This is a genomic window from Pseudorhizobium banfieldiae (assembly GCF_000967425.1).
Lineage (GTDB): Bacteria > Pseudomonadota > Alphaproteobacteria > Rhizobiales > Rhizobiaceae > Neorhizobium > Neorhizobium banfieldiae.
Genome location: NZ_FO082820.1, coordinates 2,090,588 through 2,148,258, shown reverse-complemented (window position 1 = coordinate 2,148,258; position 57,671 = coordinate 2,090,588). Strand labels below are relative to the sequence as shown.

General features: G+C 62.2%; 49 protein-coding genes and 1 other RNA gene (2 of these 50 running past the window's edge). 31 read left to right on the top strand and 19 right to left on the bottom strand.

Annotation, left to right across the window (positions count from 1 at the left end; all coding sequences use genetic code 11):
• Positions 1–745, bottom strand: the 5' portion of a protein-coding gene (locus NT26_RS10545; protein WP_052638785.1) for an AGE family epimerase/isomerase. 512 nt of this gene lie to the left of the window's left edge; 745 of the gene's 1,257 nt are visible here — the first part of the coding sequence; it begins with the start codon at positions 743–745; the stop codon falls past the left edge of the window.
• Between the two features lie 150 nt (positions 746–895).
• Here NT26_RS10545 and metH point away from each other — a divergent pair, with 150 nt between their 5' ends.
• Positions 896–4,669 (top strand): methionine synthase, encoded by a 3,774-nt coding sequence (gene metH / locus NT26_RS10540; RefSeq protein ID WP_052638784.1) that lies wholly within the window; start codon positions 896–898, stop codon positions 4,667–4,669.
• 33 nt (positions 4,670–4,702) lie between these two features.
• On the opposite strand, the gene NT26_RS10535 is transcribed toward metH, so the two are convergent.
• The 5 genes from NT26_RS10535 to NT26_RS10515 all read right to left on the bottom strand — a co-directional run bounded on the left by NT26_RS10535 (position 4,703) and on the right by NT26_RS10515 (position 9,670).
• Positions 4,703–5,758, bottom strand: a complete 1,056-nt coding sequence (locus NT26_RS10535; RefSeq protein ID WP_052638783.1) for an ABC transporter ATP-binding protein — start codon at positions 5,756–5,758, stop codon at positions 4,703–4,705.
• Positions 5,759–5,770: 12 nt separating this feature from the next.
• Positions 5,771–6,562 carry an ABC transporter permease gene (locus NT26_RS10530; protein ID WP_052638782.1) on the bottom strand — a complete coding sequence of 264 codons (792 nt, stop codon included), beginning with the start codon at positions 6,560–6,562 and terminating at the stop codon, positions 5,771–5,773.
• Entirely contained in the window at positions 6,559–7,434 is an 876-nt protein-coding gene (locus NT26_RS10525; protein WP_052638781.1) for an ABC transporter permease, read from the bottom strand. The genes NT26_RS10530 and NT26_RS10525 overlap by 4 nt, the downstream gene beginning before the upstream one ends.
• A 115-nt stretch (positions 7,435–7,549) precedes the next feature.
• Complete coding sequence (locus NT26_RS10520) at positions 7,550–8,656, bottom strand: ABC transporter substrate-binding protein (protein ID WP_052642048.1); 1,107 nt, start codon at positions 8,654–8,656, stop codon at positions 7,550–7,552.
• Positions 8,657–8,782: 126 nt separating this feature from the next.
• Positions 8,783–9,670 (bottom strand): MurR/RpiR family transcriptional regulator, encoded by an 888-nt coding sequence (locus tag NT26_RS10515; RefSeq protein ID WP_052642046.1) that lies wholly within the window; start codon positions 9,668–9,670, stop codon positions 8,783–8,785.
• A 163-nt stretch (positions 9,671–9,833) separates the two neighbouring features.
• On the opposite strand from NT26_RS10515, the gene NT26_RS10510 reads away from it, so the two are divergent.
• The 8 genes from NT26_RS10510 to NT26_RS10475 all read left to right on the top strand — a co-directional run bounded on the left by NT26_RS10510 (position 9,834) and on the right by NT26_RS10475 (position 18,635).
• Complete coding sequence (locus NT26_RS10510) at positions 9,834–10,628, top strand: N-formylglutamate amidohydrolase (protein ID WP_052638780.1); 795 nt, start codon at positions 9,834–9,836, stop codon at positions 10,626–10,628.
• Positions 10,629–10,695: 67 nt separating this feature from the next.
• Entirely contained in the window at positions 10,696–11,205 is a 510-nt protein-coding gene (locus NT26_RS10505) for a TRAP transporter small permease subunit (RefSeq protein ID WP_052638779.1), read from the top strand.
• A complete protein-coding gene (locus NT26_RS10500; protein ID WP_052638778.1) occupies positions 11,202–12,527 on the top strand; it encodes a TRAP transporter large permease in 1,326 nt (441 codons plus the stop codon). Before NT26_RS10505 ends, NT26_RS10500 begins: the two co-directional genes overlap by 4 nt.
• 102 nt (positions 12,528–12,629) lie before the next feature.
• Positions 12,630–13,676, top strand: coding sequence for a TRAP transporter substrate-binding protein (locus NT26_RS10495; RefSeq protein WP_052638777.1), 1,047 nt, complete (start codon positions 12,630–12,632; stop codon positions 13,674–13,676).
• Between the two features lie 101 nt (positions 13,677–13,777).
• Positions 13,778–15,148: a glutamine synthetase family protein gene (locus tag NT26_RS10490; protein WP_244467602.1), complete on the top strand. Its 1,371-nt coding sequence runs from the start codon at positions 13,778–13,780 to the stop codon at positions 15,146–15,148.
• 40 nt (positions 15,149–15,188) lie between these two features.
• Positions 15,189–16,574: an aldehyde dehydrogenase family protein gene (locus tag NT26_RS10485; RefSeq protein ID WP_052638775.1), complete on the top strand. Its 1,386-nt coding sequence runs from the start codon at positions 15,189–15,191 to the stop codon at positions 16,572–16,574.
• Entirely contained in the window at positions 16,571–17,716 is a 1,146-nt protein-coding gene (locus NT26_RS10480; RefSeq protein WP_052638774.1) for an iron-containing alcohol dehydrogenase, read from the top strand. The genes NT26_RS10485 and NT26_RS10480 overlap by 4 nt, the downstream gene beginning before the upstream one ends.
• Before the next feature lie 202 nt (positions 17,717–17,918).
• Positions 17,919–18,635 (top strand): ParA family protein, encoded by a 717-nt coding sequence (locus NT26_RS10475; RefSeq protein WP_052638773.1) that lies wholly within the window; start codon positions 17,919–17,921, stop codon positions 18,633–18,635.
• Positions 18,636–18,685: 50 nt separating this feature from the next.
• On the opposite strand, the gene NT26_RS10470 is transcribed toward NT26_RS10475, so the two are convergent.
• Positions 18,686–20,050: a L,D-transpeptidase gene (locus NT26_RS10470; protein WP_052642044.1), complete on the bottom strand. Its 1,365-nt coding sequence runs from the start codon at positions 20,048–20,050 to the stop codon at positions 18,686–18,688.
• 190 nt (positions 20,051–20,240) lie between these two features.
• Here NT26_RS10470 and NT26_RS10465 point away from each other — a divergent pair, with 190 nt between their 5' ends.
• From NT26_RS10465 to NT26_RS10455, 3 genes are all read left to right on the top strand, one after another.
• On the top strand, positions 20,241–21,080 hold the full coding sequence (locus tag NT26_RS10465) for a DUF4432 family protein (protein WP_052638772.1): 840 nt from the start codon (positions 20,241–20,243) through the stop codon (positions 21,078–21,080).
• Between the two features lie 74 nt (positions 21,081–21,154).
• Positions 21,155–21,493, top strand: coding sequence for a protein tyrosine phosphatase family protein (locus NT26_RS10460; protein ID WP_052638770.1), 339 nt, complete (start codon positions 21,155–21,157; stop codon positions 21,491–21,493).
• Between the two features lie 57 nt (positions 21,494–21,550).
• Complete coding sequence (locus NT26_RS10455; protein ID WP_052638768.1) at positions 21,551–21,892, top strand: RidA family protein; 342 nt, start codon at positions 21,551–21,553, stop codon at positions 21,890–21,892.
• Positions 21,893–21,951: 59 nt separating this feature from the next.
• Here NT26_RS10455 and NT26_RS10450 read toward each other — a convergent pair whose 3' ends face one another.
• The 4 genes from NT26_RS10450 to NT26_RS10435 form a co-directional block, all read right to left on the bottom strand.
• The gene (locus tag NT26_RS10450; protein WP_052638766.1) at positions 21,952–23,601 is read right to left on the bottom strand and encodes a thiamine pyrophosphate-binding protein; all 1,650 of its coding nucleotides are present in this window, start codon (positions 23,599–23,601) and stop codon (positions 21,952–21,954) included.
• Positions 23,598–24,803: a succinate--glutarate CoA-transferase gene (gene caiB, locus NT26_RS10445; RefSeq protein ID WP_052638764.1), complete on the bottom strand. Its 1,206-nt coding sequence runs from the start codon at positions 24,801–24,803 to the stop codon at positions 23,598–23,600. Before caiB ends, NT26_RS10450 begins: the two co-directional genes overlap by 4 nt.
• Positions 24,800–25,777 carry a DMT family transporter gene (locus NT26_RS10440; RefSeq protein WP_052638762.1) on the bottom strand — a complete coding sequence of 326 codons (978 nt, stop codon included), beginning with the start codon at positions 25,775–25,777 and terminating at the stop codon, positions 24,800–24,802. Before NT26_RS10440 ends, caiB begins: the two co-directional genes overlap by 4 nt.
• A 99-nt stretch (positions 25,778–25,876) precedes the next feature.
• Positions 25,877–26,809 carry an alpha/beta fold hydrolase gene (locus NT26_RS10435; protein WP_052638760.1) on the bottom strand — a complete coding sequence of 311 codons (933 nt, stop codon included), beginning with the start codon at positions 26,807–26,809 and terminating at the stop codon, positions 25,877–25,879.
• A gap of 88 nt (positions 26,810–26,897) precedes the next feature.
• Here NT26_RS10435 and ettA point away from each other — a divergent pair, with 88 nt between their 5' ends.
• From ettA to metF, 4 genes are all read left to right on the top strand, one after another.
• A complete protein-coding gene (gene ettA, locus NT26_RS10430) occupies positions 26,898–28,547 on the top strand; it encodes an energy-dependent translational throttle protein EttA (RefSeq protein ID WP_052638758.1) in 1,650 nt (549 codons plus the stop codon).
• Between the two features lie 174 nt (positions 28,548–28,721).
• Positions 28,722–31,025, top strand: coding sequence for a methyl-accepting chemotaxis protein (locus NT26_RS10425; RefSeq protein ID WP_052638756.1), 2,304 nt, complete (start codon positions 28,722–28,724; stop codon positions 31,023–31,025).
• 133 nt (positions 31,026–31,158) lie between these two features.
• On the top strand, positions 31,159–32,160 hold the full coding sequence (locus NT26_RS10420; RefSeq protein ID WP_052638754.1) for an ArsR/SmtB family transcription factor: 1,002 nt from the start codon (positions 31,159–31,161) through the stop codon (positions 32,158–32,160).
• A gap of 13 nt (positions 32,161–32,173) precedes the next feature.
• Positions 32,174–33,067 carry a methylenetetrahydrofolate reductase [NAD(P)H] gene (metF, locus tag NT26_RS10415; RefSeq protein WP_052638753.1) on the top strand — a complete coding sequence of 298 codons (894 nt, stop codon included), beginning with the start codon at positions 32,174–32,176 and terminating at the stop codon, positions 33,065–33,067.
• Between the two features lie 403 nt (positions 33,068–33,470).
• On the opposite strand, the gene NT26_RS10410 is transcribed toward metF, so the two are convergent.
• From NT26_RS10410 to NT26_RS10390, 5 genes are all read right to left on the bottom strand, one after another.
• Positions 33,471–34,403 carry a DMT family transporter gene (locus tag NT26_RS10410; protein WP_052638751.1) on the bottom strand — a complete coding sequence of 311 codons (933 nt, stop codon included), beginning with the start codon at positions 34,401–34,403 and terminating at the stop codon, positions 33,471–33,473.
• A gap of 82 nt (positions 34,404–34,485) precedes the next feature.
• Positions 34,486–35,670 (bottom strand): lytic murein transglycosylase, encoded by a 1,185-nt coding sequence (locus NT26_RS10405; RefSeq protein WP_052638749.1) that lies wholly within the window; start codon positions 35,668–35,670, stop codon positions 34,486–34,488.
• A gap of 91 nt (positions 35,671–35,761) precedes the next feature.
• Complete coding sequence (locus NT26_RS10400) at positions 35,762–36,544, bottom strand: glycoside hydrolase family 25 protein (RefSeq protein ID WP_052638747.1); 783 nt, start codon at positions 36,542–36,544, stop codon at positions 35,762–35,764.
• A 101-nt stretch (positions 36,545–36,645) separates the two neighbouring features.
• A complete protein-coding gene (locus NT26_RS10395; protein WP_052638745.1) occupies positions 36,646–37,314 on the bottom strand; it encodes a class I SAM-dependent methyltransferase in 669 nt (222 codons plus the stop codon).
• Positions 37,311–38,558: a BtaA family protein gene (locus tag NT26_RS10390; protein WP_052638743.1), complete on the bottom strand. Its 1,248-nt coding sequence runs from the start codon at positions 38,556–38,558 to the stop codon at positions 37,311–37,313. The genes NT26_RS10395 and NT26_RS10390 overlap by 4 nt, the downstream gene beginning before the upstream one ends.
• Positions 38,559–38,699: 141 nt before the next feature.
• Here NT26_RS10390 and NT26_RS10385 point away from each other — a divergent pair, with 141 nt between their 5' ends.
• Positions 38,700–40,037, top strand: coding sequence for a serine hydrolase domain-containing protein (locus NT26_RS10385; protein WP_052638741.1), 1,338 nt, complete (start codon positions 38,700–38,702; stop codon positions 40,035–40,037).
• Here NT26_RS10385 and NT26_RS10380 read toward each other — a convergent pair whose 3' ends face one another.
• From NT26_RS10380 to NT26_RS10370, 3 genes are all read right to left on the bottom strand, one after another.
• On the bottom strand, positions 40,038–41,081 hold the full coding sequence (locus NT26_RS10380; RefSeq protein WP_052638739.1) for a lytic transglycosylase domain-containing protein: 1,044 nt from the start codon (positions 41,079–41,081) through the stop codon (positions 40,038–40,040).
• A gap of 93 nt (positions 41,082–41,174) precedes the next feature.
• Positions 41,175–41,810, bottom strand: a complete 636-nt coding sequence (locus NT26_RS10375; protein WP_052638737.1) for a LysE family translocator — start codon at positions 41,808–41,810, stop codon at positions 41,175–41,177.
• 36 nt (positions 41,811–41,846) lie between these two features.
• Positions 41,847–43,058, bottom strand: coding sequence for a pyrophosphate--fructose-6-phosphate 1-phosphotransferase (locus tag NT26_RS10370; RefSeq protein ID WP_052638735.1), 1,212 nt, complete (start codon positions 43,056–43,058; stop codon positions 41,847–41,849).
• A gap of 402 nt (positions 43,059–43,460) precedes the next feature.
• Between NT26_RS10370 and NT26_RS10365 the strand changes: the two genes are divergently transcribed.
• The 14 genes from NT26_RS10365 to murD form a co-directional block, all read left to right on the top strand.
• Complete coding sequence (locus tag NT26_RS10365) at positions 43,461–44,201, top strand: J domain-containing protein (RefSeq protein ID WP_052638734.1); 741 nt, start codon at positions 43,461–43,463, stop codon at positions 44,199–44,201.
• On the top strand, positions 44,198–44,965 hold the full coding sequence (locus NT26_RS10360; protein ID WP_052638733.1) for an N-acetylmuramoyl-L-alanine amidase: 768 nt from the start codon (positions 44,198–44,200) through the stop codon (positions 44,963–44,965). Before NT26_RS10365 ends, NT26_RS10360 begins: the two co-directional genes overlap by 4 nt.
• Before the next feature lie 235 nt (positions 44,966–45,200).
• Positions 45,201–45,746 (top strand): lytic transglycosylase domain-containing protein, encoded by a 546-nt coding sequence (locus NT26_RS10355; RefSeq protein WP_052638732.1) that lies wholly within the window; start codon positions 45,201–45,203, stop codon positions 45,744–45,746.
• 99 nt (positions 45,747–45,845) lie between these two features.
• Positions 45,846–47,033 carry an FAD-dependent oxidoreductase gene (locus NT26_RS10350; protein ID WP_052638730.1) on the top strand — a complete coding sequence of 396 codons (1,188 nt, stop codon included), beginning with the start codon at positions 45,846–45,848 and terminating at the stop codon, positions 47,031–47,033.
• 10 nt (positions 47,034–47,043) lie between these two features.
• Positions 47,044–48,234 (top strand): NAD(P)/FAD-dependent oxidoreductase, encoded by a 1,191-nt coding sequence (locus NT26_RS10345; protein ID WP_052638728.1) that lies wholly within the window; start codon positions 47,044–47,046, stop codon positions 48,232–48,234.
• A gap of 55 nt (positions 48,235–48,289) precedes the next feature.
• Positions 48,290–48,717, top strand: an RNA gene (gene rnpB / locus NT26_RS20430) — RNase P RNA component class A.
• 408 nt (positions 48,718–49,125) lie between these two features.
• Positions 49,126–49,557 carry a division/cell wall cluster transcriptional repressor MraZ gene (gene mraZ, locus NT26_RS10335; protein ID WP_052642042.1) on the top strand — a complete coding sequence of 144 codons (432 nt, stop codon included), beginning with the start codon at positions 49,126–49,128 and terminating at the stop codon, positions 49,555–49,557.
• 14 nt (positions 49,558–49,571) lie between these two features.
• Positions 49,572–50,600, top strand: a complete 1,029-nt coding sequence (gene rsmH / locus NT26_RS10330; protein WP_052638724.1) for a 16S rRNA (cytosine(1402)-N(4))-methyltransferase RsmH — start codon at positions 49,572–49,574, stop codon at positions 50,598–50,600.
• Positions 50,600–51,070, top strand: coding sequence for a cell division protein FtsL (ftsL, locus tag NT26_RS10325; RefSeq protein ID WP_052638722.1), 471 nt, complete (start codon positions 50,600–50,602; stop codon positions 51,068–51,070). Before rsmH ends, ftsL begins: the two co-directional genes overlap by 1 nt.
• A complete protein-coding gene (locus NT26_RS10320; protein ID WP_052638720.1) occupies positions 51,070–52,815 on the top strand; it encodes a peptidoglycan D,D-transpeptidase FtsI family protein in 1,746 nt (581 codons plus the stop codon). Before ftsL ends, NT26_RS10320 begins: the two co-directional genes overlap by 1 nt.
• A 63-nt stretch (positions 52,816–52,878) precedes the next feature.
• Positions 52,879–54,339 (top strand): UDP-N-acetylmuramoyl-L-alanyl-D-glutamate--2,6-diaminopimelate ligase, encoded by a 1,461-nt coding sequence (locus tag NT26_RS10315; protein WP_052638718.1) that lies wholly within the window; start codon positions 52,879–52,881, stop codon positions 54,337–54,339.
• Positions 54,336–55,769 (top strand): UDP-N-acetylmuramoylalanyl-D-glutamyl-2,6-diaminopimelate--D-alanyl-D-alanine ligase, encoded by a 1,434-nt coding sequence (locus NT26_RS10310; protein WP_052638716.1) that lies wholly within the window; start codon positions 54,336–54,338, stop codon positions 55,767–55,769. The genes NT26_RS10315 and NT26_RS10310 overlap by 4 nt, the downstream gene beginning before the upstream one ends.
• Before the next feature lie 24 nt (positions 55,770–55,793).
• Positions 55,794–56,897 (top strand): phospho-N-acetylmuramoyl-pentapeptide-transferase, encoded by a 1,104-nt coding sequence (gene mraY / locus NT26_RS10305; RefSeq protein ID WP_052638714.1) that lies wholly within the window; start codon positions 55,794–55,796, stop codon positions 56,895–56,897.
• A gap of 7 nt (positions 56,898–56,904) precedes the next feature.
• A protein-coding gene (gene murD, locus NT26_RS10300) for a UDP-N-acetylmuramoyl-L-alanine--D-glutamate ligase (protein WP_052638713.1) crosses the window boundary here: on the top strand, positions 56,905–57,671 show its 5' portion. It continues 640 nt past the right edge of the window; 767 of the gene's 1,407 nt are visible here — the first part of the coding sequence; the start codon lies at positions 56,905–56,907; its stop codon lies beyond the right edge, outside the window.

Genomic DNA, 57,671 nt, shown 5'->3' with positions numbered 1-57,671 from the left:
CGTTCCGGTGATAGTAGTTCCGGTCGATCTGCCATTCTGCATCGAAATGCTCCGCCACGCGAAAGCCAACGCTTCCAGCGGCGCAGCGGATGACCAGATCGGCAATGCTCTCGGCCTTCTCCAGATAATGTCTCTCGTCGGTGACTTCGAAGGCGGCCATCAGCGCCTCCGTGAGGTGCATGTTGGAATTCTGACCCCGATAGTCTCCGCCATCGATGAGCGACCAGTCCACTCCGAACTCCTCGGCAATCGCCCCATGTCGGCTTTCCCAGAAGCGTGTGTCGAGGATTTCCGTTACGTCGGCGAGCATCTGGTCAGCCAGGGGATGACCGGCAGCCTTTGCGGAAGAGGCCGCCAGCAGAACGAATGCGTGTCCGTAGCCCTGCTTGGTGTCGTCGACAGGCCCATCGTCATTCAACGACCAGAAGTAGCCGCCGTTGCGCTGGTCGCGGTGCTGCTGCCACAGGTAGCGGACGCCATGATCGATGATGTCTCCGGCACCTGGCCGACCGAGCAGATAGGCGATCGAGTAGCAGTGGACCATGCGGGCCGACGTGTGGATGCCGCGTGTCGCCTTCTGCGGATCAAGGGGAAGGCCCTCCGCTGTCAGGTCATGGAAGCCGCCCTTCGGATCGATGGCACGATACTGGAAGAAATCCATGAGCGCATCGGCCTGACGCAGGAGCCACTGCCGATGGTAGTCGCGCTTCGCCCACGTCCTCGGCATCGCCGCCTGATCGCTCATGAAATCCTCCGGAAGCCAAAAATGTAGCCGCGAAGGTATAGCGGGAGCGGGCAGGGCTGTCATCGCGTTTGTAGGCGCAAGATGGTGTTGTCTGTTTGACATAAACATATCTTTATGCGCTTATGAGGAGCGCCTATGAAGGAGATATGTATGTTCGACGAGCTTTTCGGTCCGGAGGCTGCACCGCGTGACGGAAAGGAAGTGCTTGCCGCTCTTCAGAAGGCCGCCCGCGAGCGCATCCTAGTCATCGACGGGGCGATGGGCACCCAGATTCAGGGGCTGGGCTTCGACGAGGATCATTTCCGGGGCGGGCGGTTTGCGGGCTGTGCCTGCCACCAGCAGGGCAATAACGACCTGCTGATCCTCACCCAGCCCAATGCAATCGAGGAAATCCATTACCGCTATGCCATGGCTGGCGCGGACATTCTCGAAACCAACACCTTCTCCTCTACCCGTATTGCGCAGGCTGACTATGAGATGGAGGGTGCCGTCTACGACCTGAACCGCGACGGTGCGCGGCTCGCGCGCCGAGCAGCGCTGAGGGCGGAGAAGGAGGATGGTCGCCGTCGCTTCGTCGCCGGCGCGATCGGTCCCACCAACCGGACGGCCTCCATTTCACCGGACGTCAACAATCCCGGCTATCGGGCAGTATCGTTCGACGACCTGCGGATCGCCTATGGCGAGCAGATCGACGGCCTGATCGACGGCGGCGCCGACATCATCCTTATCGAGACAATTTTTGATACGCTCAACGCGAAGGCGGCGATCTTCGCCTGCGAGGAGCGCTTCGCAGAGAAGGGCGTCCGCCTGCCGGTGATGATTTCCGGGACGATCACGGACCTTTCCGGCCGCACGCTGTCGGGACAGACCCCGTCGGCCTTCTGGTACTCGGTGCGGCACGCCAACCCCTTCACGGTCGGCCTCAACTGCGCGCTTGGCGCCAACGCGATGTTGCCTCACCTGCAGGAACTTTCGGCGGTGGCCGACACCTTCATCTGCGCCTATCCAAATGCAGGTCTTCCGAACGAATTCGGCCAGTATGATGAGTCTCCCACGGACATGGCCCGGCAGATCGAAGAGTTTGCCCGGGAGGGGCTGATCAACGTCGTCGGCGGTTGCTGCGGCTCGACCCCCGAGCATATCAAGGCCATTGCCGAAACCGTGTCGCGCTACCCAGCCCGCGAGGTTCCGAAACACAGGCCGTTTATGTCGCTGGCCGGCCTTGAGCCCTTCGTGCTGACAAAGGACATCCCCTTCGTCAATGTCGGCGAGCGGACCAATGTCACCGGCTCCGCCAAGTTTCGCAAGCTGATCACGGCCGGCGACTACACGGCGGCGCTGGCCGTCGCCCGCGACCAGGTGGAAAACGGCGCACAGGTCATCGACATCAACATGGACGAGGGGCTGATCGATTCCGGTCGGGCCATGGTGGAATTCCTCAACCTCATTGCGGCCGAGCCCGACATCGCCAAGGTGCCGGTAATGATCGACTCCTCGAAGTTCGAGATCATCGAAGCCGGCCTGAAATGCGTCCAGGGCAAGGCGATCGTCAACTCCATCTCGCTAAAGGAAGGAGAAGAGAACTTCCTCCACCAGGCCCGACTGATCCGCAACTATGGCGCCGCCGTCGTCATCATGGCCTTCGACGAGGCGGGGCAGGCGGACAGCTACGAGCGCAAGGTCGAGATCTGCGAGCGCGCCTACAAGCTGCTGGTCGAGACGGTGGGCTTCCCACCCGAGGACATCATCTTCGACCCGAACATCTTTGCCGTGGCGACGGGCATTGAGGAACACAACAACTATGGCGTCGACTTCATCGAGGCGACGCGCACCATCCGCGAGAAGATGCCGCTGGTCCACATCTCCGGCGGCGTCTCCAACCTCTCCTTTTCCTTCCGCGGCAATGAGCCCGTGCGCGAGGCGATGCACGCCGTCTTCCTGTACCACGCCATCCAGGCGGGCATGGACATGGGCATCGTCAATGCAGGGCAGCTGGCAATCTACGAAAACATCGACGCCGATCTTCGCGAAGCCTGCGAGGATGTGGTGCTCAACAGGCACGACGACGCGACCGAGCGGCTCCTCGAGATCGCCGAGCGCTATCGCGGCGCGGCCGGCAAGGAGGCGAAGGCACAGGATCTGACCTGGCGCGAATGGCCTGTCGAAAAGCGCCTGGAACATGCATTGGTCAACGGTATTACAGACTTTATCGAAGCGGACACGGAAGAGGCGCGTCTGCAGGCCAAGCGCCCACTTGATGTGATCGAAGGGCCGCTGATGGCAGGCATGAACGTCGTCGGCGACCTGTTCGGGTCCGGCAAGATGTTCCTGCCGCAGGTGGTGAAGTCGGCTCGCGTGATGAAGCAGGCGGTCGCGGTGCTCCTGCCTCACATGGAGGAGGAGAAGCGACTGGCCGGGGGCGATCAGCGCCAGTCTGCTGGCAAGGTGCTGATGGCGACAGTGAAGGGTGACGTCCACGACATCGGCAAGAACATTGTCGGCGTTGTTCTCGCCTGCAACAACTACGAGATCATCGATCTTGGCGTGATGGTGCCGGCGACGAAGATTCTGGAAACGGCGGTTGCGGAAAAGGTCGATATCATCGGTCTCTCCGGGCTCATCACGCCGTCTCTCGACGAGATGGTGCATGTGGCGTCCGAGATGGAGCGGCAGGGGTTCGACATCCCGCTACTGATCGGTGGCGCAACGACCAGCCGCGTCCACACAGCCGTCAAGATCCATCCGCGCTATGAACGTGGGCAGGCGGTCTACGTCACCGATGCCAGCCGTGCGGTCGGCGTGGTGTCTTCGCTGCTCTCGCCTGAAGCGAAGGCCGGCTACGTGGACACAATCCGGGCCGAATATGCCAAGGTCGCGGCTGCCCATGCCCGCAGCGAAATGGAAAAGAAGCGTCTGCCGTTGGCACGGGCGCGCGAAAACGCTGAGAAGCTGGATTGGACGAACTATCGTCCGAAACGCCCGAGCTTCCTCGGGACGCGCAGCTTTGACCACTACGACCTGGCGGAACTGGCCCGCTATATCGACTGGACGCCGTTCTTCCAGACATGGGAGCTGAAGGGACGGTTCCCGGCGATCCTTGAAGACGAGAAGCAGGGCGAGGCGGCCCGCCACCTGTGGGCCGACGCACAGGCGATGCTGGCGAAAATCATCGAGGAGACATGGTTCAGGCCGCGTGCGGTGATCGGCTTCTGGCCGGCCAATACGGTCGGCGACGACATCCGGCTGTTTACCGACGAGACGCGCGCACAGGAACTCGCGACCTTCTTTACGCTCCGCCAGCAATTGTCGAAGCGCGACGGACGACCGAACGTCGCCCTGTCCGACTTCGTTGCACCCTTGGGCAGCGGTATCGAGGACTATGTCGGTGGTTTCGTGGTCACGGCCGGCTTCGAGGAAATCGCCATCGCCGAGCGTTTCGAGCGGGCGAACGACGATTACTCGTCGATCCTGGTGAAGGCGCTTGCCGACCGATTTGCAGAGGCATTTGCCGAACGAATGCACGAGCGGGTGCGCCAGGAGTTCTGGGGCTATGCGCCGGGCGAGAACTTCACCAATGAGGAACTCGTCAGTGAAGCCTATGGCGGTATCCGGCCGGCACCGGGCTATCCGGCTCAGCCGGACCATACGGAGAAGGATACGCTTTTCCGTATTCTCGACGCCGAAGCCCAGACGGGGGTTACCCTGACCGAAGGCTATTCGATGTGGCCCGGTTCATCGGTCTCCGGCCTCTATATCGGTCATCCGGATTCCTACTACTTCGGCGTCGCCAAGGTGGAGCGGGACCAGGTGCGGGACTACGCTGCCCGAAAGGGTATGGAGATCGCGGCCGTAGAGCGCTGGCTCGGCCCAGTTCTGAATTATGTTCCGACCGGATCTGGAGAGGCGGAGGACGAGGCAGCCTGATCAGCCGCCGGGCCAGGTGGATGGTGAACGGTCTTAGTCCGCCACCACGAGCAGGTCCTGCGCCGAAAAGTTGAGCGTCACCTGCTCGCCGGGTGCCGGCATTCTGAGATCTGGGGCGTTGAACATGTCGAAAGATATCGCATTGCCGCCGACGTCGATCTTGGTGCGGACCACCGAGCCGAGGAAGCTCGATGAGAGGACGGTCCCCTGCAAGGCACTGTCGCCGCCCTCGGAGATCGAACCGGCTTCGGGGCGCAAGGCGAGCAGGATTGGCTCGCCCGCCTTGTGGCTCCCGGGCAGGTCGCGCAACCTGACCAACTGGTCGCCGATCCGCACTGTCTGCGCGGCCGGGTCTTCCACCTTCGCGTCGATCATGTTGAGCGTTCCGACGAAGGAGGCGACGAAGCGAGTGGTCGGCCGATTGTAGATTTCCGAGGGCGTGCCGATCTGGTCGGCGCGGCCGGCATTCATCACGACGATGCGGTCGGAGATCGAAAGGGCCTCTTCCTGGTCGTGCGTCACGAAGACCGTGGTGATGCCGAGCTGCCGCTGGATCTGACGGATCTCCTCGCGCAGCGAGATGCGGATCTTCGCGTCTAGTGCCGATAGCGGTTCGTCCAGCAGCAGGAGTTGTGGCTTCGGCGCCAGCGCCCGGGCCAGCGCCACGCGCTGCTGCTGGCCGCCCGACATCTGGTAGGGGTAGCGATCGGCGAGGTGCTCGAGGCGGATCAGCGCCAGCATTTCCTTCACCCGTGCCTCGATCTGTGCCTTCGGCGTGCCTGCCACCTTGAGCCCGAAGGCGACATTGTCGAAGACGTTCATATTGGGGAACAGCGCGTAAGCCTGGAAGACCATGCCGATATTGCGCTGGTTCGTCTTCAGCCGGCTCTGGTCCCGGCCGTCGATGCTGATCGTACCGCCGGTCGGCGTCTCGAATCCGGCGATCATACGCAGCACGGTCGTCTTGCCGCAGCCGGATGGGCCGAGGAAGGAGACGAACTCGCCCTTGTCGATCGACATGTTGAAGTCCTTCACCACCTGCACGGCGCCGAAGCTTTTCTGGAGGTTGTCGAGAACCAGGAACGACATGCAGTAGGATCCTTAGATGCGCGAGGGCGCCGCCTTGCTGAAACGCGACACGAGCTGGATGAGGCCAAGGCAGCCCCAGGTGATGGCGAAGGCAATGACGGACAGGGCGAACGGCTCGTAAGCCTTGTTGGCGCCGATCCGCTGCAGATACGGGCCGAACGCCGGGCGGTCGAGGAGGGCCGCCAGCGTGAACTCGCCGATAACGATCGCAAAGGTGAGAAACGCCCCCGAAAGCACCGCCGGAACGACGTTCGGAAGGATCACCCGGCGAAGGATCGTGAACCAGCCGGCGCCGAGGATCTGCGCGGCTTCCGTCAGCGTGGCGACGTCGATGGTTCTAAGCCCGGTATCGACCGCCCGGTACATGTAGGGCAGCGCCAGGATGGTATAGCCGAAGGCGAGGAGCGCGTTGGTGCCAAAGACGGAGCCTGTCAGCGGCAGCCAGCTCGACGTGTTGTAGAGCCGGATATAGCCAAAGACGACGACGATCGCCGGTATGACGAGCGGCAGGAGCGTGACGAATTCCACATAGGGACGGGCCCAGGGCATCTTCAGGCGCACCCAGAATGCGGTTGGGACGACGATTACGATGCCGATGGCAATCGTCACCAGTGCCATCACCACCGAATAGGTGAATGTCGCCTGAAACTGCGGATCGGCGAAAACCTCGCGATAGGCATCGAAGGAGTAGACGCCCCGCCGTGCCTTCAAGGAAAACTCGAAGAGACCCCCAAGCGGCACAAAGAAGTAGAGGAGGCCGAAGATGAGGACCGCCCAGCCGATGATGCGTGCGCCGATACTCATTTCAGCCACCTTTCGGCGCGGATGCGCAGCCAGATGTAGACCACGTTGGCCACGGCCGTGACGACGATCATCCCGAAGGCCATGGCATAGCCGAGGTTTGGATTGCCGAGCACATCTCCGCGGATCTGTGCAAAGAGCTGGATGGGCACGATGTTGAGGCTCGATCCGGTGAGGGCGATGGCGGTCGCGACGGCGCCGAAGGCATTGGCAAAGAGCAGCGCGAAGGTGCCGAGCAATGACGGAAAGAGGATCGGCAGCGCTACCATCCGCCAGTACTGGAGGGTAGAGGCGCCGAGCACCTGTGCCGCCTCCCGCCATTCGCGGCGCAGGCCTTCCAGCGCGGGGGTGATTATAAGGATCATCAGCGGGATCTGGAAGAAGAGGTAGGTAACGGTCAGGCCCCAGAAGCTCAGGATGTTGAAGCCAAGGTCGCGTTGCAGGACGATCCCGAAGTTCTGGCGGAGCAAGACGGTGACGAGACCAACCGGACCAAAGGTCGCCAGGAAAGCGAAGGCCAGCGGCACGCCGGCGAAGTTCGATGCGACGCCCGAGAAGGTCATCAGCGGCGAGCGCACCCAACGTGGCACCGCACCGAAAACAACGGCGACGGCCATGCCAAAGCCAATGATAGATCCCAGCGCGGCGGAGGCGGCGGAGATCTTAATCGAGATCCAGTAGCTTGACGGGATTGTCCCGCTGTTGAGGTCGATGATGTTCTGCAGCGTGAACGACCCATCGCGGGTCTGGAAGGCGCCGATTACGATATGCATGGTCGGCAGCACCAGAAACAATGTCACGAAGAGCGCAAAGGGCGCCAGCCCGAGCCAGGTCAGTGGCAGGTGCAGCCGGGTTGCGGGAGAGCTATTGGTCATGGCGCGGTCGTCTCCCTCGGCTCGGCTGTTGATCTGTGGCGAAAATACGGCGAGTGCCGATCAAATGGCAAGCCCGGCCCGAATGCTTCGGACCGGGCCACCCAGTGAAAGCGGATTACTGGACGTTGGCGCCGACGACGCTGTCCCAGCCGCCTGTGACGGCGGCCTTGTTGGCATTCTGCTCCTCGACCGTCGGGAAGACCGCCGCTTCGTAGCTTTCAGCCGGCGGCAGGGCGTCCATCAGTTCCTGCGGGATCTTGCCGGCCTTTGCCATGGCGTTGAAGCGAGCAGGGTGGCAATAGCCCTTCAGCCAGAGGTTCTGGCCCTCGTCCGAATAGAGGTATTCCATCCAGAGCTTGGCGGCATTGGGATGCGGCGCATAGGCCGAGATGCCCTGGACGTAGACCCCGGCCAGCACGCCGGTCTTGGGGACGACGACCTCCACCGGCGGGTTGCCCTTCAGCTCGTCGCGCCATGCGAGGGCGTTGTAGTCCCAGGCGACCGCAATCGGCGTGGCGCCCTGGGCGATCGTGCCCGCCTTCGCGATGACCGGTACAAAGTTGCCGGCCTTGTTCAGCTCGGCGAAGTACTCAAGACCGGACTTGCCGGATTCCTCGCCAGCCTTGGCACCTTTGGAAAGACCGGCTGCAAGCACGGCGAGAATGGCCTGGTTGGAGGCGCGCGGGTCACCGGCGAGGGCGACCTGTGCGGCGTAATCCGGCTTCAGGAGGTCGGCCCAGTCCTGCGGCACCGTCTCAACCATGTCCTTGTTCACGATGAAGGAGAGCACGCCGTAATAGTCACCGTACCAGTAGCCTTCGGCATCCTTGATGTCGTCCGGAATCTCGTCCCAGGTAGATACCTTGTAGGGCTGCAGCAGGCCTTCGTCCTTCATCTGCGGGCCGAAGGCCAGACCGACGTCGATGACATCAGGGGCCTGCGGGCCCTTGTTGTCCTTGTTCGCCTTGATGGCTTCCACTTCATCGGCCGAGCCAGCATCGGGGTTCAGCTCGTTAACCTGGATTTCCGGGTACTTTGCCTTGAAGCCGGCGATGACTTCGCCATAGCCGCACCAGCTGTGGGGCAGCGCGATAGTGGTCAGCATGCCTTCCTTCTTGGCGGCTTCGATCAGTTCCGCACTGGGCTCGGCATAGGCCAGGCTCGTCGAGGCGATGACGACGGCGGTCGTCAGAGAGAGAAAGCGGTGGGTCTTGTTGAGCACGATATCCTCCTGAGGTTGGTCGTGTGGCGGCGACTCGTAGAGCCGGTTCATGTACGGTATGTGACAGTCTGCACAGGCGAGTATTCGCTGATAAGTCTCGTGCACTGCAGGCTTTTCGCCGGACGCTCATTCCAGCTTGTGTCGGTGCGGACGGCGGAAAAGACGCGATTGCTCGAAGAGCTCTTCAAGCGAGGTCATGCGTTCGCGCGTCCTGTCCCAGGTGGCGCTCTGCACGGCTTCGATCAGTGCCTCGACGAGAAAGAGAGTCACGACCGAGGAATCCCAGGCGCTGGGCGCTTCTATCCGGGCGCGGAAAGTGTGCTGGGCATGTTTTGCGACCGGCGAGCCCCAGATGTCGGTGATCAGGACGATCACGACGCCGTTCTGCCTTGCGACCTCCGCCAGTGTTGCCATTTCCTGCTCGTAGCGACGAATGTCGAAGATCACCAGGACATCGCCGCGGTTCATGTTCAGCACATGCTGTGGCCACGAACTAGAATTGTTCGAGATCAACGTCGCCCTCGGGCGGATGACCTGCATGTGCGTGAAGAAATACTCCGCGAGCGCTCCGGTGATGCGACCGCCGACGAAGTAGATGCTGCGATCGAGGTCGCCCAGCAGTGCTGCCGCACCTTCGAACGTCTTGGTATCCAGGTCGGAAAGTGTGTCGCGGAGGTTGGCGGTCACCGCTTCCGCGAAGCGATTGAGGATGTGCGTCCCCGGCGCGTTCAGCGCCCATCGATCATGCTTGGTAATCGGATTGGAAATCGTTTCCTCAAGCTCGTGGTGCAGGTGGGACTGGAATTCCGGATATCCCTTGAAGCCGAGCTTCTGCACCATGCGGGCAACTGTGGGCGTGGAAACGCCTGCGTTTTCCGCAATCGTCGTGATGCTCCCGAGGCCGGACACCGGATAGTTCTCCAAGATCCTGTCGGCCAGCTGCCTTTCGGCACGCGTCAGGCTGTCGTAGCGGGTGCGGATGACATCCGAGACGGTGCGTGCGGCGGTTGGCACTGATGCTGTTCCCTTCCGGTCTTCGCCGGTTGACAAGATTTAACTCTTCTTTCCTTCGGGGAGTCAATGCGCGTGATGAAGAGAAATTTTCAGATCTGCATTGACGGAGGAATGAAGATGAAGAATTCTCTTCGGTGTGTTCCACACTTGCGCTCCGGACGACATGCTGGCCGAAAAGACATTCTTCACGGAAAATGACGGCGAGCCAGTCGCAATCGAAAACCCCCGGGGACGGGGCGAGGTGCTCCTCGTTTGTGAGCATGCTTCGCGCAGACTGCCGAAACGCTATGGGACGCTCGGCCTATCCGAAGACGCGCTTGTGTCGCACATCGCCTGGGATCCGGGCGCGCTCGCGGTTGCGCGGCTCATTTCGAAGCAGCTTGACGCCACACTGATCTACCAGCGCTTTTCCCGGCTTGTCTATGACTGCAATCGCCCGCCGGAATCGCCCGCCGCCATCCGGGACGTCAGCGAACTCTTCCGCATTCCGGGCAACGAGAACCTGTCGGAGGCGGAGAAGTCGCTACGCACCACCTCGCTCTACCTGCCTTTTCAGGGCGCGATCCGCGACGAGATTGCGGCGCGACGGGCGAGGGGGCTGCAGACGGTGCTCGTCACGGTCCACAGCTTCACGCGCGTCTATTTTGGACAGGAGCGGGCAGTGGAAATCGGCATCCTCCACGATACGGACAGCCGTCTGGCCGACAGGATGCTGCAGACAACGGGAGGGACGTCCCCTTACCGGCTGGAGCGGAACGAGCCGTATGGCCCGGCAGACGGCGTGACTCACACGCTTGAACTTCATGCCTTGCCTGCTGGACTTCTGAACGTGATGATCGAAGTCCGCAACGACCTGATCGCCGACGAGGCTGGCCAGAGCGCGGCGGCAGATTTCCTCAGCAAGTTGTTGAGGGAGAGCATTGGGACGCCGACCAAGAACAACAAGAATGGCGGCTGACGAGGTGGAACGGACTGGGAGAATGAAAGGGTGCACGATCACACCATGCTAGCGGCGGCGGGCGCCGATGCCTGACGTGCTGAAGACTTACGTCCGCGTTGTCGACCGATTCAATCGCGGGGTCGGCCGCGTGACCATGTACCTTATCTTCGTGATGATGGGCATCCTTCTCTGGTCGTCCATGTCGAAGGCATTCTTCCTGCCTTCGCTCTGGACGCTGGAGATGGCTCAGTTCGTGATGGCCGCCTATTTTCTGCTTGGCGGCGCCTATTCGCTGCAGCTCGACTCGCATGTCAGGATGGACCTTGCCTATGGTCGCTGGTCGCCCCGAACCAAGGCGATAGTCGACGTGGTCACCATCTTCATGCTGTTTATCTACCTGTTCTTCCTCCTCTATGGCGGCATATCCAGCACCAACTACGCGATCCAGTACAGCGAGACGAGCTACTCGTCCTGGTCGCCTTACATGGCGCCGATCAAGATCGTGATGGTGATCGGCATCTTCCTTACCCTCCTGCAGGCAACCTCCATCTTCATCAAGGATCTGGCGGTTGCGCTGGGGAGGCCGCTGGCATGAGTGCAGAACTGATCATCCTGTTCATGTTCTCCTCCATGCTGCTCAGCATGCTGACGGGGCAGCGCGTTTTTGCCGTGATCGGATTCGTCGGCGTCGTTGCTGCCGCGATCCTGTGGGGCAATGGCGGTTTTGAACTCGGCTTCTCGGCCGCGATGAAGCTGATGAAGTGGTATCCGCTTCTGACGCTGCCGATGTTCATCTTCATGGGCTACCTTCTGTCGGAGTCCGGCATTGCGGAAGACCTCTACAAGGCCTTCCACGTCTGGATGGGCGGTCTTCGCGGCGGCCTTGCCGTCGGCACGATCGGCCTGATGGTCATCATCTCGGCGATGAACGGCCTCTCCGTAGCCGGCATGGCGATCGGCGCGACGATTGCGCTGCCGGAACTGCTCAAGCGCGGCTACGACAAGACCATGGTGACCGGCGTCATCCAAGCGGGCAGTTCGCTCGGCATCCTGGTGCCGCCAAGCGTGGTGCTCGTGCTCTACGGCATGATTGCCCGCCAGCCGGTCGGCCAACTCTGGCTTGCCGGTGCCTTTCCGGGCCTGCTCCTCGCAGCTCTTTTCATCATCTACATCGTCATCCGCTGCCGTCTGAACCCGGCACTTGGTCCGGTGCTCCCCAAGGAAGAGCGGGACATTCCGCTCTCGGAGAAGCTGAAGCTGCTTCGCGCCGGCATCCTGCCGTTCCTGATCTTCTTCCTGATGATGGGGCTTTTCCTGATGGGCTATACCAGCCTCGTGGAAAGCTCCGCGGTCGGCGCGCTGTCCGCTCTGGTCGTGGCCGCCGTGAAGGGGCGGCTCGGCAACGGCGTCCTGACGCGGACGATCGAGCAGACGCTCGGCATCACCTGCATGTTCATGTGGATCATCCTCGCCGCACTCTGCTTCGGCGCCGTCTTCGACGGGCTGGGAGCGGTCCGCGCGATCGAGGGACTGCTAGTCAACGATTGGGGCCTTTCGCCCTGGACGATCCTCATCCTGATGCAGCTGTCGTTCATCCTGATGGGCATGTTCCTCGATGATACGGCCATGCTCGTCATCGTCGCGCCGCTCTACATCCCGCTGGTCGGCAAGCTCGGCTTCGACCTGATCTGGTACGGCGTCCTCTACACGATCACCTGCCAGATCTCCTACATGACGCCGCCCTTCGGCTATAATCTCTTCCTGATGCGGGCCATGGCGCCGCCGGAGGTTTCGTTGGGAGACATCTACCGATCGGTATGGCCTTTCGTCATCATCATGATGATCGGGCTCGCCATCATCATGGCGTTTCCGCAGATCGCACTCTGGCTGCCGGAGCATGTCAATGTTCGCGGCTAGCGCACTCGGAACATCAACAAGAGAGCCCGGGCAACGGGCCGGCTTCGCACCGGACAACTCGGTGCGGCGTGACTGTATCAATCATCAACAGAGGGAACAGACATGACCAACAGAAGACAATTCCTGAAGACGGCGGGTTTGACCGCCGCGGCAGCCGCACCAGCCATGCTGGCCGCACCACATGTAAAGGCGCAGGCGCCGATCCGCTGGCGGCTGCAGACCTATGCCGGCCCGGCGCTTGCCGAAGAGGTGGTTCGTCCCTGCGTGGATGCTTTCAACAAGGCCGCCAATGGACAGATGGAGATCGAACTCTACACGGCCGACCAGCTTGTGCCGACGGGCGAGCTGTTCCGCGCCATGCAGGCGGGCACGATCGACGCTGTTCAGTCGGACGACGATTCCATGAACTCGCCGGTCGACATCAAGGTGTTTGGCGGCTACTTCCCCTTCGCCTCGCGCTTCGGCCTCGATGTGCCGACGCTGTTCTACCAGTTCGGTCTGGCCGAGATCTGGGATCAGGCCTACTCGGAGGTCGGCGTAAAGTGGCTTTCCGCCGGCGCGTGGGATCCATGCAATTTCTCTACAAACAAGCCGATCAAAACGCTGGAGGACTTGAAGGGTCTTCGGGTCTTCACCTTCCCGACTGCAGGCAAGTTCCTCACCCAGTTCGGCGTTGTCCCGGTCACCATCCCATTCGAGGATGTCCAGGTCGCGATGCAGACCGGCGAGATCGATGCCATCGCCTGGTCCGGTATCACAGAGATGAAAACGTCCGGTTGGGAAGATGTGACGAAATACTTCCTCACCAACAATATTTCGGGCGGCTGGTGCGGCTCGTTCTTTGCCAATGCCGATCGCTGGAACGAGGTGCCGGAGCACCTGCAGGTTCTGTGGCGCGCCTGCATGGATTCATCCCATTTCCGGCGCCTTCACTGGTATTGGGGCGGCGAGGCCCGCCTGCGCGCCGGTGAGAGCAAGCTCGAACTCACCACCGTCCCGGATGCAGAATGGAAGACTGTCGAAGAAAAAGCCTACGAATTTTGGGAGGAGGTTGCCGCTCAGAGCGAACGCACCGCGAAGGTGGTGCAGATTCTCAAGGACTACCAGGCGATCATGGAAAAAGCAGGTCCTCCGTACCGGAATACTTGATTGACTAAACCTAAGTTCAGGCCGGCATTTCGCTGGACGCCGGCCTGAGTTGACAGTCCCTATCGCAACAGGACCGATAACGGTCTCCTGAGGATATGACAGTGCCCGCTCAATACACCTTCGACGACCTCAAGAAGGACGTCTCAGACGGCCGCATCGACACCGTACTCGCCTGCCTCGTGGACATGCAGGGTCGCCTGATGGGCAAGCGCTTCCAAGCGCAGTTTTTCGTCGAGAGCGCCTATGAGGAAACCCATAGCTGCAACTATCTGCTCGCCACCGACATGGAGATGGAGACCATTTCCGGCTACAAGGCAACGAGCTGGGAAAAGGGCTATGGCGATTACACCATGAAGCCGGACCTCTCGACGCTCCGGCGCATTCCCTGGCTCGAAGGAACCGCCCTGGTCCTTTGCGACGTGCTCGACCACCACACCCACGAGGAAGTACCGCATTCGCCGCGGGCCATCCTCAAGAAGCAGGTCGCCCGCCTTGAAGCCATGGGCATCAAGGCCTTCATGGCCACAGAGCTTGAGTTCTTCCTGTTCGACCAGACCTATGAGCAGGCCCACGCGTCCGGCTACCGCAATCTCAAGCTCGCCAGCGCGTATAACGAGGACTACCACATCTTCCAGACCACCAAGGAAGAGGAGGTGATGCGAGCAATCCGCAACGGGTTGCAGGGCGCCGGCATCCCGGTGGAGAACTCCAAGGGCGAGGCCTCGGCCGGGCAGGAGGAAATCAATGTCCGCTATGCCGATGCACTGACCATGGCCGACCGCCACGTGATCATCAAGAACGGCTGCAAGGAGATCGCCTGGTCGAAAGGTAAGGCCATCACCTTCCTTGCCAAGTGGAACTACAGTGCCGCGGGTTCCTCCTCCCACATCCATCAGTCGCTCTGGAGTGCTGACGGCAAGACGCCGCTCTTCTTCGACGAGGACGCCGAGCACGGCATGTCGGAGACGATGAAGCACTACATTGCGGGGCTGCTCGCCCATGCCGGCGAGATTACCTATTTCCTAGCGCCCTATATCAACTCCTACAAGCGCTTCATGGCCGGCACGTTCGCGCCCACCAAGGCGATCTGGTCAAAGGACAACCGGACGGCCGGCTATCGCCTCTGCGGTGACTCGACCAAGGGCATCCGCATCGAATGCCGCGTCGGTGGCTCCGATCTCAATCCTTATCTTGCCATGGCCGCGCTCCTTGCAGCCGGCATCGACGGGATCGAGAACAGAATGGAGCTGGAGCCGGCCTTCGAGGGTGACGCCTATGGTGGCAAGGACATTCGCGAAATTCCGCACACGCTGCGCGACGCGACGGCGCTGATGTCCGGCTCAGCCATGCTGCGCTCCGCGTTCGGTGACGACGTCATCGACCACTATACCCGCGCCGCACAGTGGGAGCAGGAAGAATACGATCGTCGCATCACCGATTGGGAAGTGGCGCGCGGCTTCGAAAGGGCCTAGTGCTCGACCAACAAGATCATAAACGACAGGAAGTGTGATCATGACCATGATCCAATGTATCTCGCCGGTCGACGGCTCGGTCTATGCTGAGCGACAGGCCATGGGTTTCGAGGAGGCTGCCGCGGTCGTTGACCGTGCCCGCAAGGCCCAGAGGAGCTGGGCCAAGCGCCCGCTCGAGGAGCGTGTGCAACTCGTTCTCAAGGGCGTCGCGCGGTTGAACGAGATGGCTGACGAGGTGGTGCCGGAGCTCGCCTGGATGATGGGCCGCCCGATCCGCTATGGCGGCGAGTTCAAGGGCTTCAACGAGCGTTCCAACTATGTCGCCTCGATCGCCGCCGATGCGCTGGCGCCGATGGTGGTGGAGGAGAGCGCGAGCTTCGAGCGCCGCATCGAGCGCGAGCCGCATGGCGTCGTCTTCGTCATCGCCCCGTGGAACTACCCCTACATGACGGCGATCAATACCGTCGCGCCGGCGCTGATGGCCGGTAATACGGTCGTCATCAAGCATGCCTCGCAGACGCTGCTGGTCGGCGAGCGGCTAGTACGTGCCTTCGTCGAGGCGGGCGTGCCGGAGGACGTCTTCGTCAACCTCTTCCTCGACCATGACACTACCTCGGCGCTGATCGCCGCCGGCAAGTTCAGCTTCATCAACTTCACCGGCTCGGTGGAAGGCGGACGCTCCATCGAGCGCGCAGCCGCAGGCACCTTCGCCGGGCTCGGCCTCGAGCTCGGCGGCAAGGATCCGGGTTACGTCATGGAGGACGCCGATCTGGATGCGGCCGTCGACACGCTGATGGACGGCGCGACCTATAATTCCGGGCAGTGCTGCTGCGGCATCGAGCGCATCTACGTGCATGAGTCGCTCTACGACCAGTTCGTCGAAAAGTCGGTCGCCTGGGTCTCAAACTATAAGCTCGGCAATCCGCTGGAGCAGGAGACGACGCTGGGGCCGATGGCGAACAAGCGTTTCGCCAAGGTGGTCCGCGAGCAGCTGTCGGATGCCGTTTCGCGCGGCGCGAAGGCGCTGGTCGATCCGAAGCTCTTTCCGGCCGATGACGGCGGCGCCTATCTGGCGCCGCAGGTTCTGGTGGATGTCGATCACTCCATGTCGTTCATGACCGAGGAGACCTTCGGCCCGGCCGTCGGGATCATGAAGGTGAAGAGCGACGATGAGGCGATCTCCCTGATGAACGACAGCAAGTACGGCCTTACGGCATCGCTCTGGACGCAGGATGCCGAAAGGGCGGGGCGGATCGGTCGCGAGATCGAAACTGGTACCGTCTTCATGAACCGCGCCGACTATCTCGATCCGGCGCTTTGCTGGACCGGCGTCAAGGAGACCGGCCGTGGTGGCTCGCTCTCCGTCCTCGGCTTCCACAACCTGACAAGACCCAAGTCCTACCATCTGAAGAAAGTCACGAAATGAACATCGTCGCGAACTGGAGCTATCCGACCGCCGTCAAGCTCGGCCGGGGCCGGATCAAGGAACTGGCCGACGCCTGCAAGTCGCTCGGCATGAAGAAGCCGCTTCTGGTCACCGACCGTGGACTTGCCTCGATGGCGATCACCGGTCATGCGCTGGATGTTCTGGAGGAGGCGGGCCTCGGTCGTGCTATTTTCGCCGACGTCGATCCCAATCCGAACGAGAAGAACCTGGAAGCAGGCGTAAAGGCGTTTCGCGATGGCGGGCACGACGGCGTGGTGGCCTTCGGCGGCGGTTCGGGCCTCGACCTCGGCAAGGCGGTCGCCTTCATGGTCGGCCAGACCCGGCCTGTCTGGGATTTCGAGGATATCGGCGACTGGTGGACCCGCGCCAGCACCGACGGCATTGCGCCGATCGTCGCAGTGCCGACGACCGCAGGAACGGGTTCAGAGGTCGGACGCGCTTCGGTGATCACCAATTCCGCGACGCATGTGAAGAAGATCATCTTCCACCCGAAGTTCCTGCCCGGTGTGGTGATTGCGGATCCTGAACTGACGGTCGGCATGCCGAAGATGATCACAGCCGGCACCGGCATGGACGCTTTTGCCCACTGCCTGGAAGCCTATTGCTCGCCCTTCTACCACCCGATGAGCCAGGGGATTGCGCTTGAAGGCATGCGGCTGGTCAAGGAATTCCTGCCTCGCGCCTACAGGGACGGGACCGATATCGAGGCGCGCACCAACATGATGTCCGCTGCGGCCATGGGGGCCGTTGCCTTCCAGAAGGGTCTGGGCGCGATCCATTCGCTGTCGCACCCGATCGGAGCCGTTTACAACACGCATCATGGCATGACGAACGCGGTCGTCATGCCGCCGGTGCTGCGCTTCAACCGGTCGGCGATCGAAGAGAAGATCGAGCGTGCGGCCGCCTATCTCGGTATCAGCGGAGGCTTCGACGGCTTCTACGACTATGTCCTGTCGCTGCGGGCGGAACTCGGCGTACCGGAAAACCTGACGGCGATGGGCATCGGTCAGGATCGAATCGATGAGCTCGCCGCCATGGCGATCGAGGATCCGAGCTGCGGTGGCAATCCTGTGCCGATGACGCTGGAAAATACTCGGCAACTCTTCGTCGACTGCTTCTGAAGCCGATCCGCTTGGCCGATTCGCAAAGCCCCGAAGCCGATGCTTCGGGGGTTTTTCCTGCCGCAGCGACAAGTTACCCCTTATATCGTTGATCGCTAAATTTACCCTTTGTTAACCATGATTAAGCAAGGTGGCCCTCAATGCACCATGCCTCCCCGGTGCGCATCTGAGCGATGCGGCTCATGCCCTTCAAGGATCGAGAATGCCCGTAATTTCCTTTGCCAACGCCAAGGGCGGTGCCGGAAAGACCACCGCAGCACTTTTGCTCGCCACCGAACTGGCCGGTCAGGGCCACCGCGTGGCAATCATCGACTGCGACCCGCAGCAGTGGATCACCCAGTGGGCGGAGATTTCCGGCCCGCTCCATAACCTGGAGGTGATCTCGCAGGTGTCCGTCGCGTCCCTTCAGTGTCATTTGCGAGAAATGCGGGATCAGGTTGATTTCTTCGTTATCGATCTAGCGGGTGCGAGGGACGCACTTGTAACGACCGCGATCGGCCTCTCGGACCATGTCATGATCCCCGTCCAGGGATCGGCAATGGATGCAAAGGGTGCGGCGCAGATCCTCGACCTCCTGGCCATGATGAAGGAAAAGGCCAATCTTGCCATTCCCCATTCCGTTGTCCTCACCCGCGTCACGTCCATGGTCACGACCAAGGCGCTGCTGGCGATCAAGGGGCTTCTTGCCGCCCGCGGCGTCAATGTGCTGAACACGCCCATCGGCGAACGCATCGCCTTCAAGGAGCTCTTCGAGACAGGGGGGACGCTGCGGACCCTAGATGCCGCAAGGGTGAGCAACCTTGATAAGGCGCGGGAGAACGCCGCCGCCTTCGCCCAGGAGGTGGTGCGCCTGATGCCGGCAAGGGTTGTCCGCTCGGGAAAATCGCGGCTGGTCGCCTCAGGACGCTTGGCAGCCTGAACTGACTGTAAGACCTGCTCCCACGAAGAGGGCGCCAGAGGCGCCTTTTTCTATTCCACGAACTCGACGCTGACGCCGGGCTTGACCATCTTAGCCAGTTCGGTCGCGTCCCAGTTGGTCAACCGGATACAGCCATGGCTGTTGGTCTTGCCGATCTTTGAGGGTTCCGGCGTACCATGGATCCCGTAGCTCGGCTTGGAGAGGGCGATCCAGACCGTTCCGACCGGCCCATTCGGGCCTGGCGGAATCTGCAGAATCTTGTCGTTGTTGCCCTGCTTGAAGTTGACCTTGGGATTGTAGGTATAGCCCGGGTCGAGCGCTACGCGTTCCACCGTATGGGTTCCCGTGGGCGAGGGGGTGTCGGTCGAGCCGATCGTGGCCGGATAGGCGGCGATCAGTCCGCCGTCTTCACCATAGGCGAATACCTGCTTTTTGCTCTTGTCGGCGACGATGCGAGTGACGCTACCCTTCTTCGGCTGTCCGGGATTGACGACCTTGATGATCGTGCCGGGGATAGAGAAGTCCTTGCCCGGATTCAGGGCCTTCAGGTAGCTCTCGTCCATGTGGAACTGCTCGGCGAGCTTTTCGCTGGTCGAGGTATAGGACATGGCTGGCATCTGGGCCTTCTGCCCATAATCGTCCGGAATGGATGCGACGAAGGGGCCCGCCGCATCGGCAGCGGTGATCGTGTAGTCGACGATGGGCAAGCCGCCGGAATAGGCGAGCCGTTGCAGGATGTCTTCGGAGTTGTTGGGATCGAGCGTTTCGCCCGTCATCTCCTGCCAGGCGGCGATCGCCTTGTTGACGTTATCGCCGAGATGACCGTCGATGACGCCGGGAGAGATGCCTTCCCGGTCGAGGAAGACCTGCAGGGCGGCAATCTCCGCCTGCGGCTTCTTGGTGACCGCGATGATAGGCTTCTCCGCTTCCATAGGCTGGGCCGGTTGCCGATCACGCTCGATAGAGGCGAAATCATCCTGCGGTTCATCCGGGAAGGGCTGATCCTCAAGGGGTAGCCGGGTAATGGAGCCGCGATCCGGCACCGTGCCGGTAATTTCTCCGGGCTCGCCTGGACGATACTCACGGTAATCCCGGTATCCTGCCTCGTCGCGGTAGCGGCGATAGTCCGACGGTGGCGGCGGGTACCGGTCGATGCCACGCGAACCATAGCCCTCCCGTGACACTTCGGTAGCGATCACCTCGCCATATCGGTCGATGAGTATCCGACGGCCCGAGCGGTCGCGGGCGATCACGACTTCGCCCTGTTCGGGCACATAATCCAGGATGCTGCCGTCGGGCGCGACGAGAAGCGTATCGCTAGCGTATGGATCGTAGATCACCTGGGCGGAGACCACCGAAGCGCCCTGCGCCACCAAGGCTGCGATACCGAGACCAGCAGTGAGAAGCCGTTTCACGTTGTCACCGACCTTCTTGTTGAACATGAATGAAATCACCGAACTGGATAAACGTTCCGGCCGGTACTTCGCCTGCCACAGACAAGCGAATTTTGACGCTAGTGTGAAAAAGGTGAATTCGTGGTGAACGTGACGTTAACATTCGATCACGTTCTGGTAACGGAGTCGTTCTCGGATCTGGAGAAGTGAAATGAAGGTCTTTTCCGCAGCTGCTGGTCCTCGCCTCTTTCTGGACGACAGCTCCGTCCTCGACATTGGCTCCTGTTTCGTCGGCAAGGTCGATATCGCTCCGGGGCGGGCGATCCCGGATGACGGTGATCCGAGGATCGATCACTCCCTTGAGGGTTTCCTTTTCACCTGCGGCCCTGACCACATCCGCCATCCCGAACCGATCGAGGGCCGAAAGGATGGGAGCAGGTACCCGTTGCACGGCTCCTTCTCTTCGCATCCTGCGCAGATCCTCTTCTGGGATTGCCAGGACGGGGATGCCGAGTGCCGGGCGACGGTTCCGGTCGCTCTTGCCGAGGGGGGGAGCGCGCTCCTCGAACGTCATTGGCGCATCGACGGCGAGAGCGGAGAGGTATGCCTCTCCGATCGCCTTACGAATACGGGGACGAAGTCGTTTCCGCCGCTCCACATGTATCACATGAATATCGGAGCCTGGCTGTTCGACGGTGAGGTCCGACTGAGCGGCAAGACGCTGGAAAACGGCAGCCTTCCCTGGAACTTCGGGGAGGATCCGGGCGGTGTATTCTGTGTCCCCGCGGTGCAGGAGGGGGAGGACTGGGCTGAAATCGCGCTCGGACCGATTGCGGCCATCGGCGGACTCACCCTCAAGGTGAAGTTCCGGACAGACACGCTGCCGTGGCTGCAGATATGGCGCAACCAGCAGGCACCGGCACACGTGCTGGGCATTGAACCGGTCTCGCACCGCTGGGTCGGTCGCCACGAACTGGCAGAGCGCGGGGAACTGCAGCCGCTGAGACCTGGCGAGAGCATTGACTACGGCTTGCGCTTCTGCTTCGCCTGACCCCGGCTCGATTGACGCCCTGCCGGCTGCGGCGTAAGGGATCACCCAAGACAACGAGCCGGAGGAACGAGCCCATGGATATCCGCCAGATCAACGACGAATACGCCGTGACCGGACAGATCAGGATCGAGGATCTCGAGGAGATCAAGGCGATGGGGTTCAAGTCCATCGTCTGCAATCGGCCGGACGAGGAGGAACCGGGCCAGCCGCGCTTCGCAGATATTGCCGCCAAGGCGGAAGCACTTGGCCTTGAGGTGAAGCATGTACCGGTGGGCCGCATGGGTGTCGACGCGCAGGCGGTTAACGGCATGGTGGACGCGCTTGATGAAATGCCGCGGCCAATGCTTGGCTATTGCCGCTCCGGCGCCCGCTCCACGGCGATCTACGAAAAAAGCCAGCATCTGCGCGGCTAGTCTTCCCGCGGCCGGTTCCCCGGCCAGTCTTCAGCTCGAAACTTTCCAGGAGCATTTATGAGCATCAAGCGCATCGAACAGGGCGCCCGCATGAGCGGCGCTGTCGTCCACGGCAACACCGTCTATCTCTCGGGCCAGGTCGGCGAGGGCGAAACGGTCAAGGAGCAGTGCGAATATGCATTGCGCGAGGTCGATCGCCTGTTGGCTGCCGCAGGCTCCGACAAGTCGAAGATCCTGCAGACGCTGATCTATCTCTCCGACATGTCCTATTTCGCCGAGATGAATGCTGTCTGGGAAGCCTGGGTCGACCCGGCCAATACGCCGGCGCGCGCGACCAGCGAAGCCAAGCTTGCAGCGCCGAAGTACAAGGTTGAGTTTACGGTCACCGCCGCCATCTGAGCCGTGACAATCCGAATCCGGAAGCCGGCGCATCTGTCTGATGCGCCGGCTTTTTCGTATTAGGCCTTTTCGCGGATCTGCGACAGCGTCCGGGTCGGCGTGATCGCCTCCGCGTCCAGCTTGACCTCGATGATCGCTGGCTTGCTGCTCGCTCGCGCCCGTTCGAAGGCTGCAGCGAAGTCTTCGGTCTTCTCGACCAGCTCTCCATGCCCGCCATAGGCCTTGGCGAAGGCGACGAAGTCTGGGTTCACGAGGTCGGTCGCGCTGACGCGACCTGGATATTCACGCTCCTGGTGCATGCGGATCGTGCCGTAGGTGCCGTTGTTCACCAGCACTGTGATTATCGGCAGGTTGTAGCGAACCGCGGTGATGAATTCCTGGCCGTGCATCATGAAGCAGCCGTCCCCGGCAAAGCAGATCACCTCGCGCTCCGGAAAGAGCTGCTTGGCGGCCACCGCGGCAGGCAGGCCATACCCCATGGAGCCGGACGTCGGAGCAGCCTGGGTGTTGAACTTGCGGAAGCGGTGGAAGCGGTGCACCCAGGTGGCGTAGTTGCCGGCACCGTTGGCAAAGATCGTGTCTTCTGCGGTGTTGGCGTCCAACCATTCCATAATCGGGCCCATCTGCACCGATCCTGGTCCTGTCTTCGGCGGTGTCGACCACTTCAGGTAGGCATCATGCATGGCGGACTTGCGCTCGGCCCAAAGCGGTGCTGCGGGTGGCTCGAGTCCCGAAAGCGCCGTGGTGAACTCGGCAGGGGCAGCGCAGATCGCCAGATCCGGGCGGTAGACGCGACCGAGTTCCTGCGGGTCAGGATAGACATGGACGAGTTTCTGCGCCGGATAGGGGATATCGATCAGGGTGTAGCTTGAAGACGGCATTTCCGACATGCGTGCGCCGACGAGGACGAGCAGGTCGGAGTCCTTGATCTCCTTTGCCAGTGCCGGATTGATGCCGATACCGACATCGCCTGCATAGCTCGGGTGCAGGTGGTCGAACAGCATCTGGCGCCGGAAGGAGCAGCCGACGGGCACCTTGAAGCGGCTGGCGAACTCCTGGAACCCGGCGACAGCCTCTTCGTTCCAGCGCGTGCCGCCGAGGATGAACATCGGTCGCTGCGCTTCCTTCAGCAGGGCCTCGAATTTCTTCATCTGGCTGGGGCCGGGATGGGCCTCCACCGGCATGTAGGACTGCGCGGCGGGAGCCTCGACCTGATCCACCAGCATGTCTTCCGGCAGGGTCAGCACGACAGGGCCGGGGCGTCCCGAGGTTGCGACGGCGAAGGCACGCGTGACGAATTCCGGGATGCGGCGGGCATCATCGATCTCGCCCACCCATTTGGCGAACTCAGTGAAGGCACGGCGGTACTCAACCTCCTGAAAAGCTTCGCGCTCGCGGGCGTCACGCTGGACCTGTCCGATGAACAGGATCATCGGGATCGAATCCTGCCGGGCGATGTGCAGGCCCGCAGACGCATTGGTGGCGCCCGGACCGCGCGTGACCATGCAAATGCCCGGTTCGCCTGTGAGCCTGCCCCAGCAGTCCGCCATCATTGCCGCGCCGCCTTCCTGGCGGCAGACCAGCGTGTCGATACCACTTTCGTAAAGCGCATCGAGGACGGCCAGATAGCTTTCCCCCGGCACACAGGAGACACGCTTCACGCCGTTCGCCTTCAGTGCCTCGACGATCAGTTGTCCGCCCGTCTTCATCGGTTCTTCCCCTTCATTTCGATAGAATCCAGTTCCGCCAGCACGGCGGTCGTATGTTCCCCGAGCCCGGGGCTTGGTCGCTCGTAACGGAGCGGCGTTTCAGACAGGACGATCGGGCTGCGTACGCTCGGAATGACCGTGCCGTCTGCTGCCTCGAGATCGACGCGGAGTCCGCGCGCCTTGATCTGCGGGTCGTCGAACATCTCGGCGATGGTATTGATCGGCCCAGCCGGCACGGCGTTGTCGCCGCAGGCTGCAAGCAGTTCGGTCTTAGTCCATTTTTCCGTCTCGGCCAGGAGATTGCGACGAACCTCGACACGGTTGGCGACGCGTGCCTTGTTGGTGGCGAAGCGCTCGTCGTCGGCGAGGTGTTCCACGCCGAGAAGTGTGCAGAAGCGCCGGAACTGCCCGTCATTGCCGACCGCGAGGATGATGTGGCCGTCGGCGACTGGGATCACCTCATAGGGGCTGATGTTCGGATGTGCGTTGCCAAGACGGGAAGGGGCCGTGCCTGAGATCAGGTAGTTCATGTTCTGATTTGCGAGAACGGCCGACATCACGTCCAGCAGCGCCATGTCAACAAGCTGGCCTTCGCCCGTCTTCATCGCGTGGATCAACGCCGCCTGGATGGCGGTGACGGCATAGATGCCGGTGAAGATGTCGGCGATCGCTACGCCAGCCTTCATCGGCTGGCCGTCCGGTTCGCCGGTGATCGACATGAAACCGGACATGCCCTGGACGATGTAGTCATAGCCGGCCAGGCTGGCATAGGGACCATCCTGGCCGAAGCCGGTGATGGAGCAGTAGACGAGCTTCGGGTTGATCGCCTTCAGGCTCTCGTAATCGAGGCCATATTTCTTCAGGCCGCCCAGCTTGAAGTTCTCGATTACCACGTCGGCAGTCGCCACGAGGCGGCGAACGATCTCCTGTCCTTCCTCCGTCTTGAGGTCCACCGCAATCGAGCGCTTGCCGCGGTTGGTGGAGTGGTAGTAGGCGGCCGACAGGTTTTCGCCGTCCTTGCCTTCCACAAAAGGCGGGCCCCAGGCGCGCGTATCGTCGCCTCCGTCGGGGTTCTCGACCTTAATCACGTCGGCGCCCATGTCGGCCAGCATCTGCCCGGCCCAGGGGCCGGCGAGAACGCGAGCGAGTTCGATGACGCGGATGCCGGCGAGCGGCGGTTTCTTTTGGCTATTCTGAGTCATGGTGTGCTGATCCGGGACGCGACCGAGGTTTCTGCGGCCGTTACGGGCTTGGCTGCGACGCGTCGCTCGCGCCAGATGATGTAGAGGCCGGAGCCGATGATGATCGCGATGCCGAGCCATTTCACGGCGTCCGGAAAATCCCCGAAGACGAGCCAGCCGAACAGGGTTGCCGAGACAATCTCGAAATACTGGAGCGGGGCAAGCACGGAGGCCGGCGCGACACGATAGGCGTAGACGGCGAGAATGCCGGAGAGCGCTGCGAAGAAGCCGACGCCAACCAGCCAGAGAAGAACCGTGAGGTCGGGCATCGAGGGAGCGAGGAAGTCCACCTCCGCCATGTCTCCCATCAGAAGTAGCAGGGCGCAGATCGGGATGCCCCACAGCGACATCTGGAATTGCATGGCCCAGGGGTTCTCACGCGGTGCGAGCGCCCGGGTCATCAGTGCGAATACCGCAACACAGAAGGCGGTGATGACCGGCAGGACGGAGATCAATCCAACTTCTTCGAAGCTGGGGCGGATCACGATCATCGCTCCGATGAAACCAACGCCACAGGCGGTATAGCGTCGCCAGCCGATCGTCTCGCCGAGGAAAATGCTGGCAAGAATGGTCAGGATGATCGGTTCGACGAAGAAGATGGCGATTGCGTCTGCAACCGGCATGACGGCGAGGGTGGCAACGAAGCAGATCATGGAGAGGGTTATGATCGCGGCGCGGACCGCATGGTAGGCACTCATGCGCCAGGACAAGTTCCGCCAGAGCCCGTTCCACAGCACGATCGGCAGCATGAACAGGGCCTGGAACAGGAAACGCGCGGCGGTGATCATCGTGGGTGATGTCGTGCCGGTCGCGAGCTTGGAAAAGATATCGATCAGAGGTGCCGCCAGCATGGCCAGCAGCATCAGCAGGAGGCCGTTCACGATTGCCGTCGTGGGTGCGGATGGCGTGGCGAGGCCACCGGCCTGTGAGGTCATGCTTTCCACTCTTGCGCAATGCGCAGCGCCCGACGCCGCTGCCGCGCATAACCTATATCCAACGAGGAGAGGGAAGGCACTTGAGGAAATGTCATTAGTTCATTCCGTTTGAGAGGCGACTGCGGCCCGCGCCCAGTGTACGAAGTCGTCCATCGCCTCCCGCCGAACAATCTCCTTCAGCGTTTCATGACGCGTGCCGGGCCAGATCCGGCTGGTGACCCGCTGGAAGCCTCCCCGGTGGAATAGGCCCTCAAGCCACAGGACTTCCCGGCCTTTGTTCGTCGCGGGGTCATCCTCCCCACCGACAAGATGGATGGGGAGGCCACGGGGCAATCGACCAAGAACGGTAGGCCCCCGGAACGTGAGGCGAAGGATATCAAGCCAAAGCGATATGCTGGCATCGAAGCCGCAGAGGGGGTCGGCGAGATAGGCATCGACCTCTGCAGGGATGCTGTTCAGCCAGTCGGATTCGGTCCGCCAGTTCGGCATCGAGCGACCCCAGCTTCGAAAGGTCGCTCTCGGGAGAATGGCACTCGGGACGTCGGCCCCCATCAACGCCTTTTCGACATGCAGCACGAGCTGCGCGAAACGGCCAGTCACCCCTTGGTTGAAGTTGGAATTCCAGATGGCGAACCCCTGGAAACCTTCCGGGTGATCACTGGCGACGTTCAAGGCGATGAGGCCTCCCATGGAATGGCCGAAGAGGATTACCGGGAGGCCGGGATGAGCATCCGTTGCGAGATTGCGCATCGCCCAGACATCATCCAGGGCCTTGGCAGCGCCATCCCGCACGGCAAATCGGCCCCTGACGGCATCTGGTGCCGTCGTTTCACCATGCCCACGATGATCATGGACATAAACGTGGAAGCCGTTGGCGCCCATTGAATGCGCGAAGTCGCCGTATCGACCGGAATGCTCGACCATTCCGTGGCAGATCAGGAGGACGCCGCAAGGGGGGGCAGAGGCCGCCTGGTGATGATAGGCGAGGCTTGCGCCCGTGGGGCTTTCCAGCCGCCTGGTTTCCTCGAACATTCTTCCGCCCCCTCTGCTCGCGCATTGCTCCCGGCGCCCGTTTCGCCTAGATAGCGTCCAAACCCCCAGACGCCGGAGTATTTTTCTGATGGCACGTCAGTTCATTTATCACATGGCCGGACTGAACAAGTCCTACGGCAACAAGAAGATTCTCGAAAACATTCACCTGTCCTTCTATCCGGATGCCAAGATCGGCATTCTCGGCCCGAACGGCGCCGGCAAGTCGACCGTGTTGAAGATCATGGCGGGGCTGGACAAGGAGTGGACCGGCGAGGCCTGGCTCGCCGAGGGCGCCACGCTCGGCTATCTGCCGCAGGAGCCGCAGCTCGACGAGAGCCTCAACGTCTTCGGCAACGTCATGGAAGGTGTCGCCGACAAGAAGGCGATCCTCGACCGCTACAACGAACTGATGATGAACTACTCCGACGAGACAGCGGAGGAGGGTTCCAAGCTCCAGGACATCATCGACAGCCAGAACCTCTGGGACCTGGAAAGCCAGGTCGAGATGGCGATGGAAGCGCTGCGCTGCCCTCCGGGCGACGCGACCATCGATAATCTTTCGGGCGGCGAAAAGCGTCGCGTCGCGCTTTGCCAGCTGCTGCTGCGCCAGCCCGACCTGCTGCTTCTCGACGAACCGACCAACCACCTAGACGCCGAGACGATCGCCTGGCTCGAAAAGCACCTGCGCGAATATCCCGGCGCCATCCTGATGGTTACCCACGACCGCTACTTCCTCGACAATGTCACCGGCTGGATCCTCGAGCTCGACCGTGGCCGCGGCATTCCTTACGAGGGCAACTATTCCGCATATCTCCAAGCCAAGGCGAAGCGTCTGGCGCAGGAAGAGCGCGAGGAAGGCAGCCGCCAGAAGGCGCTGTCGCGCGAGCAGGAGTGGATTGCCTCGAGCCCGAAGGCGCGTCAGGCGAAGTCCAAGGCCCGTATCCGCGCCTATGACGAACTGGTTGCTGCGGCCGAGAACCGCCGTCCCGGCGAAGCCCAGATCATCATTCCGGTCGGCGAGCGGCTCGGCAATGTCGTCATCGAGGCGGAGAACATCTCCAAGACCTATGGCGATCGCGTGCTGTTCGAGAACCTGAGCTTCAAGCTGCCACCAGGCGGCATCGTCGGTGTGATCGGACCGAACGGCGCCGGTAAGACGACGCTGTTCCGGATGATTACCGGTCAGGAAAAGCCGGATACCGGCTCGATCAACATCGGCGAGACCGTCCACCTCGGCTATGTCGACCAGAGTCGCGACTCGCTCGATGGTTCGAAGAATGTCTGGGAAGAGATCTCCGGCGGCAACGACATCATCAAGCTCGGCAAGTACGAGATGAATTCCCGCGCCTACTGCGGCGCCTTCAACTTCAAGGGTGGCGACCAGCAGCAGAAGGTCGGCAACCTGTCGGGCGGCCAGCGCAACCGCGTGCACCTCGCCAAGATGCTGAAGGCTGGCGGCAACGTCCTGCTGCTCGACGAGCCGACCAACGACCTCGACACGGAAACGCTGTCGGCTCTGGAGGACGCACTGGAAAACTTCGCCGGCTGCGCCGTCATCATCAGCCACGACCGCATGTTCCTCGACCGCTTGGCGACCCATATCCTCTCCTTCGAGGGTGACAGCCATGTGGAATGGTTTGAGGGCAACTTCGAGGACTACGAACAGGACAAGATCCGCCGGCTCGGACCAGAATCAGTCAACCCGAAGCGGGTCACCTACAAGCGGCTGACGCGCTGATTTGCACTATGATGCTTGCTAACGGGCCGCCCATGGGTGGCCCGTTTTGCATTCCAGTAGCCGACGACTGCAGTGAAATATAAGCATTTATTAGCACAGGTTCGCTAGCAACGAACATGCAGTGGATGGAAACGCTGCGTGTGACGTCATGAGGACGACCGTCGAGGAAGTTTCATGACTCTCATCCAACGCCTTTCATTCCGCCAATCCCTCGCCGTTCTGACCGTTGCGCCTCTAGCCGCTGCAATCTCATTTGGTGGCTGGCTGACCTACGAAGCCTACAAGGAGCGCTCCGCCGCCCAGAACGCGGTGCTGCTGGAGCGTGTCGCGAAAGCCGGCGGCAAGCTCGCCGTCCTCGTCCCCGCTGAGAGCGGCGCGACGGCAGACCAGCGCCCGGCTGCGCGCAAGGCAACGGACGAGACAAAGGACGCGCTTCTCAAGGCGTATGACGACGTCCTTGCGGCAGGTTTCAACGATCCTGCACTTGCGGCCTTCGTTGAGAATTTCAAGGAACGTTTCGCCAGGATCCCCGGCTATCGGCAGGAGGTCGATGCAGGCACGGCGAGTTCAATCAGCGCGCTGCAAGTCTTGCAGCCGGCCGTCGCTGCCGGTGCCGAGATCACTCGCCGCGCGGGCGCCATGTCCGAAGACAGCGATTTCGCGCGGGCTGCAGCCGGTTATTACGCGATGATGCAGGTCGGCGACGGCTACCAAATGTTGAACAGGCTTGCCGGCGAATACGCCAAGGGGCCACTCGGGATGGAAGCCATGAAGATGTTCATGCGCAGCGCCGGGCTGCTGGCTGCCTATACGGCGCCCTTCCGCGAATCGGTGCCTGCCGACATTCTCGCCGAATATGATGGGTTCTTTGCCGGTGCTTCCGGCCAGGCGGTCGAGCGCGTCCGCGGCTTGATGGCCAAGAACGAAGCCTACACGCCAGCTCCCGGCGAGGTCGATCTCTGGACGAAGGCAAATCTCCATCGTCGCGCATTCATTTCCGGGCTGACGGACCGGACGGGCGACCGGATGACCCACCTGGTACAGGCGAAGCTTTCGTCTGCCACGACCTACCTGACCGTGCTCGCGGCATCGATGCTCTTCTTCGTCGCCTGCGTCATCGCGTTGAGCTTCGCGGTGACCCGCAACTTCTCCAGGACACTCACCGGCATAGGCGATCGCATGAAGACGCTCGCCGAAGGAGATACCGCCCGGACGATACCCTATGTGGAGCGCAGGGACGAAATCGGTGGCATGGCGCGTTCCGTCGAGGTGTTCCGACAGGCGGCCATCCGCAATGCCGAGCTTGAGGCCGAGCAGGCTCACGGCCGCGAACAGGCCGAGCGCGACCGCGTCGAGATGCAGCGCCGCGCGGAGGAAGAGGCGGAGCAGCGCCTCAATCAGGCGACCGTTGCCCTGGCAGCCGGCCTGCGGCGTCTGGCAAGCGGCGACATGCTTTGTGAAATCGAACAGCCTTTCGCTTCACAGTTCGAGCCGCTTCGCAACGACTTCAACACTTCGGTGTCTCAGCTGCGCCAGGCACTTGCCAGCGTGGGGAACTCCGTTTCGACCGTTACCGGCGGCTCCCGGGAGATTTCGGAAGCATCCGACAATCTTTCGCGGCGCACTGAACAGCAGGCTGCCTCGCTCGAGGAGACGGCTGCAGCGCTTGAGGAGATCACCTCGAATGTCAGCGCAACGTCGCGACGGACGGATGAAGCCCGCCAAGTCGTCCGGGATGCCCGGGCACGTGCGGGCCAGTCTGGCCAGGTGGTTCGCAATGCGGTTGCCGCAATGGAACGCATCGAGCATTCTTCCAAGCAGATCGGACAGATCATCTCGGTCATCGACGAGATTGCCTTCCAGACCAATCTTCTGGCTCTCAATGCTGGCGTCGAGGCCGCCCGTGCGGGCGAGGCCGGCAAGGGCTTTGCCGTCGTTGCCCAGGAAGTGCGCGAACTGGCGCAGCGTTCCGCCAAAGCGGCGAAGGAGATCCAGAGCCTGATCGACAATTCGGCAACTGCCGTCGGCGAAGGGGTACGCCTCGTCAACGATACGGGCGAAGGGCTCGGAGTGATCGAGCAACTCGTGCAGGCGATCAACACCCATATGGATTCGATTGCGACCGCGGCACAGGAGCAGGCGGTCGGGCTTACCCAGGTGAATACCGCGGTGAACCACATGGATCAGGCCACGCAGCAGAATGCCGCCATGGTCGAGGAAATGAATGCGGCGGGCGCAAATCTGGCGCAGGAAAGTGCAACTCTCAACACGCTCCTGTCCCAGTTCAAAGTCGGCAACGCGGTGCAGGACCTGCGGACTACTGCAGGGCGGATGGGCGCCCCCGCTACGCACGCGGCCGCGGCACGCGCGACGGTTCCGCCGCCGACAGCGTCCGCCAAACCTCGTCCGGCAGTTCGTGCTTCCGCGGGCGGTGCTGCTCTGGCCCAGGCGCCGTCGGACGATTGGCAGGAATTCTGATGGCGACGCGACTTGTGGAAGGGCGGCCATCGTGCCGCCCTTTTGCATTTTCATGCAGTGTGGTTTGAGGGTTGCCTTGTTGGCAAATGAGATATAAACATATCTTTATATCTTGATTGCGAAGGCGACCGTAATGGGGCATTCCCTCGATACCTTGGTGGACGTACTGAAGACTGCCGGTGAGCCCACCCGCTTCCGCCTGCTCGCGCTGGTGGCTGCCGGCGACCTCACCGTCACTGATCTTACCGAAATCCTTGGCCAGTCGCAGCCGCGCATTTCCCGGCACCTGAAGCTGCTCGCCGAAGAAGACCTGATCGAACGATACCAGGAAGGGGCGTGGGCCTATTTCCGTCTTAAGCGGGAGGGCACGGCGGCCGCGCTCGTCCGGACGTTGCTCACTGCCGTTTCCATCGACGACCCGATTCTCGCACGTGACCGGGAGCGCCTGGCGACGGTGAAGCAGGCGAGGGCGGAACGGGCGCAGGCCTATTTCAGTCGCAATGCCGCCGAATGGGACGAGTTGAGGCGTCTGCATGTCAGCGACGCCGTCGTCGAAAAGGCGCTGTTAAAGCTGGTCGGGCGTACCCCGGTGGATTCGCTGCTCGATCTCGGAACCGGCACGGGTTGGATCCTCCAGCTGCTTTCCGAAGTCTATCGCCGTGCCGTGGGCATAGATGCGAGCCGCGACATGCTCTCGGTCGCCCGGGCCAACCTCGACAAGGCGGGTATCGTGAAGGCGTCTGTGCGGCAGGGCGATATTCTCAACCTGCCGCTCGATGGGCAGGACTTCGATCTCGTCACCATCCACCAGGTTCTTCACTTTCTGGACCAGCCGGAGCGGGCGATAGCCGAGGCGGCGCGCGTCCTTCGTCCCGGCGGCCGTCTGCTGATCGTCGATCTTGCGCCTCACAATCTCGAATACCTGCGCGATGAACATGCCCATGTCCGGCTCGGCTTCTCTCACGAGACGATGGCCGAGTGGCTAGAGAAGGTCGGGCTCGATGTGCAGGAGGTTGTTGATCTTGCAGCCGACCGGCAGGGAGGCCCGTCGCTGACCGCGACTGTGTGGCTCGCCAGGGACCGTCGCCTGTTGATCGCCGACGCTCCCGCCGCCAAGGAAATGACTCCGGCCTGAAAGGACTGCCGCCATGACACCGACGCTCCCGCCGCAGAAATCCTTCGGGCTTTCGTTCGAGTTCTTTCCGCCGCGCTCAGCCGATATGGAAGGGCAGTTGTGGGACGCCGTCCTCGACCTCGGCGCCTGGAACCCCGACTTCGTTTCCGTCACCTACGGAGCTGGTGGCTCCACCAAGGCACCGACGCTTTCGGTCGTCCGGCGTCTCATTCGCGAGACTGCTCTTTCGACGGCCGCGCACCTCACCTGCGTTGACGCCTCCCGGGATGAAACGCGCAGCGTCGTGGAAGAATTCCGCGCCGCCGGTGTACGCCGGATCGTTGCCCTGCGAGGCGATCCCGCCAGTGGCGTCGGGACCGAGTACAGGCCGCATGCAGACGGCTATGCCAATGCGGCCGACCTGGTGGCGGGATTACGGGAGATCGGCAACTTCGACATCTCGGTCTCCGCCTATCCGGAGAAGCATCCGGAAAGCGCCGACCTTGCCTTCGACATCGAGATGCTGAAACGCAAGGCGGATGCCGGCGCGGCGCGCGCGCTGACGCAGTTCTTCTTCGACAACGATGTCTACGAGCGCTATCTCGAAAAGGTGCGGGCCGCAGGCATCGATATGCCGATCGTGCCGGGAATCATGCCCATCCAGAACCTGACGCAGCTGAAGCGTTTCGCGGGACGTTGCGGAGCCTCCGTTCCTACCTTTCTCGACAGCCGTTTCGAGGGCTATGACGACAAACCGGAGGATCGCGCCAAGGTGGCCGCAGATGTCGCTGCCGAACAGATCGATGATCTCCTCAATCTCGGTGTGACCGATTTCCACATCTACACGATGAACCGCTCCGGCCTCGTAAACCAGGTGCTGGAGCAGCTGGGCCGGGCGCGGCGCGCTCAGGCGGACGCTGCGGCATAAAAGAAAACGCAGCCCAGGGGAGCTGCGTTTTCGAGAGGCCAAACTGTCATACAGGTGTCACGGATGCCAGATATGTCCCGATGCGGAGAGATTGTGGCGCTCAGATAAAGAGCATGGAAGCCACGAACACAAACGCTGCACCGACTACCAGGACATTAAGAGAGTATGCACGTCCCATGTCTGCCTCCTTGTGCTGACAGAGGGAGTGTATGTCGGAGTTTCCGCTCTTGAAAAGACTTTTCTGTATTGCAGCGCAGCACGCGCAGGGCGAAATCCTCAGGTGAAACTTGGCCAAGCAATTGATTTTTCTAGCTGATGTCAGCGTTAATGTTGATGGATAAATCGTAAAATTTCGGTCGCCGCCTGTTAACGAACGATACAGAGTGTGAGCGCGGGAAGCGTCTCAGCTGCTGTGCCGGCTGCGGCGTGACCTCCCTGTGGCCTCCAGAATCCGTCCATCGAGGACCAGGAGGCCGAGTGCGATGAGGACGAGCCTAACCATGTCCGTCAGGGCGAGTCGCTCGCCGAGAAAGAGCGCGCCGAGAAGGATTGCGCTCGGAGGAACAAGGAGCGTGACGAGGGATGTATTGGTGGCGCCGGCGAGGGTAAGGATCCGGAAGAACAGCAGATAGGCGAAGGCGGTGGATATCAGCGCGAGTCCGAGAATGGCGAGGATCGCCGTCGTGCTGGGAACGGGAAGCGTCCAGGGCTGGTCGGCGAGAAGGGCAAGCGGCAGCATCATGAGGGAGGATGCGGTCAATTGCCCGGTGGCTGTGACCGGAGCCGGTATCTGACGGAAGCGCTTGCCGAAGGTGCCGGCAACTCCGTAGCAGATCGCAGCCAGGACCGGCAGCGAGAGTGCCCAAAGCGGTGCATGCGCGGCAGACATCAAGGCTGGACCGAGCAGAACCGCGGTTCCGGCAAGGCCGGTAAGGCACCCGACCATCTTCGCCGTGGTGAGCTTTTCGTCCGCGGTCCAGCGGTTGGCGATCAGCACGGTCCAGATCGGCGTGGTCGCGTTGAGAATGGAGGCGAGGCCGGCACCGATCTCCGTTTGGCCGAAGAAGATCAGCGTGTGGGGCAGCGCGTTGTTGATGAAGCCCATGATCGCGAATTCGCGCCAGTGGCTGCGCAGTGTTGCGAAGAGGCCGAAGCGCCCGCGCAGGTAAATGTGCAGGGCCAGCGCCGCCAGCGATAGCCGCAGGAGGACGAGTGTGAATGGCGGCACTTCCAGCACGGCGATCCGCGCGAAGAAGAAGGACCCGCCCCAGATCAGCCCGAGAAGCATCAGCAGGGACCATGAGGTCGTCGTCAGGCGAGGGGCGGAGGAGGTCATGAAGATTTCCGTTCGTGTCGACAAACGCATAGTGGCGCCGGATTAGCGGCGCCACCCAATTCTTGCTAGCGAGGAGGTTTGGTCAGAGAGCCTGCAGCAGCTGTTGTGTCGGCCAGCCATCGGCCGGAATGCCGAGCCTCGCTTGCTCCTTCTGAACGGCACGACGGGTGCCGGAGCCGAGGATGCCGTCAACCTTGCCGACATCGTGCCCGAGGGACTGCAGCTTGGTCTGAAGGGCCTTCATCGCCGCGTCATCCAGCCCCGCCTCGGGATTGCCCTTCTGGTAGGTCGGCGCGCCCATCAGCCGCGTCGCGAAATAGGCCGCCGAGGTGGTGTAGATGAAGGACTGATTCCACTCGAGATAGATGTTGAAGTTGGGGTAGGTCAGAAAGGCCGGGCCATTGCGTCCCTGCGGCAGAACCAGTGCCGCGGGCAGAGAGGCGAAACCCGTACTCCCATCTCGCGGCTGAACGCCCATTGCAAACCAGTCGGAAGCCGGCACCTCGTTGCCGAGGCCCGTCTTCTCCCATGGAAGGTCGGCCGGCAGGGTGACTTCCTGTATCCATGGTTCGCCACGGCGGAAGCCGAGGCTCTGGATGAACTTCGCGGCCGTCAGGATGGCGTCCGGCGAACTTTGCTTGACGTTGACATGCCCGTCGCCGTCGCCGTCCACGCCATAGGCGATGATATCCTCGGGCAGCATCTGTACCTGGCCGATCTCGCCCGCCCAGGCTCCGGTATTGGTTGTCGGATCGAGGTCGCCGTGCTGCACCATTTCGATCAGCGCGAGCAATTGAGGCCGGAACAGCTCCGGACGACGGCAGTCATGAGCCAGCGTCACCAGCGCGTCGCGGGTGTTGAAGTCGCCCTGGACGACCCCAAAGTCGGTTTCCATCGCCCAGAATGCAGCAATGACTCCAGGAGGGACGCCGAACTCCTGCTCCGCACGCTGAAAGACATCCGCGTACTGCTTGATCTTCTGGCTGCCGATGTCGAGACGCGCCTTGCTGACCGTTCGCTGGGAGAATTCCAGGAAGGTCTGCTTGAAGACGCCCTGCGCCCGGTCGCGTGAAAGCACCTTCTGGTCGATCCGTGCGCCGGAAAGTGCGCGGTCCGCGACGTCGGCGGGAATGCCTTTCGCCACCGCTTCCTCCTTGACGCCCTCAAGGAAGACGCCGAGGTCTCCGCCGCAGCTCTGGGCAGCTGCAGGCAAGGCGATGCCGCTCGACACGAGGGCCGCGAGGATCAGGCTTCGGACAGACGACATTCGGGTTCTCCATGCAATGAGTGGTGTCATCGTCTCGGCAATCATTGTGACGGAAGCACGGCGCGGGTAGCGCCGGGGTCCGAGCCCTTCGTCAGTCGGTCACCGAAGCGACCCAGGCCTGCCAGTTCTTCTGCGTTCCCGCAAAGACGTTGATGTCCGTGTTGCCATTGACGCCCGGGACCACGCCGGTCGCGGTGTATTGCCAGAAGGCCCAGGTTCTCGACGCATAGATGTTCTCCGGGTGCGCCGCGGTGGAGCGGACCCAGAAGTGGTAGTCGTCGAAATGGCCGACGAGATTGTCCCTGTGGAAGTCGACCGTGGTGTAGATGATCGGCCGCTTGCCGTAATGGGCCTCGATCCGGTCCATGAAGCGCTGCAGGGAGGCACGGACCGTGGCGGGCGGCGGCCGCAGTCTGCAGGTGGGGGAGGCGTGGTTCCATTCTGCATCCAGAACGGGGGGCAGGCGCACGGCTGACTTGGGAACGTTTCGGATGAACCAGTCCGCCTGTTCGTCGGCAGTCGAACAGAAATAGTAGAAGTGGTAGGGCGCGTGCGGAAGGCCCGCAGCAGCCGCGCCACGCCAGTTGCGCGCGAAACTCGAATCCACCCGGTCCTTGCCTTCCGTGGCCTTGATAAACGCAAAGGCGACACCGGACTTCCGCGCTGCCTGCCAGTCGATCTCGCCGTTCCACTTGGAAACGTCGATGCCGTGAACGTCGTGCAGGTGCGGGTGCCGCTGTCCGAAATCGACAGGATCGTTGTCCCCGAAACGCGGCTTCGCGATCGACTCCGTACTGAGCGCGTCATAGGCGGCGACCGTGCAACCGTTGAGCAGGAGCGCCGCCGTCAGGAGCACGAGGGGGAGCCGGTACATGCGCATTCCGTCTGCTTTGTCAGGCGGCGCCGGAGCGATCCTGCGGTTCTATTCTCGCGCCACATAACGCCGCAAAACGCGTCCGCTGGCAAGGGAGGTCGTCAGCCGCCGCGCTTTCGCAGGATCGCGTGCCAAGCATAGCCGCCGAAGATCTCCTCGAAGATCATGTCGGCGTCGGCTTGCTCCAGCCTGTCCTCCAGTGCCTTCTGCAAGCCGGTCCGCGGCGTCACGTGGAAGCGTCTCAGCCACCCGACGAGGAAAGACCGGAACCAGTGGGGAAGACCTTCCTGCTGGCCGAAATCGACGATGTGCAGGGAGCCGCCGGGGGCAAGGGCCGCGATGGCGGTATCGATCGCGCCTTCCCAATCGGGGATCATCGAGAGGGCGTAGGAGATCAGCACCCGATCGAAACCATCCGTACCAAAGTCAGCCGGGCTGAAACGGGTGGCGTCGGCGCGCAAGAATCGGGGACGGATAGCCGTGTCCTCGAAGTGTCGGTGGGCGCTGGCGAGCATCTGGGCGGAGATGTCGAGCCCGTAGAGGCGGGCATCAGGGTAGCGGCGATGAGCGGCGAGGAGGTTCCGACCGGTGCCGCATCCCACCTCCAGCAGTCGCCCCTCGGAAGGCAGCTGCAAACCTCGGATGGCCCGGTCACGGCCCAGGAGGTAGTATTTGCGCGTGAGATTATAGCTGTGCCGCTGGTGGCGGTACATGCGATCCATGCGCTCGGCGTGGGAAGCACCTTCCTGCCGGGCCTCAGTTTCCGTCATCCGCGCAACTCGTAGATGTGGAGGCCTCCGTAGATAGCCGACCGGTCCTGAAGCGTCAGTTCCTGCGATCGCTCGCTCAGATAGGCCCAACGACGCAGGATCGCGCCGCGAACCCGCCCTTCCAGGATGCTGGGCTCGCCGGCGGTCCGGAAGATCACCCGGGCACCAGGCGCCGCGGTTCGTCCGATTTCCGCCCAGAGGTCGTTCAACTGGTCGTCCGTCATCCAGTCCTGCGCATCGAGAAGAACATAGCGATCGACCGAAGCGGCTGGCTTGCTGGCGAGGAGTTCGGTGACGCTTGCATGATGAACGGCCACGCTGTCCACATTCTCCCGGATGGCGAGATAGTTTTCCGGGCGGAGATAGGTCGGCAGGCAACCCTCGCTCTTCTCCGGGTAGCGACGGGCAAAGGCCTGCCAGGCGAAATAATTGTCGCGCAGCGGAAAGTGGCATGCGAGCTTTTCCAGCCGCTGGCGCAGGATCGGCGCCATCGTGCGGTCCTCGCTGCTGCGGGCAAGTTCGTCATACTGCTGCGGAGGGATGCCGAGGCCGAAGAGTGAGCTTTTGCGGCTGGTCAGCCAGCGTATGAGGGGCTTGTCGAAAAGTGGCGCGATCTGCGTATCGAAGAAGAGCCGCTGTTCGCGTAGCGAACGCGTCTTGGAAAATTCGGTCAGGTCTACCCCGTGAAGGCGGGCGAGCAGGTGACCTGTGGCGATGAAGCGCCCGAGCAGGCCGCTGCGATAGATGTTCCGGTCGAAGGCGTCGATGCGGCGACGCCCATTCCACCGGCGCCGTTCCCAGTAGGAACGGGTCTGCGGATCGAGATTGGGTGCGAGGAATATGTCGAATGATGCGCTGTTGCTGCGAACATTCTCCATTCCGAACATCCGCACGACGTCGGCCCGCGAAGGCAAGTGGCGGAAGGCCGCAAGCTTCAGCCGGTTGAGCGCGATGTGGTGCAGGTTGAGATCCACCACATCGATCCGGCCGGGTGACTGGCTGAGATAGGCGAGGACGTTGCAGCCACCAGAGCCGATGGTGACGAGACGGTGGCCGGATGTCACCTCCATCGCCGCCATGTCCACGTCTGGGTCTTCCCAGATCTGCGGGTAGACGAGACCTGAGAACAGAATGCCGAACAGTCGCTCTGAAAAGCCCTTCCGGCTGAGGGGGCCGTGCTGAAGGAGCGCGTCCCTGAGCCGCCTGTTGCGAACAAAGCCTGGTTCGTGCGTTACATGGGTCATCTCTATCCCCACCCTTGGCGATGCCGTCCATTAGTCCGCGCGTGCAACAGGTTGATGACGGCCCCTGTGGCTAACTTCCGAGGCACCTTTCGCCGGAGAACGTTTGCTGCTTGCATGTCGCGGCAGAAGAGGAGGCGATGGATGCGACGTCTGCGTCAGGTGGGGAAGATTGTCGGCGTGTTGGCTGTCCTTGTGGTGGCGGGCGTTGCGCTCTGGCTCTACCTCGCACCACCGGCCTTGCTTCGTGTGGGAGCCGGATATTCGGCGAAGATCGTCTGCTCGAACCTGTTCATTGCCGGGCGCGACGCCGAAGATGTGCTTGCCGTCGACGTCCAGGCCCCTGGGCATCCGCTGCTGCGGCTGATGGAGGTGGATGGGACGGAGCGGCGGGTGAGGGCGTTGCTGCTCGGGCTGTTTGCCGCCAACGAGGCGGTCTACCGCGACGGGCTCGGATGCGCTGTGGCGCCGGAAGGCGAGGTTTCGGACCTTTCCCTGCTGAACCCGGCGGCTGCGCTATCGGATGCACCAACTCCCTGGCCCGCCGGAGAACAAGTTGAGCTGGATCCGGCGATTGCGAGGCTTCTCTCTGACAGTGCTTTAACTGGCCCAGGCATGCGGGCCGTCGTCGTGGTCAGGAACGGCAAAGTCGCGGGAGAAGTCTATGGGCAGGGCTTCTCGCCTGAGACGCCGCTGCTCGGCTGGTCGATGACGAAGACGGTCAATGCGGCCATCGTCGGCACGCTGATCTGGCAAGGACGCCTTTCGCTGTCCGATAGGGCGCTCCTTCCGCAGTGGCGCGGCGACGAACGGGGCGAGATCACACTCGCGCAGTTGCTGGCCATGGAGGATGGTCTGGCCTCCAACGAGAACTATGGCGCTGTCACCGACGTGACGCGCATGCTGTACCTGGAGCCGGACATGGCAGCCTTCGCCGCCGATGCGCCGCTGGTGGCCGAGCCGGGCACGCGCTTCAACTATTCCTCCGGGAGCGCAGTGCTGATCTCGCGCATCTGGATGGACCGTGCCGGAACGCCATCCGTGGCGCTGGCCTATCCGCGCGAAGCGCTCTTCGATCCATTGGGCATGGAGAGCGCGGTCATGGAAGCGGATGCTGCGGGAACCTTCGTCGGCAGTTCCTACATGTATGCGACGGCGAGGGACTGGGCGCGCTTTGCGCTCTTCCTGCTTCAGGATGGCGTCTGGCGTGGCGAGCGCCTGCTTCCGGAGGGGTTCGTTGAACAGATGTCGGTGCCCAACGCCACTTCGGAAGGTCGCTACTCGAGGATGCAGACCTGGCTGGCTGGAAGAGATGCGGCGGGACTTCCTGGCGACACATTCTTCCTGCAGGGACATGACGGCCAGACAATCGCGGTGATGCCTTCGCGCAACATCGCAGTGGTCCGGCTTGGGCTCACGCCGCGGCGCGACGGCTATGACGTCCTCCGCCTCGTGCGAGAGGTCGTCCGGCTCGGTGAATAGCTACTGCTGCAGGACGTGCAGCATGCCCTTGCGCTTGGCGTCGTAGTAGTAGCCACGCGCGTATAGGCGGATCGCATTGTCGTTGCTGTTGTCGGCCACGAGCCAGGCGCCGCGCAGGTACTTTGTCGCGTACTTGATGTTCGTCTCGGCGTCGAGCAGGCCTTCCGGCGGACCGGAATAGCCCATGGACTTTGCCGTCGCGTACTTGATCTGCATGAGACCCCAGTAGCCGTTCTTGTGGTAGGCCTTGGGGTTGTAGCGGCTCTCCCGGTGCACGACGCGATGGATGAGGGATTCGGGAACCCCATAGATTCCGGCATAGCGCTTGATGAGCGCAGAAATCTCCGGCGGGCTCGCGGAGGCCGTGCCGGGCAGAGGTTCGCCGGGTGCGGGCGGGAACTGCGTGCGGGTGTCAACGGCCTGCAGCGTTGCAAGAGCAGCCGGCTGAGAGGGCTGCGCGGCATAGGCAGTCGCGGTGATGTCCGGCCGCGGGATCGGGGTCGCCGCCTGCAGCGCCTGCATGTCCGGCGTCAGATCGTCTTCATCCGCCGCCAAGGCCTGGTTGCTAACCTCGGGCGTCGCGGCGGCCAACGGCTCGGCGGAAGCGGGTGGCGCAAGCAGGTTCGCCGTTGAAGCGCCGACAGCCTGACCGGCCGGAAGCGCTACCGTCTGCAGGGCTGCGGCAGCTGTCGTTGCGGCGACCGGATTGATGGCGGCATAGGCAACCTGGGGAGCCATCTCCGGCGAGGCCATTGCTGCGGTCTGGATCGAGGCGACGGAAGGGCTGTCGGGTACGGCTATATGAATGCGTCCGGTCTTGGCCAGAGGTGCGTCGGGCATGGCCGCCCCCTCGGAGGCGGCTGCGACTTCGCTCGTCGCCTGCGCGGTATCAAGTGTCGGAGCCGGGGTCCCATCGTCGGGGGAGGGTATGCCCACTCGCACCGTCTTGCCGGGCGAAGGTTCGACGCTGGAACAGCCTGCAAGCGCCGCCGTTACGGCAAGGGTGGCCAGTGCCGTGCGGCTCAGAAATCGGTTGATCGCCATTGGGTCGCTTCCATCATTCTTGTCGTCCCCCGCCGCCCCGACGTCGCCGAACTGACAATTTCATTAACTGATTGGCCCGGAGCGGGCAAGATATCAGGCGGCAATACGCCGATAACCGGCGGTCACGGCACGCCGTGCGATAAATCGCGTGTGCATCTTGTGCGAGGCTGGTCCCGGCAAGGCGGGCCGGCGAATGCGCTCGAGCACCCAACCGGGATAGATCACATGGACGAGGCATCCGGTCGCCGCTGCGATCAGGAACACCGCCTGCATCTCCATCAGCACCGCCATATTGCCCGACACCGCTCCAGCAAACTGGACGAGCAGGGCAGCCAGCGCCACGACATAGCGCGCCGTCCTGAGGGGAACGCCCAGCAGATGAACGAATGTCGCGAGCCGCTCCTGTTCCGGGAGGTTGTCATTGGCCGCACGCGGTCCGCGGGCTGCCGGCTCCTGGAAGGACCAGACGGTATAGAGCATAAGATAGGCAAGGCCGAGCCAGGCGAGAGGCTCGACTGCGCCGGGCAGCGCCGTGGCGACAATCAGGATGGGAAGTCCCGCAACTGCGAAGGCTGCACCCAACCCCAGTGACACCGCAGGAACGGTGACCAGTGCGGTCCAGCGGCCCTTGTGCAGGGCGTAGCGGGCGACCAGGCTTGCGAGCGGGCCGGGCAGGAGGACGAACGCCAACGTGGCAGCGCAAAAGGCTATCCATGTTTCGATCGTCATTGCGTCCTCCCGAGGCTTCTGTCGGAGGTAGGTCTATCAGGCGGCCCGGAAAGGCTGACCGATGAAATCCATGACCTCGCCAAACCATTTTGCCGAGAGATCGAAGTGTTTTCCACCCTTAATTCGGGGAAATTCGATCGTCCTCAACCGCCCGCCCTGGTCCTCGTCGTGACCCGTCACGCCGGAGACCTTGTCCAGCGCACTATCGACCGCAAGGTCCACCATGCTCTGGATGAGGCGCAGGTCGCCGGAATTGGCGGGTGCCGAGCGGGCGAAGTAGCCCGACTTCTGAACCATAGAGCGTTCCGCATGGAGAAGGGATGCGAAGTGCTTCTGGAACCAGTTGCCGACATTGATCGTGTCGATCTTCACGTGGCCGAATGCGTCGCGCTTGACCTCTTCGCCGGATGCTTCGCGCTCTGTCACGATGGCGTCGAGGCAGGCGCCTTCGGAGACGAAGAGCGTTACGTAGCCCCGCTCATCCATGATCCGGCGCAGGCGGTCTGCCTCCGCTTCGAGATCGAAGGCCATTTCCGGCAGGTAAATGCCGTCGATGTTCTTCATCGACGTGTTCATCATCAACTGCTCGACATATTCATTGTGCTCGGTACGCTGGATGTACTTACGCGCCGTCGCCGCTGTCAGCCATCCGCAATGCCGGCCCATGACTTCATGGATAACGAGCGTTCGCGGTGCGGCACTCTGCTCATTGCTGACATGGTCGAAGAAATGGGCACCGACTTCCGCAGCCGTCCATGCGCCCAGTGACTGCCGGATCGGCACAATGTCGTTGTCAACCGTTTTCGGCAGTCCGACCACGGTCAGGTCGTAACCATTGCCGGCGAGGTATGCGGCGAGATCCGCGGCCGTCGTGTTGGTGTCGTCGCCGCCAATGGTGTGGAGAATGGTGATGCCGTCTTCGGCAAGGCGGTCGGCTGCGACCTGCAGCGGGTTGGCGCCTTCCTTGACAAGGCCGCGCTTCACGCAGTCCGCCGCATTGGTGAGTTTGACCCGGCTGTTGCCGATCGGTGACCCGCCATAGCGATGAAGCAGATGGGCGCGCTCGCGGATGTCCGTGGTGATGTCGATCCGGTCGCCCTTGAGCAGGCCCTGGTAGCCGGACCGGTAGGCGATCAGTTCGATCTCCGGCGCAATATCAGTGTAGCGCTCGATCAATCCACCGACGGCTGATGACAGGCATGGAGCGAGTCCGCCCGCAGTCAGCATCGCCACTTTTTGTTTCGCCATCGCCTTCTCCCTTCAATCGCCTTCGACCGCAGTGGGCAATGGATGGAGCAGAGCGAAGGGGCTGTAAAGGGATTTATTCAAGAAAAACCGATATTTCCGCCTGTTCGCCAGGTCTTGCGAGGCGGACGTTTCGATCTAATCGATTCAACCCGGGCGGCGGGAAATCCGGCTGTGGATAAACACCGTAGTACATGTTCGAAAGGCAGGTATGTCGGGAAACGCAAGAGTTCCACATTGAACACGTAGACCTTCTGCCGAGCGAAAATTAGAAACCATGCATGAAAGTGAAGTGGCAGAGACGGGGGAATTCAGGCGTACTGTTCGGGAAAGATGAACATAGTTTAATCTTTTCAGGGTACCCGACAATCTTGCACCCGAGCCCGTAATCTGGTCATTTGTCGTATGTTCTTCGATTTTTCCTGCTTCCAGATTTCCTCCCTTTGGGATCGGCTCCTCGGTGCAATCGGCGATACGGCCGGAAGTGCGCTCGGGCGCGTGGTCGAAGCAATCCGGACACTTTTCGAAGGTGATCCCGAGACGCGGCGCCAGGTGTCGTTCTCGGTCGCCATCATTGCACTCTCCGCCAAGATGGCGAAGGCAGACGGCGTGGTGACCGAAAAGGAAGTGGACGCGTTCCGACAAATCTTTGATTTTCCCGAAGAAGAGGCTCGCAACGTTGCGCGCCTCTACAATTTGGCGCGCCAGGACATCGCGGGCTTCGAAGCCTATGCCTCCAAGCTCGCCAACCTCTGCGGCAGTGGTGACGAGAACTGCCCGATGCTCGAGAACGTCATCGACGGCCTGTTTCATATCGCCAAGGCCGATGGCTTGATGCATGAAGGGGAGCTAGCCTTCCTGGCGCGGATCGCGGAGATCTTCCGGATCGACGAGGAGCATTTCCGGAGGATCATGGCCCGTCACGTGCATCTGGAAGGGCGCGATCCCTATCTGGTGCTTGGCGTGTCGCCGACCGACGAACTCTCCGAGATTCGTCGGATCTATCGCCGCCTGGCTTCTGAGCATCATCCCGACCGTCTGATCGCACGCGGCGTGCCGGCAGCATTGCATGCCGCGGCGAATGAACGTATGGCAGCGCTCAACGCGGCCTTCGCCGCGATCGAGAAAGAGCGCCGCGCTGCATGAACCACTTCGCTGCCGACCATGTCGGCGCAACGGTTATTCCCTCTCCGAATTTCGGGCCACGCGCCGGCGAGCGTGAGCCAGACATGATCGTCCTGCACTATACCGGCATGCCGGACCACGAGCAGGCCTTGTCGTGGCTCTGCAATCCCGACAGCCAGGTCTCGAGCCACTACTTCATCCACGAAGACGGACTCATCGTACAGCTCGTACCGGAGTCGGAGCGAGCCTGGCATGCGGGAAAGAGCTGCTGGGGCGGCGAAAGTGATGTGAATTCCGCCTCGATCGGCATCGAGGTCGCCAATGCCGGACACCCGGCCGGTCTTCCCGAATTCCCGACGGCGCAGGTCGATGCCTTGATCAGATTGTGTCGCGATTGCGGCCAGCGGTGGCAGATTGCCCCGGAACGGATCCTTGCTCACTCGGATGTGGCGCCGATCCGCAAGCTCGATCCGGGAGAAAATTTTCCCTGGGGAAGACTTCACGCCGAGGGGGTAGGACACTGGGTACAACCGGCGCCGATCGGCGGCGGCCGGTTCTTCCAGCTTGGCGAAGTGGGCCAACCCATCGAAGCCCTGCAGTCCATGCTCTCTCTCTACGGCTATGATATTGAGATCAATGGCAAGTTCGGGGAGCGAACGAAGGGCGTCGTCGAGGCCTTCCAACGCCATTTTCGACCGGCGCGCGTGGACGGAATCGCCGATATCTCGACGATCGATACGCTGCACAGGTTGCTGACGTCACTGCCAAGATACAACCGGGCGTAACGTCTACAGGGCACGCTGGTTCCGTAGCGCAATCGGAAAATAATTCCCGTGCCACATCATTTCCTCAATGGGTCGTTTTAACCGGGCTCATCAACGTGGTCGCCGCCAATGGACGGGGGGATCACAAAACATCAATGACTTGGGATGCTTCCCGCTGTCGCTGCGTCTGACGGACGTGGTGCGCAGATGCCGATCCGTGGCCGGAGCATCCCTGATCCGGAGAACTCTTCCAGACATGAATAGATCGATTGTTGCTCTCGCGGCGTGCTTCACCATGCTTGTTGCCCTTCCCCAGGCGTCCTTCGCTGCGGAGGAAAAGACCAAGTCGAAGACCGTTGCGCTGGAAACGAAGGTCACAAAGCCGGGATATGCTTCGCCGAAGAACGCCGTCTCGGATGCCGCGCATGCCGGCAAGCCCTATTCGAAGATCATCGCCAAGTACGCCAAGGCTTACGGCGTGCCAGTCGATCTCGCCCACGCGGTGGTCCAGGTCGAGAGCAACTTCAACGCCAAGGCGCGCGGCAGTGCCGGCGAAGTCGGGCTGATGCAGATCAAGCCGGCGACGGCGCGCATGATGGGCTACAAGGGCAGCGTCAAGAACCTCTACAATCCGGAAACCAATATCCAGTTCGGCATGAAGTATCTCGCTGCCGCCCACGAACTCGGCGGCGGCAAGACCTGCGGCACGATCCTGAAATACAATGCCGGGCACGGCGCAAAGCGCATGAACCCGGTTTCCAAGCGCTACTGTGGCAAGGTCCAGGCGATCCTGTCCTCCTGAGGCGTCCTGAGGCGCGGCGCTTTCCGCTGGCAAACTGATTCCGGAAACGGCTAGAACCGCCGACGAGAACATCGTTTTCCGGAATCGAAGCAGACGGACATGGCAGCGCATTTCAAATACATCGTCATCGGTGGCGGCATGATGGGTGCCGCTGCCGCCCGCCACCTCTCCCAGCGTGTCGACGGTGTCGCGCTGATCGGCCCGGGAGAGCCCGCCGACTACCGATCCCATGACGGGGTCTTTGCCAGCCACTATGACGAGGCCCGAATCACTCGCCGGTTCGATGCCGATCCGCTCTGGGCAAGCTTCGCGCAGCGAGCGATCGACCGCTACCGGGAGATCGAGGAGGGCAGTGGTATCCGCTTCTTCTCCGAAGCTGGGTGCCTGTTTGCTGGACCCGAGCCCAGATCCCATGCCGACTATCTCCACCGCGCGACCGAGGTCGCCACGTCTACGGAACTGGAGATCGAGAGGCTGACGTCCGGCGAACTCCAAAGCCGCTTTGCGCAGTTCGACTTTCCGTCCCATCTGATCGGCTATCACGAATCGTCGCAGGCCGGTCACATCAACCCGAGGGCGCTGGTGCGTGCGCAGATTGCACTGGCGAAGCGCGGCGGTGCGATGGTGCTGGATGCGCTTGCGACATCGGTACGGGAGGAGGGCAGCCGGGTCGAGGTCATTGCAGGCGGTGAGACCTTCTATGCCGATCGTGTGCTGATTGCTGCGGGCGCCTTCAGCAACCTGAATGCTCTCCTGCCTCGTCCTCTGCAGATGCGCGCGGCGCCGCGAACGGTGGTCTTCTTCGAACTCGACGAGCAGGCAATGACTGTCTTCGGCACGATGCCGTCCACTATCGTCTTCACGGAGCGCGAAGAGGATCATGTCTATATCCTGCCGCCCGTCCGCTACCCCGACGGAAAGACCTATCTCAAGCTCGGTGGCGACATAGAGACTGGCGACCTGGCACGCCCGGAAGAGTTCCGCGCCTGGTTCGGGTCCGATGGCAATCCCGAGGAACGCCAGCGGCTGGTCGACACTGCCCTGCAACTGATGCCGGCCCTCGAGGGACGCCCGACATCGTCTGCCGCCTGTGTCGCGACATTCACGCCGACATGTCGTCCGTATGCAGGCTTCGTGGAATCGTCACGTATCGCGGTCCTGACCGGGGGCAATTTCGTCGCCGCGAAATCATCCGACGAACTGGGACGGCTCGGTTCGGTCCTTCTTCTGGAAGGGGGCTTGAGCGACGACGACTACGGCACTCTGATGACGCCACTCTTCCGGTGAGCCCCTCGACATGCAAAGCTACAGATACATCATCGTCGGCGCGGGCATGATGGGGACGGCTGCCGCCCGCCATCTGTCGGGGTGGACGGATGGGGTCGCGCTGATCGGGCCGGACGAGCCACTAGATCACTCCGCGCACGAGGGCGTTTTCGCCAGCCACTACGACGAGGCGCGGATCACCCGCACGATCGACGCCGACCCCATCTGGGCCCGTCTGGCCCACCGCTCGATTGCGCGCTATCGGCAGATCGAATTCGATTCGGGAATAGACTTCTACGTGGAAACCGGCTGCCTCATCGTCGGCCCGCGACGAGGAGAGGGGAACTCCTATATCAGCGAAGTATTCGCCGCCTCGGAGCGGCTGGGAGTTGATGTTGCTCTCCTCGACGACGTGGACCTAGCGCGCAACTTTCCGTTCTTCGCCTTCCCCAGCAGAAGCGAAGCAGTCTGGGAAGCAAGGAATGCGGGACATATCAATCCGCGCAGACTGGTACGGGCGCAGACGCTGCTTGCCGAGCGGCAGGGCTGTGCCCTGATCCGCCGGACCGTTGGCGGGATACGCGAAGAAGGCGATCGCGTCATCGTTACGACGGAAAGCGGGGAGCAATTCATGGGGGATCATGTTCTGGTCGCCGCCGGTGGCTTCTCGATCAATGAGGCGCTGCTACCGCGGCGTCTCGACCTCAAGGTCTTCGCCCGGACCGTCGCATTCTACGAGGTGGACGAAACGGCGGTGCAGGACTGGGGGAGCTTTCCTTCGCTGATCTGGAAATGGAGCGAGGAGGATGAGGGCATCTACCTCCTGCCGCCGGTCCGCTACCCCGACGGCAAGATCTACCTGAAGATCGGCGGTGATCCGAGTTACCTTCTGCTCGAGCGGGAGAGCGACATCCGTGCCTGGTTCCGGTCGGGTGGCCGGACGAGCACGCATCGGCACCTGATCGGGGTGATGGAGCGGCTCATGCCGGCGCTTGATCTTTCACGCACCTCCATGGCCGCTTGCGTGACCTCCTTTACGCCAACCGGCTATCCGGCCATCTCATGGTCCAAGTCGAAACGGATCGGCGTACTCGCAGGCGGCTGTGGTGCCGCCGCCAAGAGTTCCGATGAGATCGGGCGACTCGGCGCCGAACTTCTCTTCGATGGAGCGATCAACGAGGACGGCTATGGCGTTGGCTTCGAGGCGGGATTCCGAAGATGAACGACGGCGCCGTTTCCTCTGGCATTGCGGGAACAACTCCATTATCTGGGGGCGGCCAGTTGGCCGGGCAGCCGCGCTTCACCAATGCCGAAAGGCGGTGAGGTGAGGAAAGTCCGGGCTCCACGGAAACACGGTGCCGGATAACGTCCGGCGGGGGCGACCCCAGGGAAAGTGCCACAGAAAGGATACCGCCCCGCCTGCTGTCCCGCTCCCATCGAGCGGCAGAGCTGGCGGGGTAAGGGTGAAAGGGTGGGGTAAGAGCCCACCGCGTCGCTGGCGACAGGGACGGCATGGTAAACCCCACCGGGAGCAAGACCGAATAGGGATGACGTGGGGCGCGCAAGCGCCTACAGCCGGTTTCCAGGCCAGTCATCCGGGTGGGTTGCGCGAGGCGATGTGCAAGCATCGCCCCAGATGAATGGCTGCCACGTTCCGGTTCGCGCCGGAGCCATACAGAACCCGGCTTACAGGCCAACTGGCACCTCTTTCCCTTGACGTCGTCCTGACGCGATTCCCAGGTGCGGCCTTGCTCAAGGCCTTCCTGAAATTCATTCCAAAACATAAGTTTAGAAGGTTCGAGGATGGGGCTTACGAGCCTCTCGAGGACCTCTTTCTCCGCATTGTGAACTAACCCTTTGTTAAACTTAACAGCTCATAAATAAACGATGTTGCGGCCCTGCTGCGGGGCCTCTTCCCATTGACGCCCATGTGGTCCCATGCTATCCCATAATCGTACTGTTCAAGGGCGAATGACTGCCCGCCAATCACAGAGTTCGAGGCGTTTCAACGGGCGGAGTTCCATCCGAGTCGCTGGCGAAGCTGTGTCTGGTTCAGTCGTGTGCGAGGGGCGATTTGTCGTCCCCGGGAGTAGCGAGGCGGATGTTGGGCGTCATGAACCGCTTCCTGTCAAATGCCACGAACCGGATCGATGCGAAGGGGCGGGTTTCTGTCCCCGCGAGCTTCCGTTCGGTTCTGGTGGAGAGGGGAATTCAGGAGCTTTACTGTCTCCAGGATTTTATCTTTCCGGCGATCAGCATTGGTGGACCGGATCTGCTCGATCGGTACGAGCGGCAGATCGCGTCTGTCGATCCCTTCTCGCCGGAGGCGAACAGGATGTCGCTGCTGGTTCATGGTGGCGGCGTCTTCATGAGGCTCGATGCGGAGGGCCGGCTGATGGTCACGGATTTCATTCGCGACTTCACGGGAATCGGCACGGAAGTCACCTTCGTGGGGCGCTCGGATCATTTTCAACTGTGGCAGCCGCAGGCGTTTCACGAGGCGCAGGCGGCGGCAAGAGCAGGACGCTTTCCGCGTCCTGCCTAGGACGGGGGATCGGAATGGCGGCGAATCTTGGTGGAGGCGTGCCCGAAACCGAAGGCGGACCGGTTCGCCACATTCCTGTTCTTCTCCCGGAGGTGATGTCGGCCCTCGACGTGGCGCCTGGTCAGATCGCGCTGGACGGTACTTTCGGTGCGGGCGGATACACCTCGGCCATGCTCGATGCTGGCGCCCAGGTCATTGCGCTCGATCGCGATCCGACCGCCATCGCCGGCGGCCGTGAATTGGTGGCTGCAAGCGGCGGCAGACTGACCCTGATCCAGTCGCAGTTCTCCCGCCTCGCGGATCATGCGCCCGCCGGCGGGCTGGATGCCGTCGTGCTCGACATCGGCGTTTCCTCCATGCAGATCGACGAGGCCGAACGCGGCTTCTCCTTCCAGAGGAATGGACCGCTCGACATGCGCATGTCAGCCGAAGGCGTATCGGCCGCCGATGTGGTGAACCGGGCGAAGGTCGGAGATCTCATCCGGATATTCGGGTTCCTGGGCGAGGAAAAGCACGCCGGACGGATCGCGCGGGCCATCGAAAAGCGTCGTTCTTCGGAACCGTTCACGACCACGCGCGACCTGGCCAACCTCATCGAGAGCGTCAATCCGCGCAAGGCCAAGGACAAGATCCATCCCGCCACGCGCGTCTTCCAGGCCCTGCGCATCTTCGTCAATGACGAACTCGGCGAACTGGCGCAGGCGCTGTTCGCGGCCGAACGCGCGCTGAAGCCGGGCGGTCGGCTCGTGGTGGTGACCTTCCATTCGCTCGAGGACCGGATCGTCAAGAAATACTTCTCCGATCGTTCCGGCAAGGCGGCGGGCTCCCGCCACATGCCCATGGTTGTCGAGAAGCCCGCGATCTTCGAGCCGGTCGGCAAGGGCGTTGTCAGCGCCACGGAGGAGGAGGCGGAACTCAATCCTCGGGCACGCTCCGCCAAGCTACGGGCAGGGCGCCGCACGGATGCGCCGGCCCGCGCGGCGGACATGGGCATTTTCGATCTGCCGGATCTCGCCAGCCTCGCCAAGATGGGAGCCGCCTGATGCTGAGAAGCCTCGACCTCGTTCTGATCGGCGTAATGACTGCCGCGGCCGTTGTGACCTATACCATCAAGCATCGAGCCGACGACAAGCTGCAGGAAGTGCGGCGCCTCGAGGCCGAGATCGTCCTCGAAAAGGATACGATCGACCTGCTGAAGGCGGATTGGGCATTGTTGACCCAGCCGAACCGGCTGGAGCGACTGATCTCAGCGTATCAGTCGGAGCTGCAACTGGTGCCGACGCAGCCGACTCAACTTGCCATGCCCGTCGAACTGCCGATGCCGCGATCGCAGCTGCCAATGCCGGAAACGACGATCGAGGAACTGATCGCCAGCGCCGGGGGTGAAGTCGCTGCTGCCATCAAGGGCGTAGACGCGGCAAGGAATGCGGCCCCTTCGAGCGGGATTCCCGTGCCGATCCCGCGAGGAGGCGTCCCCCTGGACGCAATGTCAACTGGATCGGTGAGGCGCTGATGTCGTTTCTTTCGCGCATCATGGTGTTGAAAAGTCGCGCACACCTGTCGACGGGGAGCCGCCGCAGTACGGCAGCGTCGGGTGACGCCACGTTCGAGGGCGTCGGCAAGCGTAAGGCCGCTCAGGCGCGCAATCGTGTCGGGCTGATCATCGTCGGCTTTGTCGCCGTGTACGGCGTCATTGGTGGCCGGTTGGTTCAGTACGGAATGGCGCAACCGGAGATCACCTCCAGCATCATGCCCGCAGACAGGCTGATGGCTTCCCGTCCCGATCTTCTCGATCGCAACGGCGAGGTGTTGGCGACCGACATCCGCACCGTTTCGCTCTACGCGGAGCCCCACAAGATCGTCGACGCCGACGAGGTTATCGAGAAGCTCGCGACTGTCCTGCCTGATCTCGACGCCAGATCGATCTACGGGAAGCTCTCCTCAAAATCACATTTCCAGTGGCTGCGTCGCCAGCTGACGCCGAAGCAGCAGAGCCAGATCCTTGCACTTGGAATTCCCGGCATCGGCTTCCGGCCGGAGAAGCGGCGGTTCTACCCCGGTGGCGCGACCGCCGCCCACGTGGTGGGCCACGTCAACATCGACAACCGCGGCGTTGCCGGCATGGAACGGTATGTCGACAGCCAGGGCCTTGCCGATCTGGCAGCGGTCGGCATGACGTCCGACCAGCCGCTGGAACCGGTCCGGCTGTCTATCGATCTCAGGGTGCAGTCGATCGTGCGGGAGGTGATCTACTCGTCGATCGACAAGTACCAGGCTGTGGGTGCGGGGGCCGTCGTCCTCGACGTCCATACCGGGGAAGTCATCGCAATGGCATCCGCTCCGGACTACGATCCCAACACCCCGGCGGCGGGTGCAGAGGAAGGCTGGCTCAACCGGATGTCGAACGGCACGTTCGAGATGGGATCGACCTTCAAGGCCTTCACCACAGCGATGGCGCTCGATTCCGGCAAGGTCAAGATGACCGATAGCTTCGATGCCCGCTTCCCGATCCGCATCGGCGGCTTCACGATCAAGGATTTCCACGGCAAGGGCCGGATGCTGACGGTTCCGGAGGTCTTCCAGTATTCCTCCAACATTGGGACCGCCAAGATGGCCGACGTGGTTGGCATAGAGGGACACAAGGAGTTCCTGACCCGGCTCGGCCTTCTGACCCGGACGCAGACCGAACTGCCCGAGGTGGCCATGCCCAGCCAGCCGCGGGAGTGGAAGAAGATCCACTCGGTCACGATCTCCTTCGGTCACGGCGTTTCCACGACGCCGCTGCAGACGGCCGTTGCCGTTGCCGCGCTGGTGAATGGCGGCAAGCTCATTCCGCCGACCTTCCTCCCGCGGACCCGGGACGAGGCGGATCTCGTGGCGCAGAGGGTGATGAAGGAATCGACGAGCGAAGACATGCGCTTCCTGTTCGACTGGAACGCCACCAAGGGTTCAGGCAAGCGTGCGCTGGTCGAGGGCTTCAACGTCGGAGGCAAGACGGGAACCGCCGAGAAGGTGGTCAACGGTCGCTATTCGAACGAGAAGAACTTCAACGTCTTCATCGCCGCCTTCCCGATTCACGAGCCGCAATATGCCGTGCTTACCTTCATCGATGAGCCGAAGACCGGAGAGGGCGGAGGGCGCACAGCCGGCCTCAATGCTGCCCCGATGGTACAGGACATCATCAGCAGGTCGGCGGCGATTCTCGGTGTAAAACCACGCTTCGGCGAGGATGGTTCGGCCCTTTTGGTATCGTATTAGGCGATAATGATTCACGGGCGATTCGAGAGAGTGCGCGCCTGACCAATGATGAGAGTACCGCTGATGAAGTTACGCGACCTGGCCGGCGATGATTTTCCGGAGATCAGCGAACTGCTCGCCGGAGCGACGGGCGATATCGACGTCGGCGGCATCTCTGCCGACAGCCGAAAGGTTGAGCCCGGCATGCTTTTCGCAGCGCTGCCCGGGACGAAGGCCGACGGTGCTCGCTTCATTGCCGACGCAGCGCAACGCGGTGCGGCTGCGGCTGTCGCAGGTCAGACGGCCGATGCCTCGGTTCCCGTCCTGACCGTCTCCAATCCGCGCCGCTTTCTGGCTTTGGCTGCCGCACGCTTCTACGGGGCGCAGCCGGCCACCATGGTCGCCGTCACCGGGACCGCCGGCAAGACGTCCGTCGCCTCCTTCACCCGTCAGATATGGGCACATGCCGGCCATCCAGCCGCGCAGATCGGCACCACCGGCGTGGTTTCGCCGACCCGCAACGACTATGGATCCCTGACGACGCCGGACCCGGTTGGGCTCCATGCGCTGCTGGCGGAACTTGCGGCCGAAGGTGTGACCCACGCCGCCATGGAGGCATCCAGTCACGGGCTCGATCAGTGCCGGCTCGACGGCGTGCGCCTCGCGGCGGCCGGGTTTACCAATCTCGGCCGCGATCACATGGATTATCATCCGACGATCGAAAGCTATATGGCCGCGAAGATGCGGCTCTTCGATACGCTGCTGCCGAAAGGCTCGCCGGCGGTCATCTTTGCGGATGACGAATGGTCGGCGGAGGCGATCCGCGTCGCCGGCAAATCGGAGCTTCAGGTGCTAACCGTCGGCCGCAAGGGAGATTACCTCGCTCTCAAGCGCGTCGAGCACTTCCGTCACAAGCAGACCGCCGAAATCCATTTCGGTGACGACATCTTCGAGGTCGACATTCCTCTGGCGGGCGACTTCCAGGTGGCAAATGCACTCGTGGCTGCGGGTCTGGCGATATCCACCGGCACGCCGGCTGCAGTTGCGATGGCGGCGCTGGAGAAGCTGCGAGGCGCCTCCGGACGCCTGGAGCTCGTGGGGCAGACACGCGAAGGGGCCTTGGCCTACGTGGATTATGCCCACAAGCCCGATGCGCTCAAGAACGTCCTGTCGTCCGTGCGACCCTTCACCACCGGGCGAGTCGTGCTCGTTTTCGGATGTGGCGGCGACCGTGACAAGGGCAAGCGCCCCATCATGGGCGAGATCGCTACACGGCTGGCGGATGTGGTGGTCGTAACTGACGACAATCCGCGTTCCGAGGTCCCGGAGGTAATCCGGTCCGAGATCATGGCGGCGGCATCCGGTGCCACCGAGATCGGAGACCGGGCGGCGGCGATCCGCCATGCCGTCTCCCTTCTGGGAGCGGGTGACACTCTCATCGTCGCCGGCAAGGGGCACGAGGAAGGGCAAACGATCGGCGACCGGGTCCTGCCGTTCTCGGACCACATGGAACTGCGCAAGGCACTGGAGGAGATGACATCTTGAGCTGGCTCTGGACCTGCGATGCAATGGTTGGCGCAATGGAAGGGCGGCCGGTGGGTACGCTTCCGGAGGGCATCACCGGCATCTCGATCGACAGCCGTTCGATAGCTCCCGGGGAAGCCTTCTTCGCCATCAAGGGCGATCGCGTCGATGGTCATGACTTCGCCAGTATCGCCGTGGCGAACGGTGCCTCCCTGATCGTCGTCAGCGAGGCGAAGCTGCCGGCTATGGGGCGGCTGACCATCCCCATGATCGTCGTGGAGGATGTGCTGACCGCGCTCGGAAAGCTCGGTATCGCCTCACGTCAGCGGAGCCGCGCCCAGATCGTCGCGGTTACCGGTTCGGTCGGCAAGACGACAACCAAGGAGATGCTGCGGCACGTCCTCTCGCCCTTCGGCACGGTGCATGCGGCGGTTGCTTCCTTCAATAATCACTGGGGGGTGCCGCTGACGCTGGCCCGCATGCCCGAGGAGGCGCAGTTCGGCGTCTTCGAGATCGGCATGAATCATCCGGGCGAAATCCGCCCGTTGGTGAAGATGGTGCGTCCCCACGTGGCCATCATCACCACGATCGCCGCCGCCCATCTCGGCCACTTCCGCAATCTCGAGGAGATCGCGGCCGCCAAGGCGGAGATATTCGAAGGTCTGGAACCCGGTGGTGCAGCGATTCTCAATCGCGACAACAAGCAGTTCGCTTTCCTCGAGCAGCGGGCCCAAGAGGTCGGTGTTGGCCGCATCTACACGTTCGGGCAGCATGCCAAGGCAGACTTCCGGCTGGCCGATTTCGAGGGCAATGCGCAAAGCTCGACCGTCTGGGCGACGCTCAGCGGCGAGACGGTGGAGGTGGAGATCGGCACTCCCGGCAGGCACATTGCGGAAAACGCCATGGCTGTACTCGGCGCTTGCACCCTGGTTGGTGCGGATCTCGGCAAGGCGGTCGCTGCACTCGCAGAACTGCGACCGGTCAAGGGGCGTGGCGAGCAGCACCGGCTCGGTATCGGCGAAGGCATCCTGACGCTGATTGACGAAAGCTATAATGCCAACCCGGCGTCCATGCGGGCCGCGATCGCGCTTCTTGCCGCGTCGGAGCCCGTGGCCTCCGGGAGGAGGATCGCCATCCTCGGCGACATGCTGGAAATGGGCGAGTTTTCAGCAAAGGTCCACGAGGAACTGGCAGGGCCGATTTTGGCAGCTGGCATCGAGCATGTGTGGCTGGCAGGCGCTGAAATGGCAGTCCTTCGGGATGCGCTGCCGGAGAGCGTGCATTGCGAGTACCGGTCGACGACGGAAGAGCTTCGGGATTTTGCCGTGCGTGCCGTCAAGCCGGGTGACGTGGTCATGGTGAAGTCGTCCCTCGGCATCGGTTTCGGAAAGATCGTTGCTGCGCTTATTGACAATTATCCGGCAGTCTCCGAGACGGAGCGCCAACTTTAATTCGGCTTCTAGAAAGGGCCATGGATGCTCATCTGGCTTGTGGAACTGGCGGATACGTTTCAAATCTTCAACCTGTTCCGATACATTACGTTCCGCACCGGTGCGGCACTCTTTACCTCTGCCTTGATCGTCTTCCTGTTCGGTCCCGCAATGATCGCGTCGCTGCGCGTACGACAGGGCAAGGGGCAGCCGATCCGCGCCGATGGCCCTCAGACCCACTTCAAAAAAGCCGGCACACCCACGATGGGCGGGTTGATGATTCTCGCGGGAATCATCGGCGGATCGCTGCTCTGGGCGGATCTATCGAACATCTACGTGGTCGCGACTTTGCTGGTGACGCTCGGATTCGGCGCGATCGGCTTCTATGACGACTATCTCAAGGTGACCAAACAGACCGACAAGGGCTTCTCGGGGAAGGCCCGGCTCGGGATCGAGTTCCTGATTGCCGCGATCGCCGTGTTCTTCATGATGCGCATCGCTTCAGCCACCGGGCAATCCGCCAATCCCAATCTCGGCACCTCGATCGCCTTTCCATTCTTCAAGGACTTCCTGGTCGACCTGGGCATCTTCTTCGTCTTGTTCGGCGCTTTCGTGATCGTCGGGGCCGGGAACGCGGTGAACTTGACGGATGGACTTGATGGGCTTGCCATCGTTCCGGTGATGATCGCCGCAGCCTCCTTCGGTGCCATCTCCTATCTCGTCGGCAACGGCGTCTTCGCAAATTATCTGCAGATCAACTTTGTCCCCGGCACCGGGGAACTGGTCGTCATCCTCGGTGCTGTGATCGGTGCCGGCCTCGGCTTCCTCTGGTTCAACGCGCCGCCGGCCGCGATCTTCATGGGGGACACGGGCTCGCTCGCCCTCGGCGGACTGATCGGCTCCGTTGCCGTCGCGACGAAGCACGAGATCGTCATGGTCATCATCGGCGGCCTGTTCGTCATGGAAACCCTGTCGGTCATCATCCAGGTTGGCTTCTTCAAGCTGACGGGCCGGCGCGTCTTCCTCATGGCGCCCATCCACCACCATTTCGAGAAACTCGGATGGACCGAGAGCCAGGTGGTCGTCCGCTTCTGGATCATCGCCGTTGGGCTGGCATTGCTCGGCCTCTCGACACTCAAGTTGCGGTGAGGGGGAAATGATCCCGGTCACCACGTTCGCCGGCAAAAAGGTAGCGCTCTTCGGCTTGGGCGGCTCCGGGCTTGCCACCGCACAGGCCTTGCAGGCCGGCGGAGCCGACGTGGCGGCGTGGGACGACAATCCGGACAGTGTCGCAAAGGCGGCTTCGGCCGGCATGCATACCGAGGATCTGCGCTCCATCGACTGGTCCCAGATGGCCGCCTTCGTCCTGTCGCCGGGCGTGCCGCTGACCCATCCGAAGCCGCACTGGAGCGTTGATCTCGCCCGTGCCGCCGGTGTCGAGATCATCGGTGACATCGAACTCTTCGTGCGTGAGAGGCGGGCATTCGCGCCGGATTGCCCGTTCATCGCCATTACCGGCACCAACGGCAAGTCGACGACGACTGCGCTTGTCGCCCACATCTTGAGGAGCAGCGGCCGCGACACGCAGCTTGGCGGGAATATCGGCACCGCGGTGCTGACGCTCGATCCCCCAAAGGCCGAGCGTTACTATGTCGTCGAGTGCTCCTCCTACCAGATAGACCTTGCGCCGACACTCGATCCGACTGCCGGCATCCTGCTTAACCTGACACCGGACCATCTCGACCGCCACGGCACGATGCAGCACTATGCCGACGTCAAGGAGCGGCTGGTGGCGGGCAGCGACATTGCCATCGTCGGCATCGACGACAGCTTCTCGGCCCTCATCGCCGACCGGGTCGAGCGGGCAGGGGTGAAGGTGCGCCGAATCTCCAGGCGTAACGTTGTCGCCGACGGAATCTATGC

Excerpts from the sequence above, each read along its gene's own strand:
- metF (WP_052638753.1), top strand. The coding sequence starts at position 32,174 with ATGACACCGACGCTCCCGCCGCAGAAATCCTTCGGGCTTTCGTTCGAG.
- NT26_RS10455 (WP_052638768.1), top strand. The coding sequence starts at position 21,551 with ATGAGCATCAAGCGCATCGAACAGGGCGCCCGCATGAGCGGCGCTGTC.
- NT26_RS10505 (WP_052638779.1), top strand. The coding sequence starts at position 10,696 with ATGCCTGACGTGCTGAAGACTTACGTCCGCGTTGTCGACCGATTCAAT.
- NT26_RS10350 (WP_052638730.1), top strand. The coding sequence starts at position 45,846 with ATGGCAGCGCATTTCAAATACATCGTCATCGGTGGCGGCATGATGGGT.
- NT26_RS10390 (WP_052638743.1), bottom strand. The coding sequence starts at position 38,558 with ATGACCCATGTAACGCACGAACCAGGCTTTGTTCGCAACAGGCGGCTC.
- NT26_RS10535 (WP_052638783.1), bottom strand. The coding sequence starts at position 5,758 with ATGTCGTTCCTGGTTCTCGACAACCTCCAGAAAAGCTTCGGCGCCGTG.
- metH (WP_052638784.1), top strand. The coding sequence starts at position 896 with ATGTTCGACGAGCTTTTCGGTCCGGAGGCTGCACCGCGTGACGGAAAG.
- NT26_RS10510 (WP_052638780.1), top strand. The coding sequence starts at position 9,834 with ATGCTGGCCGAAAAGACATTCTTCACGGAAAATGACGGCGAGCCAGTC.
- NT26_RS10425 (WP_052638756.1), top strand. The coding sequence starts at position 28,722 with ATGACTCTCATCCAACGCCTTTCATTCCGCCAATCCCTCGCCGTTCTG.
- NT26_RS10460 (WP_052638770.1), top strand. The coding sequence starts at position 21,155 with ATGGATATCCGCCAGATCAACGACGAATACGCCGTGACCGGACAGATC.
- NT26_RS10370 (WP_052638735.1), bottom strand. The coding sequence starts at position 43,058 with ATGGCGAAACAAAAAGTGGCGATGCTGACTGCGGGCGGACTCGCTCCA.
- ftsL (WP_052638722.1), top strand. The coding sequence starts at position 50,600 with ATGCTGAGAAGCCTCGACCTCGTTCTGATCGGCGTAATGACTGCCGCG.
- NT26_RS10485 (WP_052638775.1), top strand. The coding sequence starts at position 15,189 with ATGACCATGATCCAATGTATCTCGCCGGTCGACGGCTCGGTCTATGCT.
- NT26_RS10380 (WP_052638739.1), bottom strand. The coding sequence starts at position 41,081 with ATGGCGATCAACCGATTTCTGAGCCGCACGGCACTGGCCACCCTTGCC.
- NT26_RS10495 (WP_052638777.1), top strand. The coding sequence starts at position 12,630 with ATGACCAACAGAAGACAATTCCTGAAGACGGCGGGTTTGACCGCCGCG.
- NT26_RS10320 (WP_052638720.1), top strand. The coding sequence starts at position 51,070 with ATGTCGTTTCTTTCGCGCATCATGGTGTTGAAAAGTCGCGCACACCTG.
- NT26_RS10400 (WP_052638747.1), bottom strand. The coding sequence starts at position 36,544 with ATGTACCGGCTCCCCCTCGTGCTCCTGACGGCGGCGCTCCTGCTCAAC.
- NT26_RS10315 (WP_052638718.1), top strand. The coding sequence starts at position 52,879 with ATGAAGTTACGCGACCTGGCCGGCGATGATTTTCCGGAGATCAGCGAA.
- NT26_RS10475 (WP_052638773.1), top strand. The coding sequence starts at position 17,919 with ATGCCCGTAATTTCCTTTGCCAACGCCAAGGGCGGTGCCGGAAAGACC.
- NT26_RS10480 (WP_052638774.1), top strand. The coding sequence starts at position 16,571 with ATGAACATCGTCGCGAACTGGAGCTATCCGACCGCCGTCAAGCTCGGC.
- NT26_RS10355 (WP_052638732.1), top strand. The coding sequence starts at position 45,201 with ATGAATAGATCGATTGTTGCTCTCGCGGCGTGCTTCACCATGCTTGTT.
- NT26_RS10525 (WP_052638781.1), bottom strand. The coding sequence starts at position 7,434 with ATGACCAATAGCTCTCCCGCAACCCGGCTGCACCTGCCACTGACCTGG.
- NT26_RS10345 (WP_052638728.1), top strand. The coding sequence starts at position 47,044 with ATGCAAAGCTACAGATACATCATCGTCGGCGCGGGCATGATGGGGACG.
- NT26_RS10530 (WP_052638782.1), bottom strand. The coding sequence starts at position 6,562 with ATGAGTATCGGCGCACGCATCATCGGCTGGGCGGTCCTCATCTTCGGC.
- ettA (WP_052638758.1), top strand. The coding sequence starts at position 26,898 with ATGGCACGTCAGTTCATTTATCACATGGCCGGACTGAACAAGTCCTAC.
- rsmH (WP_052638724.1), top strand. The coding sequence starts at position 49,572 with ATGGCGGCGAATCTTGGTGGAGGCGTGCCCGAAACCGAAGGCGGACCG.
- NT26_RS10435 (WP_052638760.1), bottom strand. The coding sequence starts at position 26,809 with ATGTTCGAGGAAACCAGGCGGCTGGAAAGCCCCACGGGCGCAAGCCTC.
- NT26_RS10405 (WP_052638749.1), bottom strand. The coding sequence starts at position 35,670 with ATGTCGTCTGTCCGAAGCCTGATCCTCGCGGCCCTCGTGTCGAGCGGC.
- mraZ (WP_052642042.1), top strand. The coding sequence starts at position 49,126 with ATGAACCGCTTCCTGTCAAATGCCACGAACCGGATCGATGCGAAGGGG.
- NT26_RS10365 (WP_052638734.1), top strand. The coding sequence starts at position 43,461 with ATGTTCTTCGATTTTTCCTGCTTCCAGATTTCCTCCCTTTGGGATCGG.
- NT26_RS10385 (WP_052638741.1), top strand. The coding sequence starts at position 38,700 with ATGCGACGTCTGCGTCAGGTGGGGAAGATTGTCGGCGTGTTGGCTGTC.
- NT26_RS10375 (WP_052638737.1), bottom strand. The coding sequence starts at position 41,810 with ATGACGATCGAAACATGGATAGCCTTTTGCGCTGCCACGTTGGCGTTC.
- NT26_RS10420 (WP_052638754.1), top strand. The coding sequence starts at position 31,159 with ATGGGGCATTCCCTCGATACCTTGGTGGACGTACTGAAGACTGCCGGT.
- NT26_RS10465 (WP_052638772.1), top strand. The coding sequence starts at position 20,241 with ATGAAGGTCTTTTCCGCAGCTGCTGGTCCTCGCCTCTTTCTGGACGAC.
- NT26_RS10440 (WP_052638762.1), bottom strand. The coding sequence starts at position 25,777 with ATGACCTCACAGGCCGGTGGCCTCGCCACGCCATCCGCACCCACGACG.
- mraY (WP_052638714.1), top strand. The coding sequence starts at position 55,794 with ATGCTCATCTGGCTTGTGGAACTGGCGGATACGTTTCAAATCTTCAAC.
- NT26_RS10360 (WP_052638733.1), top strand. The coding sequence starts at position 44,198 with ATGAACCACTTCGCTGCCGACCATGTCGGCGCAACGGTTATTCCCTCT.
- NT26_RS10500 (WP_052638778.1), top strand. The coding sequence starts at position 11,202 with ATGAGTGCAGAACTGATCATCCTGTTCATGTTCTCCTCCATGCTGCTC.
- NT26_RS10410 (WP_052638751.1), bottom strand. The coding sequence starts at position 34,403 with ATGACCTCCTCCGCCCCTCGCCTGACGACGACCTCATGGTCCCTGCTG.
- NT26_RS10395 (WP_052638745.1), bottom strand. The coding sequence starts at position 37,314 with ATGACGGAAACTGAGGCCCGGCAGGAAGGTGCTTCCCACGCCGAGCGC.
- NT26_RS10450 (WP_052638766.1), bottom strand. The coding sequence starts at position 23,601 with ATGAAGACGGGCGGACAACTGATCGTCGAGGCACTGAAGGCGAACGGC.
- caiB (WP_052638764.1), bottom strand. The coding sequence starts at position 24,803 with ATGACTCAGAATAGCCAAAAGAAACCGCCGCTCGCCGGCATCCGCGTC.